This window comes from Streptomyces sp. NPDC046887 (assembly GCF_040644755.1).
In the GTDB taxonomy this organism is placed as follows: domain Bacteria; phylum Actinomycetota; class Actinomycetes; order Streptomycetales; family Streptomycetaceae; genus Streptomyces; species Streptomyces lichenis.
The window spans coordinates 1-55649 of sequence record NZ_JBEYXH010000024.1 but is presented as its reverse complement, the minus strand read 5'-3'; the positions used below and the strand labels follow the sequence as shown (position 1 = coordinate 55649).

Annotated in this window: 49 protein-coding genes, 1 pseudogene and 1 riboswitch (1 of these 51 running past the window's edge); of the genes and pseudogenes, 27 read left to right on the top strand and 23 right to left on the bottom strand. The window is 74.6% G+C overall.

All coding sequences use genetic code 11. The features are described 5' to 3' along the window. Positions 1-101, bottom strand: partial view of an acyl-CoA dehydrogenase family protein gene (locus ABZ945_RS21750; protein ID WP_361271918.1) — the 5' end (the start) only. 1084 nt of this gene lie to the left of the window's left edge; the window shows 101 of its 1185 coding nt (coding positions 1-101); its start codon is at positions 99-101; its stop codon lies beyond the left edge, outside the window. Further along, on the bottom strand, positions 98-1066 hold the full coding sequence (locus ABZ945_RS21745) for an NADPH:quinone oxidoreductase family protein (protein WP_361271915.1): 969 nt from the start codon (positions 1064-1066) through the stop codon (positions 98-100). Before ABZ945_RS21745 ends, ABZ945_RS21750 begins: the two co-directional genes overlap by 4 nt. Before the next feature lie 154 nt (positions 1067-1220). Beyond that, positions 1221-1299, top strand: a riboswitch (cobalamin riboswitch). 64 nt (positions 1300-1363) lie between these two features. Here ABZ945_RS21745 and ABZ945_RS21740 point away from each other — a divergent pair. From ABZ945_RS21740 to ABZ945_RS21725, 4 genes are read left to right on the top strand one after another with little or no spacing between them, the layout of a single operon-like run. After that, positions 1364-2350, top strand: a complete 987-nt coding sequence (locus ABZ945_RS21740; RefSeq protein WP_361271913.1) for an ABC transporter substrate-binding protein — start codon at positions 1364-1366, stop codon at positions 2348-2350. Between the two features lie 56 nt (positions 2351-2406). Continuing rightward, entirely contained in the window at positions 2407-3411 is a 1005-nt protein-coding gene (locus tag ABZ945_RS21735) for an iron ABC transporter permease (protein ID WP_361272023.1), read from the top strand. Continuing rightward, positions 3408-4211 (top strand): ABC transporter ATP-binding protein, encoded by an 804-nt coding sequence (locus ABZ945_RS21730; protein WP_361271910.1) that lies wholly within the window; start codon positions 3408-3410, stop codon positions 4209-4211. Before ABZ945_RS21735 ends, ABZ945_RS21730 begins: the two co-directional genes overlap by 4 nt. Then, positions 4208-4972, top strand: coding sequence for a (2Fe-2S)-binding protein (locus ABZ945_RS21725; protein ID WP_361271907.1), 765 nt, complete (start codon positions 4208-4210; stop codon positions 4970-4972). Before ABZ945_RS21730 ends, ABZ945_RS21725 begins: the two co-directional genes overlap by 4 nt. A gap of 37 nt (positions 4973-5009) precedes the next feature. Here ABZ945_RS21725 and ABZ945_RS21720 read toward each other — a convergent pair whose 3' ends face one another. Continuing rightward, a complete protein-coding gene (locus ABZ945_RS21720; RefSeq protein ID WP_361271904.1) occupies positions 5010-5762 on the bottom strand; it encodes a PIG-L deacetylase family protein in 753 nt (250 codons plus the stop codon). Positions 5763-5877: 115 nt separating this feature from the next. On the opposite strand from ABZ945_RS21720, the gene ABZ945_RS21715 reads away from it, so the two are divergent. Next, positions 5878-7041, top strand: coding sequence for an ATP-binding cassette domain-containing protein (locus tag ABZ945_RS21715; protein ID WP_361271901.1), 1164 nt, complete (start codon positions 5878-5880; stop codon positions 7039-7041). Between the two features lie 12 nt (positions 7042-7053). Here ABZ945_RS21715 and ABZ945_RS21710 read toward each other — a convergent pair whose 3' ends face one another. The 3 genes from ABZ945_RS21710 to ABZ945_RS21700 all read right to left on the bottom strand — a co-directional run bounded on the left by ABZ945_RS21710 (position 7054) and on the right by ABZ945_RS21700 (position 9489). After that, the gene (locus ABZ945_RS21710; RefSeq protein ID WP_361272020.1) at positions 7054-8013 is read right to left on the bottom strand and encodes an ABC transporter substrate-binding protein; all 960 of its coding nucleotides are present in this window, start codon (positions 8011-8013) and stop codon (positions 7054-7056) included. An 86-nt stretch (positions 8014-8099) separates the two neighbouring features. After that, entirely contained in the window at positions 8100-8777 is a 678-nt protein-coding gene (locus ABZ945_RS21705) for an ABC transporter permease subunit (protein WP_361271898.1), read from the bottom strand. Between the two features lie 34 nt (positions 8778-8811). Further along, complete coding sequence (locus tag ABZ945_RS21700) at positions 8812-9489, bottom strand: ABC transporter permease (protein WP_361271895.1); 678 nt, start codon at positions 9487-9489, stop codon at positions 8812-8814. Positions 9490-9676: 187 nt separating this feature from the next. Here ABZ945_RS21700 and ABZ945_RS21695 point away from each other — a divergent pair, with 187 nt between their 5' ends. Beyond that, positions 9677-10300: a Type-2Aa cytolytic delta-endotoxin gene (locus ABZ945_RS21695; protein ID WP_361271892.1), complete on the top strand. Its 624-nt coding sequence runs from the start codon at positions 9677-9679 to the stop codon at positions 10298-10300. A gap of 128 nt (positions 10301-10428) precedes the next feature. Here the strand turns inward: ABZ945_RS21695 and ABZ945_RS21690 are convergent, their stop codons facing one another. Beyond that, on the bottom strand, positions 10429-10572 hold the full coding sequence (locus tag ABZ945_RS21690; protein WP_361271889.1) for a hypothetical protein: 144 nt from the start codon (positions 10570-10572) through the stop codon (positions 10429-10431). Positions 10573-10603: 31 nt separating this feature from the next. Next, positions 10604-11596, bottom strand: coding sequence for a DUF72 domain-containing protein (locus ABZ945_RS21685; RefSeq protein WP_361271886.1), 993 nt, complete (start codon positions 11594-11596; stop codon positions 10604-10606). Between the two features lie 271 nt (positions 11597-11867). Here ABZ945_RS21685 and pgm point away from each other — a divergent pair, with 271 nt between their 5' ends. Next, on the top strand, positions 11868-13508 hold the full coding sequence (gene pgm, locus ABZ945_RS21680; RefSeq protein ID WP_361271883.1) for a phosphoglucomutase (alpha-D-glucose-1,6-bisphosphate-dependent): 1641 nt from the start codon (positions 11868-11870) through the stop codon (positions 13506-13508). Positions 13509-13755: 247 nt separating this feature from the next. On the opposite strand, the gene ABZ945_RS21675 is transcribed toward pgm, so the two are convergent. Then, positions 13756-13956, bottom strand: a complete 201-nt coding sequence (locus tag ABZ945_RS21675) for a hypothetical protein (protein WP_361271880.1) — start codon at positions 13954-13956, stop codon at positions 13756-13758. A 125-nt stretch (positions 13957-14081) separates the two neighbouring features. Further along, positions 14082-14621 carry a hypothetical protein gene (locus ABZ945_RS21670; RefSeq protein ID WP_361271877.1) on the bottom strand — a complete coding sequence of 180 codons (540 nt, stop codon included), beginning with the start codon at positions 14619-14621 and terminating at the stop codon, positions 14082-14084. Between the two features lie 185 nt (positions 14622-14806). Between ABZ945_RS21670 and ABZ945_RS21665 the strand changes: the two genes are divergently transcribed. Continuing rightward, the gene (locus tag ABZ945_RS21665; RefSeq protein WP_361271874.1) at positions 14807-15235 is read left to right on the top strand and encodes an ATP-binding protein; all 429 of its coding nucleotides are present in this window, start codon (positions 14807-14809) and stop codon (positions 15233-15235) included. Positions 15236-15267: 32 nt separating this feature from the next. Here the strand turns inward: ABZ945_RS21665 and ABZ945_RS21660 are convergent, their stop codons facing one another. After that, entirely contained in the window at positions 15268-16488 is a 1221-nt protein-coding gene (locus ABZ945_RS21660) for an FAD-dependent monooxygenase (protein ID WP_361272018.1), read from the bottom strand. Between the two features lie 147 nt (positions 16489-16635). On the opposite strand from ABZ945_RS21660, the gene ABZ945_RS21655 reads away from it, so the two are divergent. Next, positions 16636-16791: a DUF6131 family protein gene (locus tag ABZ945_RS21655; RefSeq protein ID WP_248632905.1), complete on the top strand. Its 156-nt coding sequence runs from the start codon at positions 16636-16638 to the stop codon at positions 16789-16791. Positions 16792-16988: 197 nt separating this feature from the next. On the opposite strand, the pseudogene ABZ945_RS21650 reads toward ABZ945_RS21655, so the two are convergent. From ABZ945_RS21650 to ABZ945_RS21630, 5 genes and pseudogenes are all read right to left on the bottom strand, one after another. Then, a pseudogene (locus ABZ945_RS21650) lies at positions 16989-17723 on the bottom strand (thiamine pyrophosphate-binding protein). Between the two features lie 180 nt (positions 17724-17903). Then, entirely contained in the window at positions 17904-20579 is a 2676-nt protein-coding gene (locus ABZ945_RS21645; RefSeq protein WP_361271870.1) for a fibronectin type III domain-containing protein, read from the bottom strand. Between the two features lie 336 nt (positions 20580-20915). Continuing rightward, the gene (locus ABZ945_RS21640; protein ID WP_361271867.1) at positions 20916-21794 is read right to left on the bottom strand and encodes an NlpC/P60 family protein; all 879 of its coding nucleotides are present in this window, start codon (positions 21792-21794) and stop codon (positions 20916-20918) included. Positions 21795-21916: 122 nt separating this feature from the next. After that, positions 21917-25882 carry a helix-turn-helix domain-containing protein gene (locus ABZ945_RS21635; RefSeq protein ID WP_361271864.1) on the bottom strand — a complete coding sequence of 1322 codons (3966 nt, stop codon included), beginning with the start codon at positions 25880-25882 and terminating at the stop codon, positions 21917-21919. Positions 25883-26045: 163 nt separating this feature from the next. Next, a complete protein-coding gene (locus ABZ945_RS21630) occupies positions 26046-26414 on the bottom strand; it encodes a hypothetical protein (RefSeq protein WP_361271861.1) in 369 nt (122 codons plus the stop codon). A 217-nt stretch (positions 26415-26631) separates the two neighbouring features. On the opposite strand from ABZ945_RS21630, the gene ABZ945_RS21625 reads away from it, so the two are divergent. Continuing rightward, positions 26632-27003, top strand: a complete 372-nt coding sequence (locus ABZ945_RS21625) for a phage holin family protein (RefSeq protein WP_361271859.1) — start codon at positions 26632-26634, stop codon at positions 27001-27003. Between the two features lie 203 nt (positions 27004-27206). Here ABZ945_RS21625 and ABZ945_RS21620 read toward each other — a convergent pair whose 3' ends face one another. Then, entirely contained in the window at positions 27207-27611 is a 405-nt protein-coding gene (locus ABZ945_RS21620; RefSeq protein ID WP_361271857.1) for a hypothetical protein, read from the bottom strand. 133 nt (positions 27612-27744) lie between these two features. After that, a complete protein-coding gene (locus ABZ945_RS21615) occupies positions 27745-29136 on the bottom strand; it encodes a S1 family peptidase (RefSeq protein ID WP_361271854.1) in 1392 nt (463 codons plus the stop codon). Between the two features lie 225 nt (positions 29137-29361). On the opposite strand from ABZ945_RS21615, the gene ABZ945_RS21610 reads away from it, so the two are divergent. Then, positions 29362-29958, top strand: a complete 597-nt coding sequence (locus ABZ945_RS21610) for a DUF4230 domain-containing protein (RefSeq protein ID WP_361272015.1) — start codon at positions 29362-29364, stop codon at positions 29956-29958. Positions 29959-30118: 160 nt separating this feature from the next. Continuing rightward, complete coding sequence (locus ABZ945_RS21605) at positions 30119-30541, top strand: PPOX class F420-dependent oxidoreductase (protein WP_361271851.1); 423 nt, start codon at positions 30119-30121, stop codon at positions 30539-30541. A gap of 80 nt (positions 30542-30621) precedes the next feature. On the opposite strand, the gene ABZ945_RS21600 is transcribed toward ABZ945_RS21605, so the two are convergent. Further along, complete coding sequence (locus ABZ945_RS21600) at positions 30622-32586, bottom strand: hypothetical protein (protein ID WP_361271848.1); 1965 nt, start codon at positions 32584-32586, stop codon at positions 30622-30624. A gap of 158 nt (positions 32587-32744) precedes the next feature. Continuing rightward, on the bottom strand, positions 32745-33716 hold the full coding sequence (locus ABZ945_RS21595) for a TauD/TfdA family dioxygenase (protein ID WP_361271844.1): 972 nt from the start codon (positions 33714-33716) through the stop codon (positions 32745-32747). A 497-nt stretch (positions 33717-34213) separates the two neighbouring features. On the opposite strand from ABZ945_RS21595, the gene ABZ945_RS21590 reads away from it, so the two are divergent. From ABZ945_RS21590 to ABZ945_RS21555, 8 genes are all read left to right on the top strand, one after another. Further along, positions 34214-35440, top strand: coding sequence for an ROK family protein (locus tag ABZ945_RS21590; RefSeq protein ID WP_361271841.1), 1227 nt, complete (start codon positions 34214-34216; stop codon positions 35438-35440). Positions 35441-35515: 75 nt separating this feature from the next. Then, positions 35516-35590 carry a putative leader peptide gene (locus ABZ945_RS21585; protein ID WP_361272012.1) on the top strand — a complete coding sequence of 25 codons (75 nt, stop codon included), beginning with the start codon at positions 35516-35518 and terminating at the stop codon, positions 35588-35590. A gap of 324 nt (positions 35591-35914) precedes the next feature. Further along, positions 35915-37504 (top strand): ABC transporter substrate-binding protein, encoded by a 1590-nt coding sequence (locus ABZ945_RS21580; protein WP_361271838.1) that lies wholly within the window; start codon positions 35915-35917, stop codon positions 37502-37504. A gap of 11 nt (positions 37505-37515) precedes the next feature. Continuing rightward, on the top strand, positions 37516-38460 hold the full coding sequence (locus tag ABZ945_RS21575; RefSeq protein ID WP_361271835.1) for an ABC transporter permease: 945 nt from the start codon (positions 37516-37518) through the stop codon (positions 38458-38460). A 6-nt stretch (positions 38461-38466) separates the two neighbouring features. Continuing rightward, a complete protein-coding gene (locus ABZ945_RS21570) occupies positions 38467-39318 on the top strand; it encodes an ABC transporter permease (RefSeq protein WP_361271832.1) in 852 nt (283 codons plus the stop codon). Beyond that, positions 39315-41201, top strand: coding sequence for an ABC transporter ATP-binding protein (locus ABZ945_RS21565; protein WP_361271829.1), 1887 nt, complete (start codon positions 39315-39317; stop codon positions 41199-41201). Before ABZ945_RS21570 ends, ABZ945_RS21565 begins: the two co-directional genes overlap by 4 nt. 119 nt (positions 41202-41320) lie before the next feature. Next, entirely contained in the window at positions 41321-42151 is an 831-nt protein-coding gene (locus ABZ945_RS21560; protein WP_361272010.1) for a formylglycine-generating enzyme family protein, read from the top strand. After that, complete coding sequence (locus ABZ945_RS21555) at positions 42148-44493, top strand: arylsulfatase (protein ID WP_361271827.1); 2346 nt, start codon at positions 42148-42150, stop codon at positions 44491-44493. Before ABZ945_RS21560 ends, ABZ945_RS21555 begins: the two co-directional genes overlap by 4 nt. Here the strand turns inward: ABZ945_RS21555 and ABZ945_RS21550 are convergent. Further along, positions 44412-45467, bottom strand: coding sequence for a DMT family transporter (locus ABZ945_RS21550; protein ID WP_361271824.1), 1056 nt, complete (start codon positions 45465-45467; stop codon positions 44412-44414). The genes ABZ945_RS21555 and ABZ945_RS21550 overlap by 82 nt on opposite strands. 37 nt (positions 45468-45504) lie before the next feature. On the opposite strand from ABZ945_RS21550, the gene ABZ945_RS21545 reads away from it, so the two are divergent. Together ABZ945_RS21545 and ABZ945_RS21540 are read left to right on the top strand one after the other, a co-directional pair. Continuing rightward, positions 45505-46923: a PLP-dependent aminotransferase family protein gene (locus ABZ945_RS21545; RefSeq protein WP_361271822.1), complete on the top strand. Its 1419-nt coding sequence runs from the start codon at positions 45505-45507 to the stop codon at positions 46921-46923. A gap of 224 nt (positions 46924-47147) precedes the next feature. Beyond that, positions 47148-49442: an MMPL family transporter gene (locus tag ABZ945_RS21540; RefSeq protein WP_361271820.1), complete on the top strand. Its 2295-nt coding sequence runs from the start codon at positions 47148-47150 to the stop codon at positions 49440-49442. 96 nt (positions 49443-49538) lie between these two features. Here the strand turns inward: ABZ945_RS21540 and ABZ945_RS21535 are convergent, their stop codons facing one another. After that, on the bottom strand, positions 49539-50003 hold the full coding sequence (locus tag ABZ945_RS21535) for an SRPBCC family protein (protein WP_361271817.1): 465 nt from the start codon (positions 50001-50003) through the stop codon (positions 49539-49541). 286 nt (positions 50004-50289) lie between these two features. Between ABZ945_RS21535 and ABZ945_RS21530 the strand changes: the two genes are divergently transcribed. Continuing rightward, entirely contained in the window at positions 50290-51114 is an 825-nt protein-coding gene (locus ABZ945_RS21530; protein ID WP_361271815.1) for a hypothetical protein, read from the top strand. Between the two features lie 22 nt (positions 51115-51136). Here the strand turns inward: ABZ945_RS21530 and ABZ945_RS21525 are convergent, their stop codons facing one another. After that, on the bottom strand, positions 51137-51925 hold the full coding sequence (locus ABZ945_RS21525) for an SDR family oxidoreductase (protein ID WP_361271812.1): 789 nt from the start codon (positions 51923-51925) through the stop codon (positions 51137-51139). A gap of 98 nt (positions 51926-52023) precedes the next feature. Between ABZ945_RS21525 and ABZ945_RS21520 the strand changes: the two genes are divergently transcribed. The 4 genes from ABZ945_RS21520 to ABZ945_RS21505 all read left to right on the top strand — a co-directional run bounded on the left by ABZ945_RS21520 (position 52024) and on the right by ABZ945_RS21505 (position 55523). Further along, positions 52024-52617, top strand: a complete 594-nt coding sequence (locus ABZ945_RS21520) for a TetR/AcrR family transcriptional regulator (protein ID WP_361271810.1) — start codon at positions 52024-52026, stop codon at positions 52615-52617. A gap of 79 nt (positions 52618-52696) precedes the next feature. After that, on the top strand, positions 52697-54115 hold the full coding sequence (locus tag ABZ945_RS21515; RefSeq protein ID WP_361271808.1) for an ion channel protein: 1419 nt from the start codon (positions 52697-52699) through the stop codon (positions 54113-54115). A 156-nt stretch (positions 54116-54271) separates the two neighbouring features. Then, positions 54272-54832, top strand: coding sequence for a hypothetical protein (locus tag ABZ945_RS21510; RefSeq protein WP_361271806.1), 561 nt, complete (start codon positions 54272-54274; stop codon positions 54830-54832). A gap of 112 nt (positions 54833-54944) precedes the next feature. Beyond that, a complete protein-coding gene (locus ABZ945_RS21505; protein ID WP_361271803.1) occupies positions 54945-55523 on the top strand; it encodes a DNA starvation/stationary phase protection protein in 579 nt (192 codons plus the stop codon). Positions 55524-55649 lie beyond the last annotated feature (126 nt).

The following is a 55649-nucleotide window of genomic DNA, read 5'->3' as shown; positions in this document are numbered from 1 at the left end:
AAGCGGGCGCGTAGGAAGTCGGCCGGGGCGGTGGTGGCCGGCGGATGGGCGGCCAGCAGCTCCCGCGTACGGTCGCGGAGTTCACCTGCTGTGGTGCTCATGCGGCGACCCCCTCGGGGAGGACGACCAGCCGGCCGGTGGTGGTGCCCTCGGCGACCCGGCGTACGGCGTCGGCGGCCTGGGCGAACAGGACGCGTTCGCTGATCAGCGGCTTGATCAGCCCCTTGGCGGCGTACCCGGTGAGCGTGGAGTGGCAGTGCCGGACGGCGGCCGGGTCGTGCTGGTTGTACAGACCCCAGTGCAGCCCGAGGATCGCGTAGTTCTTCACCAGGGCGTGGTTGAGCGCGGGCGCCGGGATGTCGCCGCTGGCGAAGCCGACGACCACGATCCGGCCCTCGAAGGCCACGCACTTGGCGGACTGGGTGTAGGCGGCGCCGCCCACCGGGTCGTACACCACATCGGCGCCGCGTCCGCCGGTGGCCTCCTTCACCGCGGCGACCACGTCCTCGGAGCGCCGGTCGATGACCAGGTCGCAGCCGTTGCGGCGGGCGGCCTCGGCCTTCTCCGGGCCGCCGGCCACGCCGATGACCATGGCCCCGGCGGCCTTGCCGAGCTGCACGGCGGCGCTGCCGACGCCCCCGGCCGCGGCGTGCACCAGCAGGGTCTCGCCCTCCTTCAGGGCGGCCCGCCGGTGCAGGGCGAACCAGCCGGTCTGGTAGCCGATGTGCAGGGCGGCCGCCTCGGCGTCGTCCAGCGCCTCGGGCGCGGGCAGCAGGGCGGCCTCCTCGGCGAGCACGTACTCGGCGAGTCCGCCGTGCGGCAGGACCGGGGTGGCGATGACCCGGCGGCCCTCGGCGGTCTCGGCGCACACCTCCACGCCGGGGGTGAACGGCAGCGGCGGGCGGATCTGATACTGCCCTCGGCACAGCAGCGCGTCGGGGAAGTTGACGTTCGCGGCCTTCACCCGCAGCAGGACCTGGCCCGGCCCCGGCTCGGGACGCTCCACCTCCTCCCGCCGCATCACCTCGGCCGGTTCGCCGTTGCGGTGTACTCGCCATGCCTGCATCCGGGGCCTCCGTGGGACGGGTCAACCGTTCTCGGTCGCATACTAAGCGGTCGCTTGGTCGAGGGGAAGCGACTCCGGAGTCGGCACCGGGGCCCGTGGCGGCACACCGCGGCGGGTTTGAGACACTGTGGCCGATCATCCAGGCCGCGCGGGCCAGGAAACCGGTGCGAACCCGGTACGGTCCCGCCACTGTGAACGGCCCCCGCTCCTCGGGGGCCGTGAGTCAGACACTGCCGCGCCGCCTGCCCAGCTTCGACTCAGGGGACGAGGACATCCCCGGAGAGGCGACATACGGCCATGGCCCGATCCCGCGCCGCGCTGCGCGCACTCACCACCGCAGCCCTGCTGCTTCCGCTGGCCGCCTGCGGCGGGAAGGACGGCGACGACGGCGCCGCCCCCGCCGAGAAGGCCGCCGGCTTCCCGTACACCGTCACCAACTGCGGGGTGAAGACCACCTTCGACGCACCGCCCCAGCGGGCCGTGGCCCTCAACCAGCACGCCACCGAACTGCTCCTCGCCCTCGGGCTCAAGGAGAAGATGACCGGCTCCGCCTATCTGGACGACGCGGTGCTGCCCGCGTACAAGAAGGACTACGACCAGGTGAAGGTGCTGGCCAAGGAGTACCCCTCCAAGGAGGTACTGCTCGGCGCCAACCCGGACTTCGTCTACGGCGGTTACGACAGCGCCTTCGACAAGGCCCAGGGCCGCGACCGGGCCGGGCTGGAGAAGTCCGGCATCAGGACCCGGCTGAACACCGAGTCCTGCGCCGACCGCCCGGTGGGGATGGCCCAGCTGCGGACCGAGATCACCGAACTGGCCCGCACCTTCGGCGTCCCCGAGCGCGGCGCGAAGCTGATCGCGGACGAGGAGAAGCAGGTCGGGGCGGTGCGCACCCGGCTGGCGGAGACCAAGCCGCTGAAGGTGTTCGTCTACGACTCCGGCGAGGCCAGCGCCTTCACCGCGGGCGGCCAGGGCATCGGCAACGAGCTGATCTCGCTGGCGGGCGGGAAAAACGTGTTCGCCGATGTGAAGAAGTCCTTCGCCGATGTGTCCTGGGAGCAGGTCGTCGAGCGCAAGCCCGAGGTGGTCGTCATCTACGACTACGGCGGCACCACCGTGGAGCAGAAGAAGCAGCAGCTGCTGAAGGACCCGGCGCTCAAGGACGTACCGGCGGTGAAGAACAAGCGGTTCGCCGTGCTGCCGCTCTCCTCCGCGGTGCTCGGTGTGCGGGTCGGCGAGGCGGCGGACGCGCTCGCCCGCCAGCTCCACCCCGACGCCCGGTGACCGCCCCGGCGACCGCGGCCAAGGCAGGCCGGGCGCCCGCCCGTTCGGCCGCCCGGCTGCCGCTGACCCTGTCGGTGCTGACACTGGCCCTGCTCGCCGCGGCCGTCGCCGGGCTGGCGCTGGGCCCGGTGCGCATCCCGCCCGGTGAGGTGCTGGACATCGTGGTGCGCGGGGAGCGGCTGGGCGCGTACGCCTCGATCGTCTGGGACGTGCGGATGCCCCGGGTGCTGCTCGCCGTGCTGGTCGGCGCGGGGCTGGCGCTCACCGGCACGGTGCTCCAGGCGCTGGTGCGCAACCCGCTGGCCGACCCCTTCCTGATGGGGGCCTCCTCGGGGGCCTCCGCCGGTGCGGTGCTGGTCATCGTGCTGGGGATCGGGGCGGGGGCGCTGGGCGCCGTGGCGCTGCCCGCGGCCGCGTTCGCCGGTTCGATGGCGGCGCTGGTCACGGTGTACGCGCTGGCCCGCCGCGGCGGGTCGATGACCACCGGGCGGCTGGTGCTGGCCGGGGTGGCGGTGCAGTACATCCTCCAGGCGCTCACCAGCCTGGTGCTGGTGGTGGCCGCCGAGGCCGAGCACCTCCGCCAGGTGATGTTCTGGACCCTGGGCGGCCTGGGCGGGGCGCGCTGGGACGAACTGGCGGTGCCCGCGCTGGTGCTGACCGCCGGGACGGCCGTACTGCTGGCGCTCGCCCGGCCGCTGGACCTGCTGCTGGCCGGCGAGGAGGGCGCGCACACCCTGGGGCTGGACCCGGGGCGCTTCCGCGCCTGGGCGTTCGTGCTGGTGTCGCTGGTGGTCGGGGTACTGGTGGCGTACAGCGGGGCGATCGGCTTCGTGGGCCTGATGGTGCCGCACGCGGCCCGGATGGCCGTCGGCGCGGCGCACCGGCGGCTGCTGCCGGTGGCGGCGCTGGGCGGGGCGGTGTTCCTGCTGCTGGCCGATCTGGTGGCGCGGACCGCCGCGGCGCCCGAGGAGATCCCGGTGGGGGTGGTGACCGCGCTGGTCGGCGGGCCGTTCTTCCTGTGGCTGCTGCGCCGGTCCCGTCGGACGGAGGAGATCGCATGACGGCGGTATCCGCCGGGGAGCGGGCCGGGGCGGCCGCGCTGACCGCCACCGGGGTGCGGTACGCGATCGGCGGGCGCACCATCCTGGACGGGGTGGATGTCTCCGCCGCGCCGGGCGAGACGGTGGGGCTGGTCGGGCCCAACGGCAGCGGCAAGACCACCTTTCTGCGCTGTGTGTACGGGACGGTCCGGCCGTCCGCGGGCCGGGTGGAGCTGGACGGGGTGGACGCGGCCGGGCTGACGGTGCGGCAGCGGGCCCGCCGGATCGCGGTGGTCGCCCAGGACGCGGGGGTCGCGGCCGGGCTGACCGTGCGGGAAGTGACGGCCATGGGCCGCGGCCCGCACAAGCGGTTCTGGGAGCAGGACGGGCCGGACGACCTGCGCCGGGTGGAGCGGGCGCTCACCGAGGTGGACGCCGGGCACCTGGCCGACCGGGCGTTCACCGAGCTGTCCGGCGGGGAGCGGCAGCGGGTGCTGATCGCCCGGGCGCTGGTGCAGGACCCGGGGCTGCTGGCGCTGGACGAGCCGACCAACCATCTGGACGTACGCCACCAGTTGGAGATCCTGTCGCTGGTACGCCGGCTGGGCACCACCAACGTCCTGGTGCTGCACGACCTCAATCTGGCCGCGGCCTACTGCGACCGGCTCCATGTGCTGGACGGCGGCCGGGTGGTGGCGAGCGGCACCCCGGCGGAGGTGGTGACGGCCGAGCTGCTGGCCGAGGTGTACGGGGTCCCGGCCCGGGTGGAGCCGCATCCGGTGACCGGCGCCCCGCATGTGCTCTACCTGCCGCTGCCGTGACGGGCTTCCCGACGGGCGGGGAGTGGACGCCGGTGGAGCGGGGGCCGCGCTGGCGGGTGGCGGTCGGCGCCCCGCCCGCCGCCGAGGCGGACGCCTGGCTGGCCGCCGACCGGCTCGCGGACCCGGACGGCCCCGAGCTGGGCGTGCTGCTGGCGGCGGAGCGGAACAGCAGCGGGCACCGCACCGAGCACGCGGCCGCGCTGACCCTGATGGCGGTGTACGCGGGCTGGGTCACCGCCGCCGCGGTGCTGCACTGGGCGCTCACCGACGAGGTCCCGGATCTGCGGGCCGGAAATGTGCTGGTGCGGCCCGGGACGCATGGGATCGCCGGGGTGCGGGTGCGCCGGGCGCGGCTGTTGGTGCCGGAGGGCGGTGAGGAGTCGGTGGCGCTGCTGCATCGGGTGGTGCTGGAGGGGCATCTGCTGCCGGTGGCCGAGGCTCTGCACCGGCGCACCCGGGCCGGGCGGCGTCAGCTGCGGGGCGGGGTGGCGCACGGCTGCGCCACCGCGCTCTGCGCCTTCGACGGGCCGGTGGAGCTGCTGGAGGAGCGCTGGCGGCTGCTGGTGCGGGACGCGCCGGGCGGGGTGGCGGCGCTCGGGGAGACGGCCCGGGTGCGCGGGGTGCGGGACGGGCGGGAGCGGCTGGTGTATCTGCGCCGGACCTGCTGCCTCTTCTACACCAGCGCCGAGGCGGTGCGCTGTGCCAGCTGCTGTCTGACCGATCGGTCGGAGCGGCTGCGGGCCTACGCGGCGGCGCGGTGAGGGCGGTTCGGGCCCCGCCGCGCCGCCGTCATGACGGCTATCGCGGGAAGAGCTCGAAGGCGACCGCGGGCCGGCCGCCGAAGCGGGGCGCGAGGGCCTGGGCGGTGGAGGTGAGGAAGGAGCGGGCGTACTCCTCGGGGTCCTGGTCGGTCAGACCCTCGATATAGGCGCGGTGTTCGAGCAGGGAGGCCACCGCCCGGTCGAGTCCCGGTCCGGCGTCCACGGCGTGGGTGGGCCGGTCCGAGCCGGCCACCGCGACCCAGCGGACCCCGTCCCATGGTTCCAGGCCCTGGGCGGCGAGTTCGGTGAAGATCCAGCGGTTGCCCGCGTCCCCGGCGGCGTCCAGGGTGGCCCGGCCGACGGCGACATGGTCGGGGGTGTTCCAGACGGTGCCGCCCCAGGTGTCCCGGTGGTTGAGGGTGACGACCAGCTCGGGGCGGTGGCGGCGGATGGCGGCGGCGATGTCCCGGCGCAGCCCGATCCCGTACTCGATCACCCCGTCCCGGTGGTCCAGGAAGTCGACGGTGGAGACGCCCACGGCGGCGGCGCTGGCCCGCTGCTCGCGCTCGCGCAGCGGACCGCATTCGTCCGGGCCGAGTCCGTCGATACCGGCCTCGCCGCGGGTGGCCAGGACATAGGAGACCTCGCGGCCCCCGTCGGTCCAGCCGGCGACCGCGGCGGCGCAGCCGTACTCCAGGTCGTCGGGGTGGGCCACCACCGCCAGCGCCCTGGTCCAGTCCTCCGGCATCGGCTCCAGCGGCGCGGCCCCGCTCTTCTCCTGATCATCCATGGCCGCAGGATACGACCCGGTCCGGTGCCCCGTCCCGGCCTCGGTTTCCGGTAGGGGCTCCCCGGTCGGTCGCGGAGCGTATGCGGGGCGGGCCGGGGGCTCCTAGCGTGGTGCCATGATCCGGTTCGAGCAGGTCGGCAAGGTCTACCCGGACGGCACCACGGCCGTCGACGACCTCTCCTTCGAGGTGGCGGAGGGCGAGCTGGTGACCCTGGTCGGCCCCTCGGGGTGCGGCAAGACCACCACCATGATGATGGTGAACCGGCTGATCGAGCCCACCTCGGGGCGGATCCTGGTGGACGGCTCGGATGTGGCGGCCACCGACCCGGTGAAGCTCCGCCGGCGGATCGGCTATGTCATCCAACAGACCGGGCTGTTCCCGCACCGCACCGTGCTGGACAACACCGCGACCGTGCCGGTGCTGCTCGGCTGGCGGAAGGCCAAGGCCCGGAAGCGGGCGGCCGAGCTGCTGGAGCTGGTGGGGCTGGACCCGGAGGTGTATGGCGCGCGCTATCCGGCGCAGCTCTCCGGCGGCCAGCGGCAGCGGGTGGGGGTGGCCCGGGCGCTGGCGGCCGATCCGCCGGTGCTACTGATGGACGAGCCGTTCGGCGCGGTGGACCCGGTGGTGCGGGAGCGGTTGCAGAGCGAGTTCCTGCGGCTCCAGGCGACGGTGCGCAAGACGGTGCTGCTGGTCACCCATGACATCGAGGAGGCGGTGCGGATGGGCGACCGGATGGCGGTGTACGGGCAGGGGCGGATCGAGCAGTTCGACACCCCGGGCGCCGTGCTGGGCGCCCCGGCCACCCCCGCGGTCGCCCGGTTCGTGGGGGCGGACCGGGGGTTGAAGCGGCTGTCGGTGACCGCGATCGAGCCGGACGACCTGGAGGAGCCGCCGGTGGCCCGGCTGGGTGAGCCGGCGGCGGACGCCTCGGCGCGGCTGCGCGCGGAGGGCGCCCGCTGGGCGGTGGTGCTGGGTGAGGCCGGGGACCTGCACGGCTGGGTGTCCGCCGACGATCTGGCCCGGGCCGGCGACGCGGGCGCGGTCGGTGACCTGGCCCGGCGGATGGAGGCGTGGGTGCCGGTGGGGGCGCCGCTGAAGCGGGCGTTCGGGGAGATGCTCCAGCATGACGCGGGATGGGTGGCGGTGCTGGACGGGGCGCGTTTCCTCGGGGTGCTGACCCCGTCGAAGCTCCATGAGGCGCTGCGCCGTTCGGTGGACGCGGACGCCCGGGGGGTGGGGCGCGGGGAGGTGTCCTTCGACTCGGTGGCGGACGCCTGAGTCGCCGGTGCGCTAGCGCAGCAGCCCCTTGGAGCGGAGGAAGTCCTCCGCCACGTCCTCGGGCAGCCGGCGCCAGCTGTCCACCCGCTCGTTGAGGTCCGCCAGGTCGGCGGTGGTGAGCACCGGGCCGAGCGGGGCCAGCGCCCGGGCGACGCGCGGGGAGCCGGCCCGGGCCCGGTTGGCCACCGGCACGATGTAGTCGGCGTTCTGCAGCCGCTTGTCGTCAGCGAGCAGGACCAGGCCGAAGTCGTCCAGGGTGGCGTCGGTGGTGGTGGTCAGCACCATCTGGTCCTGGCCGCGCTGCACGGCCTGCTTGGCCTGGGTGGTGCCGACGCCTTTGGGATCGATGCCGGTGATGTCGATGCCGTACACCTTCCGCAGCCCGGGGGCGCAGTAGGGCCGGGAGACGCACTCGTCACCGGCTGCCAGCCGTACCGGCAGCTTGGCGCGGCCCAGGTCGCTGAGGGTGCGCAGCCGGTGCGCGCGGGCGTAGCCGGCGGTGACCGCGAAGGCGTTCTGGTCGACGGCGAGGCCGGGCGCGAGGACGGTGAGGCCGCGGGGCGCGGCGAGGTCGCGCAGCTCCTTCATGGTGGCGGCCAGGTCGGGTGAGCCGACCGGTGGGGCGTCGGGGCCGTTGGCCTTGGCGTTGAGCCAGTCGGCGAAGGTGGCGGCGTACTCGGGGACGAGGTCGATCCGGCCGGACTCCAGCGCCGGTTCGTAGATCTCCCGGTTGGTGACGGAGAGGATCCTGGTGCGGTAGCCGGCCTGGTCGAGCAGAAGCGCGTACATCCGGGCCAGCAGGTCGCTCTCGGTGAACCCGGCCGAGCCGATGGTCAGTTCCCGGCTGTCGCCCGGTGGTCCGGTGACCTCGCCCTGGTTCTCCAGGGACGGTCCGATGGCGCAGCCGGTCAGCAGCAGTACGGGCAGGACGGCGGCGGAACGCAGGGCGCGCCGGACGCGGCGGCCGGTCATTCCGCGCGCCCGGGGCCGGGCGGCGCTCGGCGTACGGCGGGTCACCCGGCGGCAGCCGGGCCGCGCGGCCTTCGGCGTACGGCGGGTCATCCGGTACGCCCGGGGCCGGCCGATCGGAGGGCCGGGCGCAGGGCCAGGACGAAGACCGCCTCCACCAGCAGGGCGAGGACCGCGACCAGTACCGCCCCGGCGACGACCTGCGGGGTGGAGGCCAGGTTGAAGCCTGCGGTGATGATCCGGCCGAGCCCGCCGCCGCCGGCCAGCGCGGCCACGGTCGCGGTGGCCACCAGTTGGACGGCGGCGATCCGCACCCCGGTGAGGATCAGCGGCAGGGCCAACGGGAGTTCCACCCGGCTGAGCAGCTGCCATCCCGTCATGCCCATGCCCCGGCCAGCCCGGACCACATCGCGGTCCACCCCGCGCATGGCGGTGTAGGCGTTGGTGAGCACCGGGGGGATGGCGAACAGCACCAGCGCGATGACGGTGGGCCAGCTGCCCCAGGTGCCGATCGGGCTGAGCAGCAGGAGGACCAGGACGGCGAAGGTGGGGACGGCCCGTCCGGCGTTGGAGAGGTTGACCGCGAGCGCCCCGCCGCGCCCGAGGTGGCCGAGGACCAGGGCGACGGGCAGCGCGAGGGCGCAGGCGATGGCCAGGCAGACCCCGGTGAGGTAGAGGTGTTCGAGGAGACGGCTGGCAACCCCGTCCGGGCCGGACCAGTGGGCCGCGTCGGTGAGCCAGTCCCAGGAGGCGGTGAGCGTGTTCATCCGCCCGCCCTCGTCCACCTCGTCCGTCGGGTGCTCATCCGCCCGCCCTGGTCCAGGGCGTGAGCAGCCGCTGCACCAGCAGCAGCGCCAGATCGGCCGCGACGGCGATCACCACACACAGCACCGAGGCGGTGAGCACCTGGGCCTTGAAGTAGGTGTTCATCCCGGCGTAGATGAGGTTGCCCAGCCCGCCGTAGCCCACGATCGCCCCGATGGTGACCAGGGAAACGGCGGAGACGGTGGCGATCCGCACCCCGGCGACGGTGGCCGGCAAGGAGAGCGGGAGCTCCACGGTGAGCAGGGTCCGCAGCGGCCCGTAACCCAGGCCCCGGGCGGCCTGCCGGGCGTCCTCGGGCACATCCCGCAGCCCGGCCAGGATGTTGCGGACCAGCAGGGTGAGCGAGTAGAGCACCAGCCCGGCGATGACCAGCGAGGCGGAGAGCCCGTACAGCGGCAGCAGCAGCGAGAACATCGCCAGCGAGGGGATGGTGTACAGGATGGTGGTGGCGCCGAGGACGGTGCCGCCGGCCCAGTGCCAGCGGCGCGCGGCGAGCGCCAGCGGCAGGGCGAGGACGAGGGCGATCAGCACCGAGACGAAGGCCAGCCGCAGATGCTGGAGGGAGGCGTCCAGCAGGATCTCCTGGCGGGTGGACAGATAGGCGCCGCACAGCCAGTCGTTGCGCGCGAGGCAGTCGTCGGGGGGCGCGGTCACGGCTCCATTGGAGCGCGGCGGACGCGGGGGCGCGCGGGATGGGCGGCCGTCCGTGCGAACGGCCGTCCGTGGGAACGGCGGCCCCCGGCGAGCCGGCCGGCCGTTGCCGGGGAGTGCCTGCGGAATCGTTTCGGCGAGGCGGCATACTGACCGGCGGGCGCGATCACTCGCACGATGAGGAGCAGTCATGGCCGATGTGAGCGCCGCCGTACCCACCACCGGACCGGATGCCGGGAAGTCCACCTTCCGGACGGTCTTCGCGGTGGAGGGCGCGGTGGCGGAGTCGGCGCGCGAGGTCGAGGCGCGTTTCCAGCACGCGATCGCCCCGGCGACGGTGGACTTCGACTTCGGCGAGATCAGCCGGGCCGCGGCCGCCATCCCCGGCGCCGCCACGGTCAAGATCGTGCGCGGCTGGGGACTCCAGGAGACCGCCCCGGTGCAGGTGATGGTGCTGTCGCTGCGGGAGGCGGTACGGCAGTCGCTGCCCGAGGGCTCGGGCGACCCGGCGTTCTGGGAGCGGGCCGAGGCCGCGCTCACCGAGGTGTTCACCGGGCTGGCCGGGCAGCGCGGCACCCATCTGTCCTTCTACCAGGAGGAGCCCGAGCGGACGAGCTACTTCTACGATCTGCTCTTCGCCCTGCCGGACGCCGAGCGTCCGGACGCGTTGCTGGCCGTCGCCTTCTGCGTCAATGTCTCGGTGGCGCTCGACCCGGCCGGGGTACGGGCCCTGACGACCGGTGACACCGCGCGGTTCACCATCCGGCTGAACGCCCTCACGGTACGTCGGGAGCAGGCACCGGCCCTGCCCTGACGGTGCCCCGGACCGAGAGAAGCCGGGGCCACCCGTCGTCGGACGGGTGGCCCCGGCTGTCCGGGGAGGCGGGCGGGAGGGGGGCCCGGTCTCTCCGGAGGATCAGGGTCCGCGGTCGGGCGCGCCGCTCAGCGGCGGCGCAACCGGCCGAGCAGGGTACGGGCCTGGGCCCGCTTGCGGGGGTCCGCCGCGGCGCGGCGCGCGGACGCGATGGTGCGCTGCCCCTGCGGACTGCGGGCGAACTGCTTGATCCTGTTGATCACGCCGGCCATGGCAACCTCCTGGATTCCGTCTGCGGTCCGTCTACCCCGGGACCGGCCCGGGATGCCCCCGCCCGCCGTCTTCCTCCCTGCCTTCTCCCTCGCCTTCTTCCCTGCCTTCTCCCTCATCCAGCAGCCGCCGCATGGCCTCGGCCGCCCGGACGGCGGCATCCGCGCAGCAGTTGTTGAAGAGCACATGGACCCGTTCGACGCGGTCGGCCATCGCGCGCAGCCGCGGCAGCCACTCGGCGAGTTCGGCGTCGGTGTAGGTGTGGCGGTAGGCGTCCTCCTTGCCTCCGGTGCCCCAGCTCGGGCTGCGGCCGTGGAAGCGGACCACCGCGTGGCGCGCGGTGACCGGGGCGACGGGCGGCATCGAGGTGGGCAGGCCCTGGACGGTGTCCACCGCGACGGCCGCCGCGTCCAGGTCCCGCAGCAGCGCCTCCGTCTCACGGTGGTGGTCGGCCGACCACCAGTCCGGGTGCCGGAACTCCACCGAGACCGGCCACTCCGCGGCCCGCTTGCGGGCGCTCTCCAGGGCGGTGCGGGCGGCCGCGCCGGGCGGGAACCAGGGCGGGAACTGCAGGAGTACGGAGCCGATCCGGCCGGTCTCCCGCAGCGGGCGCAGTGCGGCGGCGAACCGGCGCCACACCTCGTCCAGCAGTGCGGGGTCCAGGGGAGCGGCGCCGCGTCCCCCACCCCGGCCGCGCGCCCGGGCATAGGCGGAGCGCAGATCGGGCGGGAGCGCGGCGGCCGGGGTCGGGTGCCCGGTGAGCAGCGAGAACGCCTTCACGTCGAATCGGAAGCCGGGCGGGGTGCGTTCGGTCCACCGCTCGCTGTTGCGGAGCTGCGGCAGCGCGTAGTACGAGGAGTCCACCTCCACCACCGGGAACCGCTCGGCGTAGTGGCGCAGCCGCCCCTCGGCGTCCCGGCGCCCGGGCGGGTACCAGCCGGAACGTACCAACGCGGGGTCCGTCCAGGAACACGTACCGACCGCGATCCCCGCCTCTGCCGCTGCCGCTGCCGCCGCTTCTGCCATGCGGCCGCGTCTACCCGCGACCGAGGAGCTGAGGCCACCTGCGTCCGTCCGGCGGTGGTGTGACGGAAAACCAGGTCCGGGCGGGGGTGGGGGCGCCCGGGCGGGGCATGGTCGGGTTGGTCCCGTACGAGCACACGGCGGGACGGGACGGCCGTCACGGGCGATCATGGCCGGGGGGCCGGGCACGGCCGGCGGCCGGCGATCGCCCGGACGGCACCGGGCGCCCGAGCCGTCGAACGACCTGAGGAAGCGACAGCGAGGAGTGGAACCGATGCCCAACGAGCGTGCGGGCGGGCCGACCCGGCCCGAGGATCTGGTGGACGTGGCCCGGCTGGTGACCGCGTACTACACCGTGCACCCCGACCCGGCCGATCCGGCGCAGCGGGTCGCCTTCGGCACCTCGGGGCATCGCGGCTCCTCCCTGGCGGCGGCGTTCAACGAGGACCACATCGCCGCGACCAGCCAGGCGATCTGCGAGTACCGGGGCCGGCAGGGCACCGACGGGCCGCTGTTCCTCGGCGCGGACACCCACGCGCTCTCCGAGCCGGCCCGGGCGACCGCCGTGGAGGTCTTCGCGGGCAACGGGGTGCGGGTGCTGATCGACGAGGCCGACGGCTATGTCCCCACCCCGGCCGTGTCGCACGCGATCCTGACGTACAACCGCGGCCGTTCCACCGGTCTGGCGGACGGGGTGGTGGTCACGCCCTCCCACAACCCGCCGGCCGACGGCGGCTTCAAGTACAACCCGCCCAGCGGCGGTCCGGCCGGCTCGGACGCCACCGGCTGGATCCAGGAGCGGGCCAACGAGATCATCGCGGGCGGGCTGAAGGAGGTGCGCCGGATCCCGCTGGCCCGGGCGCTGGCCGCGGAGACCACCGGGCGGTACGACTTCCTCGGCGCCTATGTCGCCGATCTGCCGTCCGTGCTGGACCTGGACGCCGTCCGGGAGGCCGGGCTGCACATCGGCGCGGACCCGCTGGGCGGGGCCTCGGTGGCGTACTGGGGCCGGATCGCCGAGCAGCACCGGCTGGACCTGACGGTGGTCAACCCGTACACCGACCCGACCTGGCGGTTCATGACGCTGGACTGGGACGCGAAGATCCGGATGGACTGCTCTTCGCCGTACGCGATGGCCTCGCTGATCGAGGGCCGGGACCGGTTCCGAATCTCGACGGGCAACGACGCGGACGCCGACCGGCACGGCATCGTCACCCCGGACGGGGGCCTGATGAACCCCAACCACTATCTGGCGGTCGCCATCGGCTATCTGTTCCGGCACCGCGAGCAGTGGCCGGCGGGCGCGGGCGTCGGCAAGACGCTGGTGTCCTCGGGGATGATCGACCGGGTGGCGGCGGACCTGGGCCGGGAGCTGGTGGAGGTGCCGGTCGGCTTCAAGTGGTTCGTGGACGGGCTGGCGGACGGGACGATCGGCTTCGGCGGTGAGGAGTCGGCCGGGGCGTCGTTCCTGCGGCGGGACGGCTCGGTGTGGACCACCGACAAGGACGGCATCCTGCTGGCGCTGCTGGCCTCGGAGATCCTGGCGGTCACCGGGCGGACGCCGAGCGAGCACTACGGGGAGCTGGCCGGGCGGTTCGGGGAGCCGGCGTACGCCCGGGTGGACGCGCCGGCCACCCGCGAGGAGAAGGCGGCGCTCGGCCGCCTCTCCCCCGCCCAGGTGACCGCCGGCACGCTGGCCGGGGAGCCGGTCACCGCCGTGCTGAGCGAGGCCCCGGGCAACGGCGCTCCGATCGGCGGCATCAAGGTCACCACCGAGAACGCCTGGTTCGCGGCCCGCCCCTCCGGTACCGAGGACGTCTACAAGGTGTACGCGGAGTCCTTCCGGGGCCCGGAGCACCTGGCCCAGGTCCAGGAGGAGGCCCGGACGGTGGTCGCGGCGGCGCTCCAGGGGTGAGGGGCCCGGCCGGGGCCGGGGGTACGTACGGTGCTCGCCGACCGCCCGGCCTTCGGCAGCCGGGCTCAGTCGTGGGTGCCGGGGGGCCGGCGGCGGTCGGCCCGGCGGGGATCCGGGGCGTTGACGGGCTCAGTCGTGGGTGCCGGGGGGCCGTCGGCCGAGGCCCGGGACCGGGGGCGTTGACGGGCTCAGTCGTGGGTGCCGGGGGGCCGTCGGCCGAGGCCCGGGACCGGGGGCGTTGACGGGCTCAGTCGTGGGCGCCGGGGGCCGGGGAGCCGTCGGCCGGGTCGGGGTCTTCGGAGGGGTCCGGGCGGCCGTCGGTGGGGCTCTCCGCCTCCCGCTCCTGCCCCGGCTCGGGGCGTGAGGCCTTGTCCTTCCGGTCGGTGGGGTGCTTCTCCTCGGTGAGGTGCTTGCGGATCTCTTCCGGCTTGTCTCCCAGCTGGTTCACGGCTGCTCCCCTTCGGGTCGGCGTGGCTGCTCGTTGGCGCCGGGGCGGCACCGGCGCCAGCGTCACACGGCGGCCCCGGCCCCGCACGCGCTGGACCGTGCGGGCGGGGGTGGGGTCGGGAGCCGTCAGGCGGTACCGCTCCCCCGGGCGCCCTCGCGCAGACCGAGGGCGCTGCCCATCCGCTCCAGCCTGCCGCGCTGCCGGCCCCCGGCCCAGGTGATCCAGAAGAGCGACCCGGCGAAGATGAGCCCGTAGACGATCAGCGAGGGTCCGCCGCCGCTCAGCGCGATCACGGCGAAGATGACGCCGAACATCGCATAGAGCAGGGCGAGCGCCACCGGGCGCCGGCGGGTGGCCTTCAGACGCTGCTCGACCACACGGGACAGCGCCGCGCGCTCCCGGGGCTCCTCGGGCACCTGCTCCTTGACCAGCGCCTCCTCCACCCGCACCAGACCCTCCGTCGTCCCGCCGACCAGTTCCTTCTGCCTGCGCCGCTGGGCGTAGAGGACGGCGCCGATCCCGATGCCCCCGGGGATGCCGTAGAGCCCCCAGTCACTGCCCGGGTGGGTGGCGTGCAGGAGCAGCAGGACGGCGGTGGCGGCGACCACCGACAGTGCCAGCTGCGCCCAGAAGTGTCTGATCAGCCACCGGTTGAGTCCACTCATCGGCGGGCAACTCCCCTCGTGAGAAGCTAGGTTGACTTCTCGTCGGTTGCCCGCTGGACGCCCCGCCATGACGCCGTAGCGGCTGTCACGATCCGTGTCCGCGCAGACACGATGCATCGCTCACCGAACCGGGGGAAGTCGGCAGGGACAGTGCAAGGAAGAGAGCCGACGGACAGGAAGGCGACATGTCCAGCGACCCCCTGTGGGGCGACCCCCTCTCCGAGGCGGCCGACAGCGTCACCGTGCCCTTCCCGGGGGAGTTGGGCGATGTGACCGCGGCACGGCTGGCCGCGGCGGGTTACCTGGGCACGCTCGCGCTCGGTCAGCCGCCCGCCTCCGCGGAGCACCGCGACGACATCCTGCTGGCGGTGAGCGAGCTGGCCGCCAACGCCATCCAGTACGCGCCAGGCCCCTTCGTGCTCTCGCTGCGCAGGACCTTCGACGGCATCCATGTGGTGGTCGCGGACACCAACCCGGACCCTCCGGAGCCGCGCCGCTACCACCCGTCGAAGGGCGGCGGCATCGGCTGGCATCTGATCCAGGCACTCGCCGACGAGGTGAGCGTGGTGCCGGGGGACGACGGCAAGGAGATCCACCTCTTCCTGCCCTGGTAGTCCGCGACCACCCTCGCCCGGGCCCGTGGCCGTCAGGCGGTGGGTGGCGTGGGTGTACGGGGGTGCAGCGAGCGGGCCAGCAGCGGCCCGACCCGGCGCTTGAGCCGCCGTAGCGCCTCCAGCCGGTCGGCGGCCCGGTCCAGCCGGTGGTAAAGCCGGGGCGGGAGATACGGCAGCAGCGGCGAGTGGCGCTGGCCGAGCAGGGCGAACATCTCCTCCGGCGGCAGCGCGGTGTAGCGGGGCAGCTCCTCGTACCAGCGTGCGCTGTAGCGGGCCGCGCTCTGCACCGGCAGCAGGGCCGAGCGCCGCTGCCGCCCGTAGCGGCTCAGTGCCGCCTCCAGGGGCAGGGGAGCGTCCAGGGCGTCGGCGAGGGCGATGGCGTCCTCCAGGGCCAGCGTGGTGCCCGCGCCGATCGAGTAGTGGGTGGTGTGCGCGGCGTCCCCCGCCAGGACCAGGTTGCCGTGGTGCCAGCGGTGGTTGGTGACCGTGCCGAAGGTGAGCCAGCGGGCGCCGCCGCGGCCGCCGTCGGGGCGGCAGGAGAGGGGGTGGCCGTCCAGTACGTGGGCGAAGAGCCGTTCCAGCAGGGCGAGGCCCTCGGCGGGGGCGGCCCGGTCCAGGCCGAGTCCGGTCCAGGTGTCCGGGGAGCACTCGACCACGCAGGTGCTGCGGTCGGTGTCGTAGCGATAGCCGTAGCACCAGATCCAGCCGTGCTCGGTGGGCACGAAGGCGAAGGTGAAGGCGTCGAAGACCTTGGTGGTGCCGAGCCAGACGTAGCGGTTGCGGCCGCCGGTGACGGCGGTGCCGAAGTGCTCGGCGTGCGGGGTACGCAGGGCGCTGTGCACGCCGTCGCAGGCGACCACGAGGTCCGCGCCGTCGAGCTCGGCCCGGTCGGTGACGGTGCGGCGGTGCTCCAGGCGCACGCCGAGGGCGGCGGCGCGCTCGGCGAGGACGGTCAGCAGGGTGTGGCGGCCGATGCCGAAGCCCTCGTCGCCGTGGTGGGAGGTGGTGCTGCCGTGGATATGGGCGACGCCCTCGTTCCAGCGCACCGAGCGCTCGCGGACGGCGCGGGCGGTCTCGGGGTCGCCTTGTTCGAGCCGGTCGAGCAGCCCGCCCCAGTAGGTCACGCCCCAGCCGTAGGTGGAGCCGGCCGGGGCGCGTTCGTAGACGGTGACCTCATGGGCGGGGTCGCGCCGTTTCATCAGGATGGAGAGGTAGAGGCCGGCGGGTCCACCGCCGACACAGGCGATCTGCACGGACACGTCTCCGATGCGTTGCGCGGTCAAGGGGTGACGCAACGTAGCAGGGGATAAAGACGAGATCAACGATCCTCGACTCCATCGGTTTGCGACGCCGTTCGGCGGACACTCGAAGGTCAGTCACGGTGCGCGAACGGAGGAAAAATGATCATTCTCGGGCTCATCCTGCTCATCATCGGTGCCATCACTGGCATCAGCATTCTGTGGACCATCGGTGTCATCCTTCTGGTGATCGGGGCGGTCCTGTGGATCCTGGGGGCCGTGGGTCACGCGGTGGGTGGTCGGAAGCACTACTTCTGACCCGATGACGCCCTGGGGACACCCCACCGCCGCCGGTGGTCCCCGGCGCCGGTGCCCGGTACACGCCATGTGCCGAACGCCCCTCAATCCGATCGATCCGTTCGATCCGTATCGGGCCGACAGCCCCGTGGCATCCCGACCGCCGTTCCGACGGCGCCGGGGTGGCACGGGGCTTTCTCGGTTGTCAGGGGCGGTCGTCAGGAGCGGTGGCGGGTGCCGGGCAGGAACTCCTGCACCTTGGCCTTGATGCCCTGCTTCAACACCGAGGCGGTGTCGCTGTCCCCTTGGAGGACGGCGGCCGCGGCGGCCTCGATCTGGTCCAGCTCGGCGTGCGGCGGGATCGGCGGCACCGCCGGATCGGTGCGGAAGTCGATCACGAACGGGCCGCCGGCGGCCAGGGCCCGGTCCCAGGCCTGCTCCACCTGCGTGGGCTTCTCCACCCGCGTACCGCCCAGCCCGATGCTCCGGGCGATATCGGCGTAGGGCAGGTCCGGGAGGGCCTGCGACTCCTCGAAGCGGCTCTCCTTGCGGTGCAGCCGCTGGAGCGTCTCGCGGGCGTCGCCCACCAGGTTGACCTCGAAGGGGTAGCGCAGCCCGATCATGTGCGGGTCGATGTCGATTGCCGGTGCCGATGCTGGAGGGGACCATCTTGAAGGCGTGCTTCGGCGGGGTGTAGTCCAGCTCCTGCACATCGGCCGGGATGATGATCGCGGTCACGGAGCGCCGGGCGTAGGCGGTGCGGATGGCCCGGTCGATGAGGTTGGGCAGCTGTTGGCGGCCATCTCCTCGTGGCGGGCCTGGATGAACTTCGGCTGGTTCCCGGCGCGCCCCCAGGCAGCGAGCAGGCCGTTGATGCCGTCACCCGCGTAGGCGAACACCTGCTCGACCTCCCACTCGCGCACCCGGTGGAGGATGTAGTCGGACACCTTCATGCTGGCCATCGCCACCCCGTTTCCGCTGGTCGGGGCCGACTGGCCCCGGCAGGCCCCCGCCGGACCGGCGGAGGCGGACGCCCTGCCGGGTGACCCGTGGACGGCGGCGAAGACGCGGACGGCCGACAGGGCGTGGCCTCGGGCGCGGACGGCCGCACCCGAGGCCACGCCCTCCGCCGCTCAGCCCGCCGGTATGTCGGCCATGGCGCTGGGGGCCGAGTGGGCGCGCAGACGGAGGAGTTCGCCGAGGGCCGGACTCAGCCCCGCCGCACCTGTCTGGGCGGGGGTCTGCTTCGCCGACGGGGACTTCCCCGTGGTCGGGGGCCTGCCGGTGGACGGGGGCTCGATCGGGTCCGTCGGGGGCGGCTTCGACAGGGCCACGCAGTTCGACCTGCCCGACTCCGCGGCGCCGTTGACCGCGGTGACGCAGAAGTCGTAGTTCCAGTTGCCGGGGAACAGGAAGGTGATGCCCCGCTCGGGGGTGTCCGAGATGACCTCGTCGGCCGTGAAGCCGCCGCCCCGGTAGTTGTCGCGTATCCACACCCGGTAGCCGGCCGCTTCCCTCGAACCCTTCCAGTTCAGCTGGACGGTCACGGGGTCGACGGATCTGATCGTGAGATCCGTGGGCGCGGGGGGTGTGCCCGCGCCCACCGTCACCGGTCTGCCGCCGCCGGGGAGGCCACCGCCCACATCGTTCCAGGTGACGACCGCGACGAGGTAGCGGTGGCCGGCTTTGAGGCCGTCGACATGCAGGGAGGTGCCCCTGACCGCCTTGCTCTCCAGGAACGCGCCGGGGCTGTCCCGGTCCCAGGTGATGACCTCATAGCGGTCGATGTGCTCCGTGTGGGGGCCCTTGGCGGGCTGCCAGGACACATCGACCCCTGTCACGGTGGCGCGGGTCACGATCTTCTCGGGTGGGGCCGCCGTCCTGGGGTGCGCCACCGCACTGACGGTCGGTGACCAGGCCGACCTGCCGTCACCGGCGTTGTCCGTACGGACCTGGTACTCCCAGTTCAGACCGTCGGCCGTCCAGGTCGTGTCGAAGCGGTTGGTGGCGACGGGTATCTCGCTCCACTGGGCGGAGCCCACCAGACGGCTGCGCACGGTGTAGCCGCGGGCGCCGAAGACCGGCCGCCAGGTCACCTTGATGCCGGTGGGCACGGACTCGGCGACGGGCCCGGGCACGGCCGGAGCCGGGCGGGCCGGGGGCGAGGCCGGGATGTCGGGGACGAACGTACCGATGCCGAAGTGCTGGTGCAGCGTGAGCTCGAAGGCCCGTGCGATCTGGAACTCGCCGAGCGCGTTGGGGTGCAGGCCGTCGTATCCCGCAGGGCACCCGGCCGGCCCGCAGTCGTAGGCGCCGGCCCAGTCCACCAGTTCCACCGGGGAGAGGCGGGTGCTCCAGGAGGACACCGCCTTGCCGAGCCGGTCGTTGTAGTCGGCGGTGGTGACCGGCAGGTCCTGACGGCCCTCGATGAAGGAGCGCTGGGGGACGTTGGCCACGGCGAACCGGACGCCCGGTCTGGCATCCCGCGCGTGGTCGATCAGCTCCTTCATGCTGTCGAGCGTGCCTTGGGCGCCGCTGACGAACCAGCCCATGTCGTTGAACCCGAGGCCGACGAGGATCAGATCGGGTTGGTACTGCGCGACCATCCGGCCGATCAGCTTCTTGTCCTGTGCCACCTGGCGCCCCCAGACGGCGAAGTGGTCGCTGTCGAAGTCCGGCGACACCCCTCTGGCGTACGCGCCCAGGACCGGCGGGTCGTCGAGGGAGGAGCCCGGGGCCTCTCCCGGGAGCGGTGGTCTGGACGGGGCCACCGGGGCGTTGGGGGTCTTGGTCCCCCGGTACGGGCCGACGAAGTCGACGTCGATGTGCTGGCTTCTGAACCACTGCCACAGCCGGTAGCGCCAGGTCCAGTCGCCCTCGGCGCCCTGGGTCATGGAGTCGCCGACGACCATCACCTTTCGGGGCGTGTCCCGTACGCCCTCCTGGGCCCGGGCCAGGGCCTCGGCGAGCCTCGGCCCCCAGCCCTCCAGGCTGTGCGCGATGTACTCCAGCGGATTGCCCCAGTTCCTGACCCTGGTCGCGAGGTCCCGCAGGCCGGTCTGGAGCCGCGCCACCATGGTGGGAGCTCCCTCGGTGGCGAACTTCGCGGCCGCCGACCCGAGACCGGTTCCGGCGAGCGCGCCCATCACGGCCATGGCCACCGCCTCCGCCCAGACATCGCCGTCCCCGAGCGATCTGCCGTCGAACGCCGCGTTGAACAGCTCGTTGAAGAGGCCCATGACGGCCCCTCCGACGGCGGCGCACACCGGACCGGCCGCGGGCGCTCCCACATTGAAGGCGAGCAGGCACGCCGCCGACGCCACCGCCATCAGGGCCGTGGCGGCCAGCGCGGCGATGGTCTTCTGCCACCAGTTGGCCTCGGCCCTGAGGCCACCCGCCGGACTCACCATCACCAGACTGTCGCCGACGGCGAACAGCTCCCCGTCGTACTCGGGGCCTCCCTCACTCGGCGGATAGATGCCGACGCTGTTCTCCTGGGCGAATCTGATGAACGACTCCCCCAGGGTCAGGCCCGCGCTCCGGTCGGCACGCGACCGCTCGACCACGTCCCGGGTCAGCTCGCGTACCTGCTCGCCGTCCGTGAAGTCGAAGACCGCCACCAGGTCGTCGCCGCTCTTGGCCAGCGCGCGAAGGTCTTCGCGCGCCTCGTCCGCGCAGCCCACGCTCAGGGTCACGGGACCCTGCCGGCCGTGGGCGACGGCGGCGGGGGTGGCGTGCGTCGCGCAGATGCGGGCCGGTGCCGCCGCACGGCCCTGGGCCCCGGCGGACTCGGTGGCCGCGACCAGCATCAGCGCCAGGGAGACGACGAGAGTCAGCAGATGGCGGTGTGCGGGATGGCGCGCTCGACGTCTCCTGCCTGTCTTCCCCGGTCTCGGGCGTAACGGGCCCCGCGGGGCCATGCCGTTCAGCATGTCCTTGACTCCCTTCATGGCATCGGACATCAGCAGGCGGGGCGCGTGCTTCCCGGGCGCCCCGCGGCGGGAGCCTGCGGGAGGACCCGTCCCAGCCGCTACGGAAGGCCGGCGATCCGGGACGCTGGAACGCGGAAGGCACTCCGGACCAGGCCACCTGTGTCCTGCCTGGAACGCCGCACTGGGACGCGGCGCGTGTCGCCGGATCTGTTCTCACGGGCAGGTGGGCACTCCGGGGAGCCAGGCCGGGCCCTGGAGGTAGATGTTGGTCACCCAGGCCCGGTAGTCCGGCAGATAGGACCAGGCGTCGTTGGTGTAGCCCTCGGCGGTGACCTGTTCGGCGTGTGCCTGGCACCGCACCCGCACCGTGGTCGGGCCGGGGAAGGCATACACCCGCGCGGCGGCGAGCGCGGGCCGGGCCTTGGTCCACACCCCGCTGCCCCAGGTGCGGAAGAGGTGGCCGTCCACCGCGCCGGTGGTGATCCGCACCGCGCCGAGGTAGCCGCCACTCAGCCGGACGTCCGAGACCATCACCTTCGTCCCGGACTGGCGGGCCTCCACCATCCGCCCCTCGCCCAGGTAGATCGCGATGTGGTGCGGGTGCTGGGTGGTCCCCCAGGCCAGGAGGTCGCCGGGGAGCAGCGGGGCGAGCCCGTCGGCGGCGGTGAACCGGGCGGCGGTGCGGTGGGTGTAGTGCTGGACGGCCGCGGTGCCGTTGAGGATGTCGGCGCCGGCGGCCCGGGCGTAGGCGTGCCGGACCAGGCCGGAGCAGTCGAAGCCGAGCCGCTCGGGGTCGTGTTCGCTGGCCGGGTCGCTGGGATCGACCTGGCCGTAGGTCGGGCCGGGCTGCGCGCCATGGCCGCCGCCCCAGGTGTACCAGGTGCCGGCGGCGACGTGTTCACAGGCGGCGGCGACGGCGCTCTCCGCGAGGGCGGAGCCGCCGAGGGCCAGCGGGGCGCACTCCGCACGGGCGGCGGGGGTGCCGGCCCTGGGCGGGGTGGCGGAGGCCGGTGCGGCGGAGAGGGCGGTGAGGACGAGGGCCAGCAGTGCGGCGAGTACGCCGAGCGGGCCGGTGCGGCGGGGCGGGGTCATGGTCGGGACGCTCCTTCGGAGTCGCGGGCGGGGTCGGCGGCGGAGGCGGTGGAGGGAGGGGTGGTCGGGTCGGGGACGGTGGAGGCGGTGCGGTGGTGCGGAGCGGGGCGGGGCGGGGCCGGTCAGGGGGTGGGGCAGGGGGCGGGGGCGGGCATGGTGAGGAGCGCGGTGAGCGCGCGGCGTTCGGCGGGTGGCAGGGTGTCCAGGGAGCGGCAGACCGCGGTGAGCCTGGTCGCCGGGTCGAGGGTCCACAGCCGGACGCTGCCGTCGCTGCCGCTGCTGGCCGCCGTGCGGCCGCCGGGGGCGAAGGCGACCGCCCAGACGGCGCCGGTGTGGCCGGTGAGCGCGGCGCGCGGGGTGTGCCCGGCGAGGTCCCAGAGCCGCACCGCGCGGTCGCTGCCGCCGCTGACCAGCAGCCGTCCGTCCGGGGAGAAGGCGACACCGCGGGCCGAACCGGTGTGGCCGGTCAGGACGGCGACGGCGCGCCGCTCTGCCGGGTCCCACAGGCGTACGGTGCCGTCGTTGCCGCTGCTGGCCAGGGTCCGCCCGTCGGGTGAGAAGGCCACCGAGCGGACGGCGCCCCGATGGCCGGTCAGCACGGCGAGCGCCCGGCGGCTCGGTACGTCCCACAGCCGCACCGTCAGATCGTCGCCGGCGGTGGCGAGCAGCCGCCCGTCCGGGCTGAACGCCGCGGCGTTGGCGAAGTCGGTGTGCCCGGGCAGCTCTCCGAGCGGCCGGCGCCCCGGCACATCCCAGAGGCGGACCGTGCGGTCGGCGCCCGCCGAGGCCAGGGTGCGGCCGTCGGGGGCGAAGGCCACGGCGAACAGGGCTTGGCGGGAGGCGGGGAGGGTGCCCAGGGGGCGGCGGGCGGGGACGTCCCACAGATGGACGGCGCCGTCGGTGCCGGCCGAGGCCAGGGTCCGGCCGTCCGGGGCGAAGGCGACCGCGTTCACGGCGCCCCGGTGGCCGGTGAGGGTGGCGGCGCCGCGTCGGCGGGCCACGTCCCAGAGGCGGACCGTGCGGTCGGTGTCGGCGGTGGCGAGCAGAGTGCCGTCCGGGCTGTAGGCGAGCTGGCGGATCTCGGTGAAGGGGCGGGAGGCGAGCGTGGGGCCGCTGAGGTCCCAGACCACGGCGGACTGGTCGAAGCCGGCCGTCACCAGGAACCCGCCGCGCGGGTCGACCGCGACCCCCAGCACATAGTCGGTGTGCCCGGCCAGACTGGCGGTGGTCCGGCCGGTGCGGACGTCCCACAGCCGGGTGGTGCCGTCGCCGCCGGCGCTGACCACGGTGGTGCCGTCCGGGGTGTACGCCAGCGCGTTGACGTCGTCGCTGTGGCCGGTCAGCACCGCGGTGGCCTGCCCGTCGGCGGTGTCCCAGAGGCGGACGGTGCGGTCGGCGCCGCCGCTGGCGAGGGCGCGTCCGTCCGGTGCGAGGGCCAGCCCCAGCACGGTGTCGGTGTGGCCGTGCAGCACGGCGCGCGGGCGGCCCAGGGCCGTGTCCCAGAGGCGGACGGTGTGATCGGCCCCGGCGGAGGCGAGGCTGAACCCGTCGGGCCCGTAGGCGAGGGCGTTGACCTCACCGGTGTGGCCGGTGAGCACGGCCTGGGGGCGCGGGCCGCCGCGCGCGGGCCAGATCCGGATGCGGCCGTCCGCGCCCGCGGTGGCCAGGGTGCGGCCGAGCGGGTCGAAGGCGAGGGCTCGGGCGGCGGTGGTGGCCGGCAGGACGCCCACCGCCCGGCGGCGGGCCGGGTCCCACAGCCGGACCGGCCCCCGGGTGGAGGTGGTGGCGAGCAGACGGCCGTCGGCGCTGAAGGCGACGGCCCGGACCCGGCCCGCCACCGGCAGCACCGCGACAGGGCGGTGGTCGGTGGTGCGCCACAGCCGCACCGTGCCGTCCGAGGAGGCGGTGGCCAGCAGGGCGCCGTCGGGGCTGAGGGCGGCCGCGTTGACCGGGCCGCGATGGCCGGTGAGGCGCGCGGAGAAGGGCTGTGACTGGGTGCTGAGCAGCGCGCCCAGCGCCTCCGGGGTGCCGGCGGCGCGGTAGGCGGCCGCGGCGAGCAGCATGGACGCCTCGGGGCGGCCGGCGGCCAGCGCGGCCGACTCCAGGGCGAGGGCGCGGGAGCGGGCGGTCCGCTCCTGGTGCAGGGCGTCGGAGCGCTGCCGCTGGGCGACCGTGCCGGCGGCCAGGGCGACGGCCAGCAGGACGACCAGGGTGGCCAGCAGCCCGCGCCGCAGCCAGGTGTGGCGCCGGGCCTGCCGCAGGCGGCGGTCCTCCTCCGCCTGCCCGGCGGTGAGGAAGTCGGCCTCCACCGGGCCCAGCCGACCCGTGGCGCCCGGGTCGGCGGCCCAGGAGCGGGCGGTCTCCAGCCGGCTGCCGCGGTAGAGCAGCGAGGGGTCGCGGTCCTCGTGCTCCCATTCGGCGGCGGCCTGGGCCAGCTGCTGGTGGATCAGGAGTCCCGCGCGGTCGGCGGCGAGCCAGCCGCGCAGCCGGGGCCAGGCGTGCAGCAGCGCCTCATGGGTGAGTTCGACGGTGTCCCGGTCGACGGTGACGAGGCGGGCGCGGGCGAAGCGGTCGAGGACGGCGGCCGCGGCGGGCCGGTCCTCCAGCGCGGCGCGCTCCGCCCTCCGGCGGGTGGCGCCCTCGCCGTCGGTGAGATGCGCCAGCCGGGGCAGCAGACGCCGGGCGGTGCGCTGCTCGTCGGGGTAGAGGGTGGCGAAGGCCTCCTCGGCGGTGCGGGCGACCGCGCCCTGGATGCCCCCGGTCCGCTCGTATCCGGCGACGGTCAGCAGGGTCCCCGCCCGCTGCCGCCAGGTGGCCATCAGGGCGTGGGACAGCAGAGGGAGCGCCCCGGCGGGGGCGGGGCCGGTCCGGTGCGGGGTGGTGGTGCCCAGCCCCGCGTCGCGCAGCAGGAGTTGCTCCAGGCCGGCTTCGAGCCGGAGGCCGGCCAGCCGGGCGGGGCGGGTGATGGCCTCCCGCAGCTCGGTGCCGGTCATCGGGGCCAGCGCGAACAGCCCGTCGGTGAGGGCCGGGGCGAGCTCCGGCAGGCCCAGGCACCGGCCGATGAAGTCCGCCCGGACGCCGAGCACCACGATGGCGGGCAGAGGCCCGTCTTCGGCCCCGCTCTCCTCGGCCGCGTCCGCCCCGGTGGTGTCCGCCCCGGCCGATCTCCCCGCGCCGGTGGTGGCGGTGGTGGCCAGGGCGCTCAGCACCCGGGCGTAGGCGCGCCGCTCGGCGTCGTCGGGGCAGAGGGTGAAGAGCTCCTCGAACTGGTCCACGATCAGCACCGGGTGGACGGGTGGGCGGCGGCGCGCCCGAGAGGTCGCCGCCCGGTGCGGGCCTTGGTCCCGGTCCGGTGCGCCGGGATGAGTGGAGGCGGGGAGAGCGCAGTCGGTGAGCCGGCTGAGGGCCTGGGACAGTGCGGCGGGGTGGTCCCTCAGCTGGTCGGCGGTGACCCCGGTGTCGGTACCCAGAACCTTGGCCGTGCGCTCCAGCAGTTCTTCCAGGGGCCGGGCGGTGGGGGTGCACACCACCACCGGCCAGCGGTCCGCGCCCGGCATGGGGAAGCCGCCGGGCCGCCGCAGGGTCGGCAGCAGACCGGCGTTGAGCACGGAGGACTTGCCCGCGCCGGACGGGGCGACCAGCAGCAGCGGTCCGCCGCCGATCCGCTCGAAGACCCGCTCGACCAGTGCGGTGGTGGCCTGCTCACGGCCGAAGAACCAGCCGGACTCCCCCGCGGTGAAGGGCCTCAGCCCGCGGTAGGGGCAGCCGGTGTCCGCGGGGGCGCCGGACCCGGGTGCCGGCGGTGGCCCGTCGGACGGGACGCGTGCCGCCGGGACGAGCCGCAGCAGCTTGCCGTGGGCGCGCAGTGCGTCGTCGCAGCTCCGGGCCACCTCGTCGGTCACCGGTTTGGCGCCGGTCTCGATCTTGCTGAGATAGCCCTTGCTGTAGTGCGTGCGGCGGGCCAGGTCGGCCAGTGACAGCCCGCGCCGCATCCGCAGTCGGCGCAGCTCGGTCGGAAAGTCCCCCGGCGAGGCGCCGGCCGGTGCGGCCGGGACCTTCCGGGCTCGGTACTGCTGGTGCTCCCCCATGGCGTCCCCCAGGGCTTCGCGTGCGCTCCGTGAGCGCTCGGTAACAGAAGCGACCTGACAGACGTTACCCTGAGTGACGGACATGGGGGCCACCTCTCACCCGCTGTGGCGACAACACGCCACCGGGGCCGCCGATCGACGGCCCCGGTTACCTGACGGGAGATCAGGGGCGGTTGAGACGGATGGAGTTGATCGGGGTCAGATCGGCGTAGACGCCGGTCTGGGCGTCGATCGGGTTGCCGCAGCCACCGCCGTTGACCCGGGTGCACAGGTTGGCGGTCGCCCCACCGGTCTGGTTGTTCAGCACCCAGTGGTTGCCGAACTGGTTGCTGAGGTTGTGGGCGCCGTACCGGTAGAAGACATGGGTCGGCCGGACGGCGGGGTTCTGGTTCTCGGGGTAGATGCACACCGCGCCGGAGGGGCAGCCCGCCCAGTCGGCGGCCGGCCGCGCCTCGGCGGGTGCGTTGAGGGTGAGGACGGCGGCGGTGGCGGTGGCGAAGGCGGCAAGGCCGCGCAGAAGCTGGGAACGCATGGTTCTCCCCTTTTGGGTGGTGGTGCCGGAGTTGACGGCTTCAGCGTGCCCGGCCCCCGGGGCGGGATCGACGGGTTGCCCGTCGCCCTTCCGTGACCGGCTTGGGAAACCCCCCGTGAGCTGTGGTTTCCCGCGACCATGGGCAACCCCCGCGCGGATGCCCGGTTAGGAACGCGCGGCCTCGTATGAGCGGCGGCGCGGCGGGTAGGCGGGCAGCATGCCGGATTCAGCCCAGGATGTGGTGGCCGTGGTGGTCGAGGAAGCGATGAGCGCACGCGAGGAGTTGGGTGAGACGGTGGCGGAGGCCGTCGAGGAGACCCGCGGAGGGCTGTCGGCCATCGCGGCCGGAGGTGCCTGCGGGCTGCTGGCGGCACTGACCGCCCACTCGGCCATCCAGCAGCGACTGGCCAAGGCATGGTCGCCGGAGCTGGCGGCGGGGGCGCTGACCCTGGCGTACGCCACCGGCGCCTCCGCGCTGTTCCGTTACGGCCAGGTCAGGCTGCGCCGGGCTCGCGAGGCGTCCCGCGACACCCTGGAGGTGACACGGGACACGGTGGCGCGGACCGTGGAGGAGATCGCCAACGGCTGATCCGCGCCCCTCCTGGAACGGATCCGCCGCATGCCCGCCCGGAGGAAGACACGGGCGGAGAACACAGAGAAACACCGACAAAACCGAGAAACACCGAGAAACACCGAGAACACGGAGAGACGACGGACGCCTCCCCCGGTCGAGCCGGTGGAGGCGTCCGTCGTGTGTGCCGGACGGGGTGTGCGCCGGGCCGGTGTCCGGGGTCAGCGCACCCAGACGTCGATCACCGGGGAGACGACCCGGCGGCGGCTGTCGACCAGGCGCAGCTTGTTGTGGCCCTTCATACCGAGCACCACGCGCATGCTGTACGCGGAGCGGGAGTTGGTGTTCATCGACGCCGGCAGGGTGACCCAGCGGCGCTCGCCCAGCTTCTGCTGGAGGGTGACCCGGCTGCCGGGGCGCACGTTCTGGGCGATGCCGCGGACCCGGAACTGCTGCCAGGCCCGCACGCTCTTGGCGGAGGACTTGGCCGAGTAGGCGGGGGCCACCGCGGCGGCCGGCCGGTGCTGCGCGGGGGCCGGCGAGGCGACGGCGACCGCCGTGCCGACCGAGCCCGCCACCACGGCGGCGGCGATTCCGGCACCCCAGGTACGTACGAACTGACGCATGCGCTGTCTCCCAGGTGAGGAAGGGGAAGGGCTACACCGGAAACGTAAGCACATGGGGCGATAACCGGATTATTCGACACGGCGCGGTTGTTTCGGTGTACCCCGTCCAGCCGTGCGGGCCCCTCGCCGCCGGTCAGCCCCAGCTCTGGGCGTAGGAGGTGCGCAGTTCGTCCCGGTCGGCGCGCTCGGTGAGCAGCCAGCGGACCGCTCCCAGCCCGATCAGACTGACCCCGATCACCACCAAGCCGGTGAGCAGCAGGGGGATTTGCACGATCGAGGTGACCGCCGGGCGGGCCGGACCGGCCTCCGGCGGAGCGCCGGCCGCCGCGTTGCCACCGGTGCTGCCGCCGGCGGGCGCGGAGGGATCCTGGGACGGGGCGGCGGTCGGGGACGAGGTGGGAGCCGGCGAGGTGGACGGCGGCGTACCGGGTGGCAGCCGGCCGTCGATGATCCGCACCCCCAGCCGGGACAGGGCGCTGGTCACCGGCTGAAAGAACGTCACACCGCCCTGGGTGCAGTCCCCGTTGCCTCCCGAGGTGATGCCGAGCGCGACGCCCTGGGCGAGCAGCGGACCGCCGCTGTCCCCGGACTCGGCGCAGACGGTGGTCTGGATCAGACCGGTCACCGTGCCCTCCCGGTAGTTGACCGTGGCACCGAGCGCGGTCACCCGGCCGCTGCGCAGCCCGGTGGTGCTGCCGCTGCGGAACACCCGCTGCCCGACGACCGGATCGGCGGCGCCCACCACGGCGACGCTGCGGCCCTGACCGACCTCCACGGCGTTGGTGCCGTCGAAGGCGTCCGGGTCCTCGTACCGGATCAGGGCGAAGTCCGCACCGGGGAAGGTTCCCGCGACGGTGGTGCCCAGCGGGCGGCCGGTGCCGCGGACCGCACGGAACCAGGGGGTGCCGACGGCGCCGCAGTGCCCCGCGGTCAGCACGAAGTTGTCCTTCCCGTCGGTGACGTTGAACCCGGCCGAACAGCGCCCGGTGCGGCCCAGCATCGGGGCCCCGCCGTCCAGCCGGAGGGTGAACTCCCCCGCGGTCCGCCGCATCCGCACGGCCTCGCCGGCCCGCCGGGCGGTGTCCGACATCCGGTCCCAGTCGGCGGCCGAGACGGTGCGATCGGCGTAGACGGTCACCTGGTTGGCCGCGTAGTCCAGCGACCAGGCGGTGCCGGTGATCCGGGGCGCCCGTCCGAGCGCCTCGGCGGCGGCGCGCAGCTCCCGCAGACTGTGCCGCTTTACCTCGGCCCTGGCTCCCGCGCGGCGGACCTCGGCGGCGGCCTCCTGGTCCGTCACCGCGACCACGGGCTTGCCGTCCCGCCCGGTCCAGCCGCCCGCCGTCCTGGCCGGGCCCAGCCGCCGCATCGTCTCGGCCACCACCTCACCGGGCGCCCGGGCCACCGACGCGCCCGCTTCACCGGGTTCGCCGGCCATGGCGTCCGACACCATCAGCGCCCCGCAGAGCAGACCTCCGACGGCCGCCGACCGGATGGCCCGTCGGAGTGTGCGCCGTGCGTGCCTCATGGTGAGCTCCCGAGCGATCCGTTGGTCCAGGGCGGGTCCCACCTCCATACGTACGGGCGGGCGGAGTGGTTCAGCCTCGGTGCGGTGGTGAACGGGCGTACGAGGCACGGGAGTTTTCCCGTCCGGCGGGGGCATCAGGTACGCGTGGAGACCTCCGACGAAAAGCTCCCGCGCGCGAAGCCCGCGCGCCGCAGAACCCCGTGGTGGTTCACCGTCCCCGCGGGGCTGCTGGTGCTGGTGGTGCTGTTCACCGTCGCCGCGCGGTTCGATGTCGTCCCCGGCTGGGACGATCTGCTGGGCGAGGAGACCAAGGACCGGTCCGGGCCCGCACTGCTCCAGTCGATCCAGGACCTCAGCCGCTACGAGGGAGCGGCCGGCTCCTACCAGATCGTGGTGGACCTGGAGAAGGACGCGAAGTTCCTGCCGGACGCCGTCCGGGGCACCCGCACCCTGTATGTGGGGGCCGGCACCGTGGGCGCCTATGTGGACCTGGGGAAGACCGGGCCCAAGGACGTGACGGTGAACGAGGAGCGGACCTCCGCCTCGATCCGGCTGCCGCGCGCCGCGCTGGGCTCGCCCGCCCTGGACCCGGAGCGGTCCTACGCGGTGTCCAAGCAGCGCGGGCTGCTGGACCGGCTCGGCGACATCTTCTCCGACAACCCGAACGACGAGCGCGCGGTGCAGCGGCTGGCGGCCCAGCGCATCGGGGAGGCGGCGGCGGAGAGCGGGCTGACCGCGCGCGCCGAACGCAACACCACCACGATGCTCAAGGGGCTGCTGGGCTCGCTGGGCTTCGAGCAGGTGACGGTGGTGTACGTCTGAGCCCGGGAGACCTCCCGAGGCAACACGGGAAACGACGAGGGAAACGGCCCGGTCGACCCGGCGGCACGCGCGCGGCCGCCCCTGGTCGGCAAGGCTCCGGGCGTAGGCTGCGAGCGGTTCCGGCAGGACGGCCGGACCGGATCGACCGACGAGGAACAGCATGTCCAAGCCCCCGCTGCCCGAGGAGGCCGTCGCCCTGCTGCGCAAGCCGAACCCGGCCGTGCTCTCCACGCTGCGGTCGGACGGCCAGCCGGTCTCCACGGCCACCTGGTACCTGTGGGAGGACGACGGCCGGGTGCTGGTCAACATGGACGAGGGCCGCAAGCGGCTGGACCATGTCCGCCGGGACCCGCGGGTGACGCTCACCGTGCTGGACGAGGACTCCTGGTACACCCATGTGAGCCTGATCGGCCGGGTCGTGGAGCTGCGCGAGGACGAGGGGCTGGTGGACATCGACCGGCTGGCCCGGCAGTACAGCGGCAAGGAGTACCCGCGGCGGGACCGCGGCCGGGTCAGCGCGTGGATCGAGGTGGAGCGCTGGCACGGCTGGGGCTCGATGAAGGACAGCGACCAGGTGGGCTGAGAGCCCGGGGGCGCCGGGGCGGACGGGAGACGGCTCCCGTCCGCCCCGGCCCGCGTTCAACGGGCCGTCCGCGACCTCGGTCAGCCGAGCGGGGCCAGCGGGGTGCCGTCCGACTGGTAGCCGGTGACCCGGACCGGTGCGCCCGGGGCCGCCCGGACCGCCGCGACCGGGCCGCGCGCCTCGGTGGAGACACCGCCGGAGAGGCGGATCCGGACGATATGGCGACTGCCCGCGGCCAGCGCGTACCAGGGGCCGCGCGGCGAACGCCAGCGGGTCCCGGCCACCACATGCTGGCCGAACCGGCTGCAGGCGGCCGTGGACTGCCGCTCGGCCACCACGGTGCCGGGGCGCGGGCGGCCGGTGGCGGGCGGCTGGAACTGCACCCGGACACTGCCCGGCCCGCGCCAGGTGTCGGCCCGGGTGCACACCCAGGCGGCGGCGCCCGCCCGGTCGGGCAGCGTCTGGCGCGCGTACACCCAGTCGTTGACGGCGCGCACCCCGTCCCCGCGCAGGTCGGTGAGGAGGCAGGCGCTGCGCGCCCAGCTGTCCAGGGCCGAGCGGCTGACCGCCTCGCGCGGCTGGCGGGACGGGGCACCGCTGCCGGGTGGCGGGGTGTGCGTCAGATGGGCCGGGGACGGCTCGCCGAGGTCGGTGGCCAGGAAGGCGTGCTGCTCCACGATCTGCGCGGAGGAGCGCAGGCTGAGCACCGGCCAGGAGGTGCACGGTCCCCCCGCGGCCGGCACGGGCAGCGGCGGCGTGACACCGCCGGCGGCGGTGAACGGCCGGGTCGCCTCGGCGGGGCGCAGTAGGTCCCGGGTGCCGGCCTGGGCGATCCAGGGGGCGAGGAGGTAGCGGACGGTGGTCGGGGTCCGGGTGAGGACCAGGGCGGCCGCGGTGGTCACCGAGGCGTCGTCGGCGCGGGCGATGTCCAGGGTGGGCCGGGCCGCTCCGGCCGCCTCCGCGTAGCGCGCGACCCGGTCGGTGGCGGCGTCGTGCAGCAGGACCACGGCGGTGCCGTCCACGTCGGCGGCGAAGAGCAGTTGGGACGGGCCGGAGGGCGGGGCGGCCGGGGTGCCGGGGGTGGTGGTGACGGTATGGGCCCGGCGGCCGTCGGCCCAGGTGCTCAGGGCGCGGCCGAGCAGTGCGCGGTCGCCTCGCCGGTCGCCGCGGGCGGGCCAGGCGGTGAAGTCCAGCCGGGTGGTGTCGGCCCAGCGGCCGGCCGGGGTGGTGCGCAGGGTGCCGGGGTCGGTGAGCGAGGTGCCGGCGGCCGTCCGTGCGGGGGCCGCGGGCTTGGCGTCGTCCGGCAGCCCGTCCCGGTCGGCCGAGGCCAGGACCGCGGTGAGGGCGGAGACGGCGAGGAGGGCCGCGACGAACGCGGTGGCGGCGGTACGGGCGCGGTAGCGGCGGCGCAGCAGATCGGTGGGGTACAGCCGCACTCGGTTGGGGTCGAACTCCTCGGCGTCCAGCAGGGCCCGGGCGGATCCGTCGGACAGCCCGGGCAGCCGGCCGGCCGCGGTGATCGCGGCGTCCGGGTCCGCCACGCCGGCCGCCGACAGCACCGCGGCGGTCTCCGGCTCGGCCAGCCCTTCCAGCAGCCGCAGGGCGAGCGCGGCCCGTGCGGCGGCGGGCACCTGGGCCAGCGCCCGGCCGAGGGCCAGCTCTCCGGCGCCGCCGGTGTGCGGGGAGAGGCGCAGTCCGAGGACGAGCGGCAGCCGCGGGGGGTACGGGCGGGCGCGCCGGGTGCGGCGCTCATGGCGGAGGGCGGCGCGCAGCACCCGTTCCCGTATCCAGACGTATCCGCCGCTCCACTCCCCCTCGCCGTGCGCACGGGCCGGGCCCGGGGTGTGCGGCAGCGCGTCCTGGACGACGGCGTGCGCGGCCACCACCCGGCGATGGCGGCCGAGGGCCGGGGGCAGCACCAGGTGGGCGAGGCGGACCAGCCGCCCGTAGTGCTCGACGAGGACGGCTTCCGCCTCCTCGATACCCGGGCGCTGTCCGGCGGGGGCGGTGGGGACCTTCGGCGACGGTTCCCGCGGTGTGGGCATGGGACCTCGGCTCGTTGCACGTGCGACTCGACTGGTGTGCACAACGAGCGTCCGTCGTCACCGTCACATCGACGGGTGGTACGACAGGAGTTCCACCGCCCCCCTCGGTGGGGTCAACGGTGCACCGTTGACCCCACCGGCACCGAGGGCGCCGGGGGTCAGGCGGCGCCACCGGCTCCGGAGGCGGGGCCGAAGGCCGGCTCGGGCACCTCCGAGGGCTCCAGCAGCACCGAGGCACGGCCGTCGGGGCCGACCGGCACCTCACCGTCGACGGTGACCCGGCGCAGGGTGCGGACATGGTCGTCGGAGTCGTCGGTGCCGTAGTGCTGGGTGGCGCGGTTGTCCCAGATGGCGACGTCGCCCACCTGCCACTGCCAGCGCACGGTGTTCTCGGGGCGCTCGATGTGCGACTGGAACAGGTCGAACAGGACCCGGGAGTCCTGGCCGGTGAGTCCGGCGATCTTCTGGACGAAGTTGCCGAGCAGCAGGTTGCGTTCGCCGGTCTCGGGGTGCACCCGGACCACCGGGTGCTCGGTGCGGAACTTCACCGCGGTGAACACCTCGCGGTACTGGGCCAGCGCCTCGGGCAGGGCGTCGGGGCGCAGGGCCGCGTAGTCGTAGTCGTTGGAGTGCACCGCCCGCAGGCTGTCGGCGAGGGCGCGCAGCGGCTCGGGCAGTCCGGTGTACGCGGTGGCGGTGTTGGCCCACAGGGTGTTGCCGCCGTACGGCGGGATGGTGACGGCCCGCAGGATGGAGAGGGCCGGATAGGCGGGGACGAAGGTGACGTCGGTGTGCCACTGGTTGGCGCGGGCGCCGTGGTCGGAGTCGATGCCCAGGGCGTAGCGCCCGTCGGAGGAGGGCACGGTCGGGTGGGCGACGGGGGTGCCGAGCAGCCGGGCGAAGGCCTCGTGGCTGTCCTCGTCCAGCTGGCCCTGGTCGCGGAAGAAGACGACCTTGTGCTCCAGGATCGCGGCGCGGACGGCGGCCACGGTCTCGGGGGCGAGGTCGCCGCCGAGCCGTACGCCGGTGAGGACGGCCCCGATCCGTCCGCCGAGCTTCTGGACCTCTGGCAGCGGCGCGGCGGGGGCCGGGGCGGTGGTGGGGGCGTCGGTGGTGACCGGAGAAGCCATGGTGGGGCCTTTCGGTGAGTGCGGTGGGAGCGGGGTGGGTGCCGGTGCGGTGGCTGCGAGGTGCCGTGGTGGCCGCTTGGGGCGTCCGGCCGGGCGCCAGGGGTGGGAGCGAATTACTTCCGGAGCGGAAGAAAGAGCGGCGGCGGAGAGCCGGTGCCGCGGGCCATGGCCAGGAGCGTGGCAGTGCGGTCGGGGAGCGTCAAGGCCGGACCGGGCAACCGCGAGGCCGCGCGGCCTGCTTGAATCGGGGCCGGACGCGTCCGGCCCCGGCCTCGCCCGGAGCTTCTCCGTCGCCGCGCTGACCTGCGGTTTCGCGGCGGCGATGGAGATCCCGGGATGACCGTCGGCCCGGGTGGCGGCTGCGGACCCGCCGCTTCGCGCATTTCACGGCGCCGCAACACGGCGGTTGCGGCGGGCAACGCGGCCGTACGGGGACGGGTCGGCCGTCCCTCCGGAGTCGGCACCCCTGGAGGGCGCCCGGAAGAGGGGTCAGAGGGATGGTGTGGGAGCCGGTCGGTTCACGGATGGCGGGCGACGGGCGGCGGGACGCCAATGCCGCCGCGGTGCTGCGGGCGGTGCTGGACCGGGGTCCGGTGTCCCGGGGTGCCGTGGCGGTGGCATCGGGGCTGAGTCCGGCCGCCGTCTCCCGGCAGTGCGCCGATCTGATCGCCCTGGGGCTGGTGCGGGAGCTGCCGGCGACGGCGGCGCCCGGTGGGGTGGGGCGGCCGCAGACCCCGCTGGACCTGAACACCGGTGAGCCGGGCGGGCCGCTGGCGGCCGGGGTGCATATCGGGGTGCCCCTGTCCACCTTCGGGTTGATGGACCTGCGGGGCCGGGTGGTCCATCGGCGGTCCCTGCGGCACGACGGGTTCGGCCCGGACGAGCTGCCCGCCCGGGTGGCCGACGGGCTGAGCCGTTTCCTCGCCGAGGCGGGCCAGGGCCGGCCGCTGCTGGGGGTGGGCTGCGCGGTCGGCGGATGGGTGCGGCCGGACGACGGGACGGTGGTGCGGCACGAGGCACTGGGCTGGCACGGCCGGCCGCTGGCCGCCGAGTTGTCCCGGCGCACCGGTCTGCCCGTACGGCTGGACAACCATGCGCGGGCGGTGGCCCAGTCGGAGATCCTGTTCGGCGCTCCGGCGGCCCGGCGCAGCCTGGTCCATCTCTTCGTGGGAAACGTGGTGGACGCGGCCCTGGGCATCGCCGGGGTGGTCCACCAGGGTCCGGGGTCCGCCGCCGGGGATGTGGCCCATCTGCCGGTGCCGGACTCCACGGTCCCCTGTGAGTGCGGGCGGCTCGGCTGCCTCCAGGCGGCCGCCTCGGACACCGCGCTGGCACGGATGGCGGTGCGGCGCGGCATCGTTCCGGAGCCGTCCACCAGCCTGCTGGTGGACGCGGCGGCGGCCGGGGACGGGCGGGCGGACCGGCTGCTTCGGGAGCGGGCCAGGGCGGTGGGCCGCGCGGTGGCGCTGCTGCTGGACGTGCTCAACCCCGAAGTACTGCTGGTGACCGAGCAGTCGAGCCTGCTGGAGCCGTCCTATCTGGAGGAGATCCGGGGCGCCGCGGTCGACCTGTCCCATGTCTGCCAGGACCCGGAACGCATCATCAGTCCATATGCCGGACCGGCGGTGCTTCCGGTGGCAGGTGGCACCGTACTGATGAACCCGCTGTTCAGCGCCCCTTTCAGCGGTCTGGCGGGGCTGCTTCCGACCGCTTCCCGTCACTGATACCGCGTCAGTTCCGAGACAGAGCGTTGACCGTTCCACCGGGCCGCTGACATTCTGCTCGACGTGAATCCGGACATGCGCCTCACCTCTCGCAGGCACGTCGACCTCTGTCGGCAGGCCAGCGCGGTCTGTGCGGTCCGCGGCTGTTGACGCCGCCGGCCGCGCGCCCTCTGCCGCGGCCCCGTTCCCTGTGATCACATCCCGATGACCCGGTACGCCGCTGCCCGCTCGGCGGTCCGGCGGCGCGCGGTCATCGCCTGATCTTCCACAGCCCTCCCCCGTTTCCCGGGCAACGGTTTCCCGGGAAACCCCTGATTCCCGCGTGTGCGGCGGCCCTCGCCCACCCTCGGGCCTCTTTTTCCCGCAGCGAGACAAATCCGTCGGAAGCCGTTCCGCTCGGCCGACGGCTGCCCGTCCCGTACCTCCGCCATCGCCGCGCGCCCCGCGCGTCCCCTTCCTCACAGGCAGGCTCAGATGACCGCGTCCCACCCGTCCCCCTTCTCCGCCGTCACCCGCAGAGCCACCCTGCGGGCGGCGGGCGCCGGTACCGCGCTGCTGGGACTCGGCCTGGCCGGCTGCCGTTCGGCGGTCTCCGCGGAGGACGACCCGGTCGCCGCCGGCGACGCCAAGCCCCGGCGCGGCGGCACCCTGCGGATCGCGATCGGCAACGACTTCACCCCGGCGCTGCTGTTCGCCCAGAGCGCCCAGTCCCTCCAGCAGGGCCTGCTCTTCAACACGCTGACCCGCTACGACGACCGGCTCCGCCCGCAGCCCGAGCTGGCCGTCTCCTGGACGTATCCGAAGGACGGGCGCAGCATCACCCTGAAGCTGCGCCAGGGCGTGACCTTCCACGACGGGCGGCCGTTCACCGCGGACGATGTGATCTTCGCCGTGCGGAACCTCCAGAACCCGGTGCGCGCCGCCCAGTTGCGGGCGACCGCCGCGGCGATCACCGGCTTCGAGAAGCGCGGGGACCACGAGCTGACGCTGAAGCTCGCCCATCCGGTGGCCAATCTCTTCGACCTCTTCGAGTTCATGATCATCACCGATCGGCACACCGTGGAGGACGCGGTCACCGGGCGGAAGCTCAACGGCACCGGGCCGTTCCGTTGGGTCACGTGGAGCCCCGGCACCGGACTGGACCTGGTGCGCAACGACCGCTACTGGCGCGCGGGGCGGCCCTATCTTGACGCGGTGGAGCTGCGGGTGGCCGGGCAGGCCGACGCGTTGGTCTCCTCACTGCGCACCGGCCAGTCCCAGCTCTCCTTCGATGTGCCGGGCACGAGCATGGCGCTGGTCAAGAGCACCCCCAGCTTGAAGATCACCGACTACTCCACCGGCGCCGGCGCCTACTACGTGGGTGTCAACACCACGGTGAAGCCGCTGGACGACAAGGCCGTGCGGCAGGCCATCGCCTGGGCGGTGGACCGGGACCGGCTGCTCGCCCAGTCGCTCGGCGGCTACGGGCTGGCCTCGGCCGCTCCCTGGCCGAGGTCGTCCCCGGCGTTCACCGAGACCGGGCGCACCCACTACCGCCATGACCCGGCGAAGGCCCGGGAGCTGCTGCGCTCGGCGGGCCACCGCTCGCTGAAGCTGCCGCTGCTCCACTCGGCCACCCCCGGGGACACCTCCATCGCGGAGGCCGTGCAGTACGACCTGGCGCAGGTCGGCATCGACGTCACCCTGGAGCCCACCGACCCGGCGACCGCGCAGAAGAGGCTGATCTCGCAGTCCATGCCGGCGCTGTGGACGCTGAGCCATGGCTTCGCACAGGTGCACCCCTCGACCCTGGCGGTCAGCGCGTATCCGTTCAACGAGGCCAAGAACACCAGCCGGTTCCGCTCCGGGACGTACACCAGGATCGTGAAGGAGGCCTGGACCACGCCCGACGACGGACCGGCCGGGCGCGCCCGCTACGCCCGGATCACCGACATCCTGCTGGACGAGGCGTTCATCATCGACCTGGTGGTGCGCGGCCAGGTGCAGGTGGCCTCCGAGCGGCTGCGCGGGGTGAGCCTCAACAAGTTCTCGCAGGCCCGCCTCGACGACGCCTATCTGGTGTGACGGGGGCTCGGATGCGCAGCTATCTGCTGAGAAGGCTGCCGTCGGCGGCGCTGGTGCTGCTGCTGGCCTCCTTCCTGGTTTTCGCCGTGCTGCGGCTGGTGCCCGGCGATCCGGCCACCACCCTGGCCGGGCCGGACGCGACCGAGGCGACCGTCGCCGCCATCCGGGACCGCCTCGGACTGGACGAGCCGCTGCCCGTGCAGTACGCCGCCTGGATCGGCGCCCTGGTCACCGGTGACCTCGGCCCCTCCCATGTGATCGGCGGCGAGGTCGCCGACCTGATCGGCGACGGGCTCGGCGCCACCGTGGAACTGACGCTCGGCGCCCTGCTGTTCGCGCTGCTGCTCGGCGGCGCCCTGGGCATCCTGGGCGCCACCGCGCGGCGCCGCTGGACCCGGGCGGCGGTCCGCGCGGTGACGGCCGGGGCGCTCGCCGTACCGCCGTTCGTCACCGGGGTGCTGCTGGTGCTGCTGTTCTCGGTGACCCTCGGGGTGCTGCCGCCCGGCGGTCGGGTGCCGCTGCTGACCGCCCCCGACCTGGGGGTGCAGTACCTCCTGCTGCCGGCGCTCTGCCTGGCGCTGCCGAGCGCCGCGGTACTGGGCCGGTACCTCCAGGAGGGGCTGCGGCAGGCTCTCGCGGAGGACTACGTCCGTACCGCGACCGCCGCCGGGATCGCGCCGCGCCGGCTGCTGTGGCGGCACGCCCTGCCCAACGCGCTGCCCCCGGTGGTGACCCTGGTGGGCATCCAGACCGGGCATCTGCTCGGCGGGGCGGTGCTGGTGGAGGCGATCTTCGCCTGGCCGGGCCTCGGGCAACTCGCCGAGCAGGCGCTGAACCGCCGCGACTACCCGGTGGTGCAGGATCTGCTGCTGCTCCTGGTGGCGGTGTTCGTGGTGGTGCAGCTGCTCACCGACCTCGCCTACGCCTGGCTCGACCCGCGCATCCGATGGGAGTGAACCGAGATGACCACGTACACCCTGGAGAAGCGGGCGGCCCGGCCCCGGCCGCCGTATCTCGCCCTCCTCACCACCTGGCGCGGCCGGATCGGACTGGCCCTGGTCGCGCTGGTGGCGGCCGCCGGGCTGCTGGCGCCGCTGCTGGCCGGGCACGACCCCACCGCGCAGAGCGGCCAGGGGCTGCTGGGGCCCGGGGCGCCCGGCCATCCGCTGGGCACCGACGAGCTGGGGCGCGACCTGCTCAGCCGGCTGCTCCACGGCATCCGCACCGACCTGGGACTGATCGGCCTTGCGGTGCCGCTCGGCGCGCTGCTCGGCTGCCTCGCGGCGCTGGCCGCGGCCGCCCACCCGGCCGCCGACACGGTGGTGCAGCGGCTCTTCGACCTGGTGCTCGCCTTCCCCGGGCTGATCCTGGCGCTGCTGGTGATCGCGGTGGCCGGGCCGGGGTGGCTGCCGGTGGTGCTGGTGATCGCGCTGGCCGAGATCCCGGTGTTCGGGCGGCAGTTGCGGGCCGGGATCCTGGTGCAGCGCGGCCGGGAGTACGTCACCGCCGCCCGGGTCGGCGGGACCTCCCGCACCCGGCTGCTGGTCCGCCACATCCTGCCCAACGCCGCCGAACCGCTGATCGTGCAGTTCGCGGTGTCGCTGACGGTCGCGGTGTTCCTGGAAGGGGCGATGAGCTTCCTCGGGGTGGGCGTACGGCCCCCGGAGCCGACCCTCGGCAACGTCCTGGCCCAGGCGATGCCGTATCTCGCCCAGTCCCCGCATGTGGCGGCCGGACCGCTGGTGGTCATCACCGCGCTGGTGGCCGGGCTGTCCCTGCTCGCCGACGCCCTCAACCGGGAGATACGCCGATGACGACGACGCAGACGACCGAAGGGCGCACCACCGGGCCGCCGCTGCTGGAGGTGCGCGACCTGTCCGTGGAGTTCACCGCGCCCGGCGGCGGGGCGCTGCGCGCCGTACGGGAGGTGTCGTTCACCCTGCGCCGGGGCGAGACGCTGGCCGTGGTCGGCGAGTCCGGCTCGGGGAAGTCCACCACCGCGCTGGCGGTGCTGGGGATGCTGCCCGGCACCGGGCGGATCGCCTCCGGTCAGGTGCTGCTGGACGGCGAGGACCTGGTCACCGCCGGGCCGGCGGCGCTGCGGGCGGTGCGCGGCGGCCGGATCGGGATGGTGTTCCAGGACCCGATGACCGCGCTCAACCCGGTGCTCACGGTGGGCCGCCAGCTGGACGAGGTGCTGCGGGCGCACGGCGCCGACGGCCGGCGGGCCCGTACCGAACGGGCCGCCGAGCTGCTCGACCTGGTCGGCGTCCCGGACCCGCGCCGCCGGCTGGCCGACCATCCGCACCAGTTCTCCGGCGGGCAGCGCCAGCGGGTGCTGATCGCGATGGCGCTGGCGGGCGGGCCGGACCTGCTGCTCGCCGACGAGCCGACCACCGCGCTGGACGCCACCGTGCAGGACCGGATCCTCACCCTCCTCGCCGACGTCGGCCGGGAGACCGGCACCGCGGTGGTGGTGATCACCCACAACATGGGGGTGGTGGCCCGCTCCTGCGAGCGGGTGCTGGTGATGTACGGCGGATCGGTGGTGGAGGACGGCCCGACCGCCCGGGTGCTCACCCGGCCCTCCCATCCGTACACCGCCGGGCTGCTGGCCGCCGTGCCGCGGCTGTCCTCACCGTCCGGCACCCGGCTGACCGGTATCCCCGGCACCCCGCCGGACCTGGCGCTGCTCGGTGACGGCTGCGCCTTCGCCGACCGGTGCTCCCGGTCACTGGAGGTCTGCCGGGAGAGCGTGCCGGTGCTGTTGCCGGCCGGGCACGGGGTGCGCACCGCCTGCGCCCCGGCGACCGCGCTGGACGAGCCGCTGTACGACCCGGCGCCGCCCGTTCCGCTGGACCGGCCGGCGCCCGGGCCGGTGGTGCTGGAGGCGGTGGACCTGGTGAAGGGCTACCGGTCCCGGCGTCGGGGCCCGGTGCGGCCCGCGCTGGACGGGGTGTCGCTGACCCTGGCGGCCGGGGAGACCCTGGGCCTGGTGGGCGAGTCGGGGTCGGGGAAGTCCACCCTGGCCCGGGTGCTGGCGCACGCCCATTCGGCGGACTCCGGCACCCTGCGGCTACGCGGCGAGGATGTCACCCGGCCCTCCCGCGCGGCCCTGAACGGGGTGCGGCGGCAGGTGCAGCTGGTGTTCCAGGACCCCTACGCCTCGCTCAACCCCCGGATGACGGTGGGCGAGATCGTGGCCGAGCCGCTGCGCGCCTTCGGTCTGGGCGACCGTACGGCCCGTGAGCGGCGGGTCGCCGGCCTGCTGCGGCAGGTCGGGTTGGACCCGGCGGCGGCCGGCCGGCTGCCGCGCTCCTTCTCCGGGGGCCAGCGGCAGCGGATCGGCATCGCCCGGGCGCTGGCGCCCGAGCCGTCGGTGCTGATCTGCGACGAGCCGGTGTCCGCGCTGGATGTGTCGGTGCAGGCCCAGATCACCACGCTGCTCACCGACCTCCAGCGGGAGCTGGGCCTGGCGCTGGTGTTCATCGCGCACGATCTGGCGGTGGTGCGCCAGGTCAGCCACCGGATCGCGGTGATGCACCAGGGCCGGATCGTGGAGAGCGGCCCCGCCGACGAGGTGTGCGAGCGTCCGCGACACGCCTATACCCGGGCGCTGCTGGCCGCCGTACCCTCGCCGGTGCCGACGGGAGCGCCGCCGGCGCGGGAGACCTTGGCGAGCGGGGTGGGCGTATGACGGAGAACGGACTGCCGAAGGCCTCCGGACGGTCGTGCTGCGCCCCGGGGCGTACGGGGACGGGCACCGCCGTCGTCCCCTCCCCGGTCGCCCGGTCCGCCGGGGCGGCGGACCATCGGATGGCCGAACTGCCCGGCGGGTCCTTCCTGATGGGCGACCCCTTCGGGGAAGGCGTGCCCGAGGACCGGGAGGGGCCGGTACGGGAGGTGGTGGTGGCGCCGTTCGCCATCGACACCACCGCCGTCAGCAACGGGCAGTTCGCCGCCTTCACCTCCGCCACCGGCTATGTCACCGACGCCGAGCGGTTCGGCAGCTCCTACGTCTTCCATCTCCTGCTGCACCCCGGGGCGCGGTCCCGGGTGCTCGGCCGGGTGGCCGGGGCGCCCTGGTGGCTGGCGGTCACCGGGGCGGCCTGGCACCGCCCCGAGGGGCCCGGCTCGGAGGTCGGGGACCGCGCGGACCATCCGGTCACCCATGTCTCGCACCGGGACGCGGAGGCGTACTGCGGCTGGGCAGGGCTGCGGCTGCCCACCGAGGCCGAGTGGGAGTACGCGGCCCGGGGCGGTCGTGAGGGGGCGCGCTATCCCTGGGGCGACGAACTGACGCCCGGCGGGCGGGAGATGTGCAACACCTTCGCCGGTGACTTCCCGGTGCGCTCCGAGCGGCCCGGCGGCCGGACCGGGACGGTGCCGGTCACCGCGTACCGGCCGAACGGCTTCGGGCTGTTCAACACCTCCGGCAACGTCTGGGAGTGGTGCGCCGACCCCTGGGAGCCGGGGTCGGGCGAGCGGGTCATCCGCGGCGGCTCGTACCTTTGCCACTCCTCGTACTGCAACCGCTACCGGGTGGCCGCCCGGTCGCACAACACCCCCGACTCCTCCACCGGCCACGGCGGCTTCCGCTGCGCCCGCGACCTGCCCCGCACCTTTCAGGAGAGCGACCCCAGATGACGACCGAGGCACCCACCACCCGCCGCGACCCTTATGACGGCTTCGAGGGCAGCATCGGGCGGACCTTCGCCGACTCCCGCCCCGCCTGGCCGGCCGAGCGCCGGGCCGCCGAGGGGGCGCCCAACATCGTGGTCGTGCTGGTGGACGACATGGGCTACAGCGACATCGGGCCGTTCGGCGCGGAGATCGCCACCCCGGTGCTGGACTCGGTCGCCGAGAGCGGGGTGCGGCTGACCAACTACCACACCATGCCGCTCTGTTCACCGGCCCGGGCCGCGCTGCTGACCGGGCTCAACCCGCACCGGGTGGGCTATGCCATGGTCGCCAACGCCGATCCCGGCTTCCCCGGCTACGGGATGGAGATCGCCGAGGACATCCCCACCCTGGCCGAGACCCTGCACGGCGCCGGGTACGCCACCTACGCGGTCGGCAAGTGGCATCTGGCCCGGGACTCCTCGTCCAACGCGGCCGACGACCGCCGCAACTGGCCGCTGCAGAAGGGCTTCGACCAGTACTACGGGGTGCTGGAGGGGCTGACCAACCTCTTCCATCCGCACCAACTGGTGCGGGACAACAGCCCCCTGGACATCGACGCCTTCCCCGAGGGCTACTACTACACGGACGACATCACCGACCAGGCGATCGGCATGGTCAAGGGGCTGCGGGCGCACGACGCGGACAAGCCGTTCTTCCTCTATCTGGCACACAACGCGGTGCACGCCCCGCTCCAGGCCAAGCCGGCGGACATCGCCCGGCAGCGCGGGCGGTACGCGGACGGCTGGGACGAGGTGCGGCGGCACCGGTTCGCCCGGCAACTGGCCGACGGGCTGTTCCCCGAGGGCACCGCGCTGCCGCCGCGCAACCGGGAGGCCGGCGAGGAGGTGGACGCCTGGGACGAGCTGCCGTCGGAGCAGCGGGAGTTGGCCGCCCGCTATATGGAGGTGTACGCGGCGATGGTGGCCAACATCGACGAGAACCTGGGCCGGCTGCTCGCGGTCATCGAGGCGTACGGCGAACTGGACAACACCATCGTGGTGTTCACCTCGGACAACGGCGGCAGCGGCGAGGGCGGGGCGGAGGGCACCCGCAGCTACTTCAGCCGGTTCGCCCACCATCCGCGGCTGCCGGAGGACTGGCGGCCGGACGTGGAGCGCGACCCGGAGCTGATCGGCGGCCCGCGCAGCATGGTGCACTATCCGCGCGGCTGGGCGATGGCCTCCAACACGCCCTTCCGGCTGTACAAGCGGCACACCTACGCGGGCGGGGTGCGGGTGCCGTTCCTGCTGTCCTGGCCGCGCGGGCTGCCCCGGGCGGAGGGCGGCACCGGCGACAACGGGCTGCGGCACGCCTACCAGTACGTGACCGATCTGGCGCCCACCCTTCTTGAGCTGGCCGGGGTGGCGCGGCCGGCCGAGCTCCACGGGCGGGCCGTGCAGGAGGAGGACGGGACCGCCTTCGTACCGGTGCTGCGCGACCCGGCGGCGGCGAGCACCCATCCGGAGCAGTACTGCGAGATGACCGGCAACCGCAGCTACTACCGGGACGGCCACAAGATCGTGACCGTGCATCGGCCGGGCGCGCCGTACGACGACTCGGAGTGGGCGCTGTACGACATCCGCACCGACTCCACCGAGGTGCGCGATCTGGCGGCGGCGCGGCCGGAGGTGGTCAAGGAGCTGGCAGCGGCCTGGGAGGAGGCGGCCTGGCGCAACGGGGTCTTCCCGCTGCCCGGTCCGGGCGGGGCGATGGTGCGCCGGGGGCCCGGCGAGGCCCGGCTCGAACGTCCGGTGACCCTGCTGCCGGGCACCCCGGAGCTGGAGCGCTACCGCTCCTCGCGGCTGACCGCCTTCCGCTCGTTCACCGTCACCGTGCGGCTGGCCCGGCACGGGGCCGCCGACCAGGGGGTGCTGGTCTCGCACGGCGACCAGGGCGGCGGCTACAGCCTGTACGTGGAGGAGGGCCGGCTGCGCCTCGCGTACAACGAGTACAGCGCCCTGCACGAGGCGGACGCCGGGCCGCTGCCGGCCGGGGCCCGGACGGTGGAGCTGGCGGCGGCCGCCGAGCCGGGGCTGCGCTGGCAGTTCGCGGTACGGGTGGACGGCGAGGAGCGGCCCGCGCTGCCCGGCAGTGTGCACCAGCTGATCGGGATGGCCCCGTTCCAGGGGATCAGCGTGGGCCTGGACCGCAAGTCGCCGGTGTCCTGGCCGGTGCATCTGCGGCACGGGGTCTTCCGCTACTCCGGGGAGCTGGCCTCGGTCACCTACCGGCCGGGCGAGGTGGGCCCGGACGCGCCGGAGGTGGTGGCGGCGGCGCTACGGGAGGCCGCGGCGGCCTTCGAGTAGCGCGGCCGTGCCCCGGGGCGGGGCTCCGCTACCGTCCCGGGGCCGGTCCGGGCCCGGCTACGTACCGCCGTCCCGGCGCAGCCGACCACGGCGAGGCCGCCCAGCACGGTGGCCCAGGTGATCGGCTCACGCAGCAGCAGGGCGGCCCAGCCGATGCCGAGCACCGGCTGCACCAGCTGGATCTGGCTGACCCGCGCCATCGGGCCGATCGCCAGTCCGCGGTACCAGGCGAAGAAGCCGAGGAACATGCTGACCACGCCGAGGTAGCCAAAGGCCGCCCATTCGGCCGGTGTCCCGCTCGGGGTGTGCCGGGCGGCCGCCACCGCGGTGAGCGCGGCCATCGGCGGCGCGGCGAGCACCAGGGCCCAGGAGATGGTCTGCCAGGCGCCCAACTCCCGCGCGAGCAGCCCGCCCTCGGCGTATCCGACGCCGGCCGCCAGCACCGCGCCGAGCAGCAGCAGGTCCGACCAGGCCGGGCCGCTCGCCCCGCCGCCCTGGAGCGAGGCGAAGCCCACGGCGGCGACGGCTCCGGCGGCCGCGGTGAGCCAGAAGGCCCTCGGTGGCCGCTCCCGGGTGCGCAGCACCGCCAGGACCGCGGTCACGGCCGGCAGCAGGGCGATCACCACGGCGGCGTGCCCGGCCGAGGCGGTGGTGAGCGCGTAGGAGGTCAGCAGCGGGAAGCCGGCGACCACCCCGGCGGCCACCACCGCGAGCCGGGCCCACTGGGTCCCGCGCGGCAGCCGCTGCCGGGTGGCGGCCAGGGCGACGGCCGCGAGCAGGGCGGCGACCACGGCGCGGCCGGCGCCGACGAAGAGGGGCGACATCGCGCCGCCCTCCACGGCGATCCGGGTGAAGGGGACGGTGAAGGAGAAGGCCGTGACACCCAGCAGTCCCCAGCCGATGCCGGAGCGGGTGGTCCCGGACCCGCCGATCCCGGAGTGGCTGGCGGCCGGGACGGGGGCCTTCGGTAGCACGGGGGCGACGGAGTGAGTAGCGCTACTATCTATTCTCATGGATAACGATAGCAGTGGACGGATCGTCGAGGCGCTGCGGGGGTGGATCGCGGGGGCCGCGCCCGGCGCCCGGCTGCCGGCCACCCGGGCGCTGGTGGCCGAGTACGCGGCGAGTCCGGTCACCGTGCAGAAGGCGCTGCGGACCCTGGCGGCGCAGGGGCTGGTGGAGAGCCGTCCGGGGGTGGGGACCTTCGTCCGCGCGGCCCGGTCGGCGCCCCGGCCGCATGACTACGGCTGGCAGACGGCGGCGCTCGGCTCGCCCCGGGACCGGGGCCCGGCGGTGTCCGCGGCGCTGCGGACCGTGCCGAACGAGGTGATCGCCCTCCACTCGGGCTACCCGGACCGGGAGTTGCTGCCTGAGCGGCTGGTACGGGCCGCCTTCGCCCGGGCGGCCCGCGGGGACGCCGCGGTGGCCCGGCCGCCGGTGGCGGGGCTGCCGGAGCTCCAGGCGTGGTTCGCGGCCGAGCTCGGCGCGGTCACCCCGCTGGGCGCGCAGCCACCGGCGGCGAGCGATGTGCTGGTACTGCCGGGCAGTCAGAGCGCGCTGGGCACCGTCTTCCGCACCCTGGTGGGAGCGGGCAGGGCCGTGCTGGTGGAGTCGCCCACGTACTGGGGTGCGCTGCTGGCCGCCGCGCAGGCGGGGGTGCGGCTGGTCCCGGTGCCCAGCGGCGCGGACGGGCCGGACCCGGAGGCGCTGGAGCGGGCGTTCCGGCAGAGCGGGGCGCGGGTGTTCTACGCGCAGCCGAGCTTCGCCAATCCCACCGGCGCGCACTGGTCGCCCGAGCTGGCCGATCGGGTGCTGGACACCGTACGGGCGCATGGGGCGTTCCTGGTGGAGGACGACTGGGCGCATGACTTCGGGATCGAGGCGGCCGCGGTGCCGCTGGCCGCGCGGGACGAGGGCGGCCGTGTCATCTATCTGCGGTCGCTCACCAAGAGCGTCTCCCCGGCGGTCCGGGTCGCCGGGGTGGTGGCCCGCGGCCCGGCCCGGGCGAGGATCCTGGCGGGTGCGCAGGCGGAGTCGATCTACGTCAGCGGTCTGCTGCAGGCGGCGGCGCTGGATGTGGTCACCCAGCCAGGCTGGCGCACCCATCTGCGAGGCCTGGGCCGCCGGCTGGCCGCCCGCCGCGATCTGCTGGCCGGGGCGCTCGCCGAGCACGTACCGGAGGCACGGCTGGAGGCGGTGCCGCAGGGCGGGCTGAACCTGTGGGCCCGGCTGCCGGACGGCACCGACTCGGAGCGGCTGGTCCGGGACTGCGAGGCCGCCGGGGTGGCCGTGGCCTCGGGCGACGCGTGGTTCCCGGCCGAGCCGGCCGGGGTCCATCTGCGGCTCAACTACGCCGGCCCGAACCCGGGCGCCTTCCCGGAGGGCGCCCGGCTCATCGGCCAGGCGCTGGCCCTCCAGCGGACGGCCTAGCGACGGCGGGGCTGCCGGGGCGGGGGCACGCTCGGGGGCGGTCACTCGCCGCCGCGGGTACGCGGTCGCCTCGGGCGGGCAGGTCACCCGTTCCCGCCGTCCGGCGTGCCGGGGGTCCGGGTCCGGCCTTCAATGGCGGGAGTCCGGTGCCGTCCTGCCCGGGGCCGGTTCGGTGCGGCCCGGGAAGCCGGCGGCACTCGTGCCTGTGGCCGCCCGGAGGCTCCATGTCCGCGACCCCGCCGCCCGCTCCCGGCCGTACGGGGCCGTCCGCCGCTCCCCGCCGGACCGCGCTGCGGCGTACCGGCGAGTGGTGCGCCCGGCACAGCGTCCTGGTGATCGTCCTTTGGCTGGCCGCGCTGGTCGGGGCGCAGGTGCTGGACCGGGCCTACGGGGGCGACTACTCGGATGACTTCACGCTGCCCGGCTCGCAGTCGGACGACGGTCTCGCGGTCCTGCGGTCGCATGATCCGGCGGCCGGCGGTTATGGCGCACAGATCGTGCTCAGAGACAGTGCGGCGCCGCTCAGTTCGGTCGGCGGGCAGGTGAACACCGCCGTGAGCGACCTGGGGAAGCTGCCGCACGTACTCAGCGCGCAGAGTCCGCTCCCTCCGCCCGGTACCACCCCGCCGCCGGCCGGCTCCGGGCCGAACACCGGGCCGCTCTCCTCCGACGGCCGCACCGGCTACATCACCGTGCGGTTCGACGTACAGCCCTCCACCCTCGGCGAGTCCTATACGGACGGGGTGGACCGGGCGGTGGAGCCGCTGCGGGCGGCCGGGGTGCAGGTGGAGTACGGCGGTCCGCTCGGTGAGCTGGACCGGCCGCACACCGGCGACCGCACCAGCGAGGCGATCGGCTTCGCGGTGGCGATCGTGGTGCTGCTGATCGGCTTCGGCAGTGTGGTCGCGGCGGTGCTGCCGCTGGTCACCGCGCTGATCGCGGTGGTCTGCGGGCTGGCGCTGCTGGGGCTGCTGGCGGCGGCGGCCACCTTCGCCACCGTCTCCCCCACCCTCGCCACGATGATCGGCCTGGGGGTGGGCATCGACTACGCGCTCTTCCTGGTCACCCGCCACCGCCAGCTGCTGATGGACGGGGTGGAGCCGGCGGTCGCGGCCGGGCGGGCGACGGCGACCAGCGGCAAGGCGGTGCTGGTCTCCGGCTGCACGGTGATCATCGCGCTGTCCGGGCTGTGGGCGTCGGGCATCTCCTTCATCGGCAAGCTGGGGCTGGCGGCCGCGGTCACCGTGGTGACGGCCGTGCTGGGCGCGGTGACCCTGGTCCCGGCGCTGCTCGGGCTGATCGGGCGGCATATCGACCGGCTGAGGGTGCGCCGCCCGGTGGCCGAGACGGACGCCGAGCCGGGCGCGGAGGCGCACGGGATGTGGCACCGCTACGCGCTGCGGGTGGAGCGGCGGCCGTGGTGGTTCCTGGTGCCCGGGGTGGTGCTGCTGGCGGTGCTCGCGATCCCGCTGCTGTTCATCCGGCTGGGGCACATCGGGGACGGAGCCGATCCGGAGTCGTTCACCGACCGGCGCGCCTACGACCTGATGACCGAGGCGTTCGGCCCCGGCTCCAACGGGCCGCTGACCCTGGTGGTGGACCAGTCGGCGGTGCCGCAGGCGGACCGCTCGGCGCTGGCCTCCTCGGTGAACGGGGCGCTGGCGAAGGTACCGGGCGCGGTGAAGGTGACCCCGCTGACGCCGACCCAGGACGGGGAGGTGCTGCTGGCGACCGCGTACTCCGCCGACGCCCCGCAGGACCAGGGGACCACCGATCTGGTGAACCGGCTGGTGGACGACGTGCTGCCGGATGCGGTGGCCGGGACCGGGGCGCGCACCTATGTGACCGGGACGACCGCCGCCCAGGTGGACTTCCTGGACATCGTCTCCAGCCGGCTGCTGCTGATCATCGCGGTGGTGGTGGGGCTGGCGTTCCTGGTGATCCTGGTGGTGTTCCACGGGGTGCTGGTGGCGGTGAAGGCGGCGGTGCTCAACGTGCTGTCGATCGCCGCCTCGTACGGGGTGGTGGTGGCGGTCTTCCAGTGGGGCTGGGGCGGTCCGGCGCTCGGGGTCTCGGGCGAGGTGCCGATCGAGAGCTATGTGCCGATGATGATGTTCGCCATCGTCTTCGGGCTGAGCATGGACTACGAGATCTTCCTGCTGTCGCGGGTGCACGAGGCCTGGCTGCGCACCGGCGACCCCAAGGCGAGCGTGGCGCACGCGCTGGAGATCACCGCGCGGGTGATCACCTGTGCGGCGCTCATCATGGTCAGCGTCTTCGCGGCGTTCGTGCTGAGCGACCAGATCGTGGTGAAGATGCTGGGCCTGGGGCTGGCGGCCAGCGTGCTGATCGACGCCACGGTGGTGCGGCTGCTGCTGGTGCCGGCGGCGATGACCCTGCTGGGCAAGGCGGCCTGGTGGACGCCGCACTGGCTGGAGCGGCTGCTGCCGAAGGTGGACGCGGAGGGCGGCGGCGCCGAGGGCGGTCACGGCCGGACGCCGGTCTCCCGGGCGGGGTGAGGCGGTGGGCCGGTTGCTACGGGGCCCGGGCCTGGAGTTGGAAGAGCTCCAGGCCCGGGCCGTGCAGCCGGCCGGGGGCCGGATCGGCCATGCGGCTCAGCTCGCGCCGGGGCGGATGCGGCCGCGCCAGCCGCCGGACTCGCCGCCCTGGGTCTCGATGTAGTCCTTGAACCGCCGCATGTCGCCCTTGACCCGCCGGCCCAGGATGCCGGTGGCGTCGGCGGCCTTCTCGGCCATGCCGCTCGGTTCGACGTCCATCACCAGCTCCACCCGGGTGTGGCGCTCGTCCACCTTCCGGAAGCTGACCGTGCCCTTCTGCCGGGTGTCGCCGCCGATGGTGCGCCAGGCGATCCGCTCGTCGGGCAGCTGGTCCACGATCTCGGTGTCGAACTCGCGGTGCACCCCGCCCATGCTGGTCTTCCAGTGGTTGTGGCGGTCGTCGATCTGGCGGATCTCGTCGACGCCCTCCATGAACCGGGGGAACTCCTCGAACATCGTCCACTGGTTGTAGGCCGTGTGGACAGGGACGTCCACCTCGATCGTCTCCTTGACGGTGCTCACGCTCTGCCTCCTCGTCGCTCGCGCGTCGGTGCCCCCGCGCCGGGGGCCGGGCCGCGCCCCGGGTACCCCCTCACGCGCCGCGCTCACCCGCCGGCCGGCGGTCCCCCGGTGTCAGCCCGCGGTCACCTGGGCGAGGAAGGGCGGATCGCCTTCTCGTCGAGCGGGTTCACGACCGCGCGGCAGTCGGCGGTCCGGCCCCGCGCCGCCAGGGTTTCCCCGGCTGGGAAACCCTGGGAAACGCCCCGTTCCCGCAGGTACGGTGGCCGCCCCGACCGCGAGGAGTCCCGTGTCCGCCCGCCCCCGTCTGCTGTATGTCTCCGACCTCCTCTATCCGGCCCGCGGCCGGCGGTACGGTGACGAGGACATGGCGCTCACCGCCGCCCTGCGGGACGAGTTCGCGGTGGCGCTCTGCCCGCCGGGCGACGCGGCCGCGCTGCTGGACGGCTTCGACGCGGTGGTGGTCCGCAACAGCGGCCCGGTGCTGCACCACCGCGAGGCGTACGACGCCTACCGGGCCCGCGCGGTGGAGCTGGGCGTGCCGGTGTACAACCCGCTGACCGGGCGGGGGGACATGGCGGGCAAGGGGTATCTGACCGAGCTGACCTCGGCCGGGCTGCCGGTGATCCCCACCGTGGAGCGGCCCGAGGATCTCGGGGTGCTGCCGGACAGCCCGTGGTACGCGGTGAAGCCGGCGGCCGGGGCGGACTCGATCGGTCTGGAGTTCCTGCCCGCCGAGCGGCTCGGCGAGGTGCGGTGGGACGGGGTGCTGGTCCAGCCGAGGATCGACTTCCGCTACGAGGTGTCGTTCGTCTTCGTGGACGACGCCTTCCAGTACGCGGTGTACGCGCCGGACCCGGAGCGCCGCTGGGAGCTGGAGCCCTATGCGGCCTCGACGGCCGATGTGGAGTTCGCCCGCCGGTTCGTCGCCTGGAACACCCTGGAGCACGGGGTGCAGCGGGTGGACGCCTGCCGCACCCGGGACGGCCGGCTGCTGCTGGTGGAGCTGGAGGACCTCAACCCCTATCTCTCACTGGACCGGGTGGACCCGGTGGTGCGGGAGCGGTTCACCGCGGCGCTGAAGCGCTCGCTGCACCGGTACCTCGGCCGGTAGCGGACGGGGTACCGGCGACGGGTCAGGCCTTGAGGACGCGGCCGGAGATGGCGAGGGTGACGCGGCGCGGGGAGAGGGTGGAGGCGATGGAGGAGATCCGGTTGCCCAGGCCGACGACGATGCTGGGCGGGGTGGTGCGGCGCTCCAGTGCGCGCCGGGCGGCGGTGACCACCTGTTCGGCGGTGGCCATGGAGCCGACGGCGGCGTCCTGGGTACCGACGACGTCGAAGAACTCGGTGCGCACCGGGCCCGGTGAGACGGCCAGCACCGTCAGGGCCGAGCCGCGCACCTCGTAGCCGACGGCCTCGGTGAAGTTGAGGACGAACGCCTTGGTGGCGCCGTAGACCGCCATGGCGGGGGTGGGCTGGTAGGCGGCGGCGCTGGCGATGTTGACCAGGGCGCCCCGGCCGTCGGCGACCAGGTCGGGCAGGAACGCCCGGGTGAGCTCGGTGACGGCCATGACGTTGAGCTGGACCATCTCGCTGACCCGCGCGGGGTCCGCCTCGGCGAGCGGGCCGTGGCTGCCGAAGCCGGCGTTGTTGACCAGGGTCTGCACGGTGGTGCCCAGGCCGTCCAGTTCGGCGCGGAGGGCCGCCGCCGCGCCGGGCTTGCCGAGGTCCGCGGCGATCACCCGGGCGCTGACCCCGTACCGCTGCTCCAGGCGTTCCGACAGCTCCTCCAGCCGCTCCTTGCGCCGGGCCACCAGCACCAGGTCGGCGCCGCGCTCGGCCCACTGCCGGGCGAACTCGGTGCCGAGACCGGAGCTGGCCCCGGTGATCAGGGCCGTGGTGCCCCGGTAGGTCATCGTCATGGCCGCCTGCTTTCCTCTTCATGCACGGACTGGCACCCTCGAATGTAGACATCGCCATCTTTGTAGTCAATGCCAACATCGCTCGGGAGCACGACACCTTGACCGACAGCCCATACCACCACGGCAATCTCCGGACCGCCCTGCTGGAGCGCGCGGAGAGCGTGCTGGCCCAGTACGGTGCCGACGGGCTCTCGCTGCGCGCCCTCGCCCGCGACCTGGGGGTCAGCCATGCCGCTCCGGCCCGCCACTTCCGCGACCGCCAGGCCCTGCTGGACGCCCTGGCGGTCAGCGGCTTCACCCGGCTCAACACCGCGCTGCGCGGCGCGGGCGGGACGCCCGGGCCGCCGTCCGCCCGGCTGACCGCGCTGGGCCGGGCCTATGTGGAGTTCGCGGTGACCCATCCCCCGCTGCTGGCGCTGATGTTCACCGCCAAGCACGCCGAGGACTCCAGCGCGGAGCTGCGCGAGCTGGGGCACGCGGGTCTGGAGGTCGCCGCCGGGCTGATCGCCGAGGCCCAGGCGGCGGGCACCGCCCGCCCGGGCGATCCGGTCCGCCTCGCCCAGGTGGCCTTCTCCACCCTGCACGGGCTGGCCACCCTCTCGCTGGGCGGCCTGCTGGACGACACCCCGCTGGACGAGGCACTGGATCTGGCCCTGGAGGTGCTGCTCGCCGGGATCGCCCCGGCGCCCTGAGCCGAACGGGGGGCGTGCCAACGGCTACGACACCGGCGCGCGGGTTTCCGGAACGGTGGCCTCCGGTCAGGGATGATCGGTGAGCCGTAGGGCCCCCACCGGCCGTACGCGGACGGCCCCGGCCCTCGGCGGCCGCCCCTCCCCCACCGCCGGAGCAGCCATGACGCCGCCCCCTCCCCCCGACGACGGAGCCCCGCCGAGGCCCGAGGGCCCCGGGGGGACTCCGCCCGGTCCCTGGCACGGGTGGCTGCCGCGGCCGGCCCGGCTGCTGCTGCCGCTGGTGCTGCCGGCGCTGCTCATCGGGGTCGCCAGCAGTCTGGTGCTGCTGGCGGTGACCTGGGTCGCCGACCGGCTGGAGGGGGTGCTGTGGTCCACCGTCCCCCGCGCCCTCGGCGTCTCCGGCACCTCCGGCGGCTGGACGATCGCGGTGCTCACCGCCGCCGGGCTGGCCGTGGGGCTGGTGGTGTGGCGCTTCCCGGGCGGTACCGGCCCCGATCCGGCCACCCGGGGCCTGGTGGACCCCCCGCTGCCGCCCACCGTGCTCCCCGGGGTGCTCACCGCCGCCGTGATCGGACTGGCCAGCGGGGTGAGCCTCGGCCCGGAGAACCCGATCACCAGCGTGAACGTGGCACTGGCGGTGGCGCTGGGGATGCGGGCGCTGCCCCGGGTGCCCGGCACGGCCTGGGCGGCGCTCGCCGCGGCCGGGACGGTGGGCGCCATGTTCGGCACCCCGGTCGCCGCCGCACTGCTGCTCTCGGAGGTCGCGGGCCCGCCCGATCCGCGCCCGCTGTGGGACCGGCTGTTCGCCCCGCTGGTGGCGGCCGGGGCGGGCGCCCTGACCACGGTGCTGGCCGACGCGCCCACCTTCGCGCTGGACCTGGGGCCGCGGCCGGACCTCCGCCCGGTGGACGGGCTCACCGCGATGGCGGTCGCCTCGGTGTGCGCGCTGGTGGGACTGGTGGCGGTCGCCCTCCTCCCGTACAGCCACCGGCTCTTCCACCGGCTGCGGCATCCGGTGGCGGTGCTCGCCTGCGGGGGGCTGGTGCTGGGGCTGCTCGGGGCGCTGGGCGGGCGGATCACCCTGTTCAAGGGCTCGGAGCAGATGCGGGAGCTGACCGGCGACCCGGCCGCGTACACGGCCGCCGGGCTGGCGCTGATCGTGGCGGTGAAGCTGGTGGCCCTGGTGGTGGCGGCGTCCTGCGGGTTCCAGGGCGGCCGGATCTTCCCGGCGGTGTTCATCGGGGTGGCACTGGGGATGCTGGCGCACGCGGTGGCGGGATCGGTGCCGTTGGCGCTGGCGGTCCCCGCCGCGGTGCTCGGGGTGCTGCTGGCCACCACCCGGCAGGGTTGGCTGAGCCTGTTCATGGCCGCCGTGGTCGGCTCCGACATCGCCCTGCTGCCGCTGCTGTGCGTGGCCGCGCTGCCCGGCTGGCTGCTGGTCACCGGCCGGCCCCTGATGCAGGTCGCGCCCGGGAAGGCGCCGGCCGGAGCCGGCTGAGGGGCGGCGGGTGGTCCGTTCAGACCGTCCCGGCTGGTGGGGGGCGCGGGGCGCGCATAGCTTCACGCTGACGGAGTGCCACGGGCCGAGCCGTGCTCGCCGGTCTCCGGTGCCGCCGACGCAGGCGGCCGCACCCCGACGCGAGAGAAGGACCCCATGCGCTCCATATCCCTGCCGGCCGGCGCCCTCGCCGGCGCGCTGTGCCTGGCCGCCGCGCCCCTGGCGTGGGCGGGCGGCAGCACCACGCAGAACGCGACCGTGACCGTCTCCCCGTCCAGCGTCGCCCCCGGCGCCACCGTCACCATCAATGTGACCTGCCCGTTCACCCAGAACTCGGGCGGCAGCCGCGGCATCACGGCCACCTCGCGGGCCTTCGAGGGCGGGCGGACCACCCTCACCAGCTCCTCGGGCGCCGCCCCCGGCGGCACCCGCTACACCGGCACCGCCCGGATCGCCCCGCGCTCCACCTTCGTCACCGGGACCGGCACCGGGCAGCGCACCCCGTACAGCGTGGACGGCGACTGCGGGAACGGCACGCGCTTCCGCGGCACGGTGACCGTCGATCCCCGCACCCCCAGCGGCGGCACCACCGGTGGCCTCGGCGGCAGCCAGGGCCCCACCACGGTGGAGATGGTGGCCGGCGGCTCGCTCGCCGCGGCCGGTGCCGCCGGGGGCGTGCTGCTGCTGCGCCGCCGGATGGCCAACGGCACCCGCTGACCCCGCGGGGCCCGCCGATACCCGGGCGCCCGGGCGGCTGCGTACGAGCGGCGGACGGGCAGGCCCGGTGCTTACCTGAAACCCGCGCAGCCTCACCCCCTAGGAGCACCACGTGGCATCGCAGAAACCCTCCCTCCCGTACACCATCCCCGGTCTGTCCACCGAGGCGGGCGCCGAGATCATCGGCATACTGCAGATGCGTCTGCACTCGCTCAACGACCTGCATCTGACGCTGAAGCACATCCACTGGAACGTGGTCGGGCCGCACTTCATCGCGGTGCACGAGATGATCGACCCGCAGGTGGACCAGGTCCGGGCGATGACCGACGACCTGGCCGAGCGGATCTCGACCCTGGGCGGGGAGCCCAAGGGGACCCCCGGGTCGCTGGTGGCGGACCGCGCCTGGAACGACTACTCCATCGGGCGGGCCGAGGCGATCGAGCACCTCGGCGCGCTGGACCTGGTGTACACCTCGCTGATCGAGGACCACCGGGCCGCGATGACCGCCACCGAGGAGCTGGACCCGGTCACCCAGGACATGCTGATCGAGCAGCTGCGCGGCCTGGAGCTGTTCCAGTGGTTCGTCCGGGCCCATCTGGAGTCCAGCGGCGGGCGGCTGAGCACGGCCGGCGCCTCCTCGGAGAAGGCCGCCGCGAGCGCCGCCGCCGACCAGGCCAAGAAGCAGCCCTGACCCGTCCTGCCCCCAGCTGTCCCCGGGCGTCAGCACCGGCCGTGCCCGCACCGCACGCCGGTGTCGCGGCCGGCGGCATCAGCTGGGTGCCCTCCGGCCCGGACTTCACCCGCAATCAGCCTCGTA

Bases quoted from the DNA above. Each gene is read 5' to 3' on its own strand.
- ABZ945_RS21745 (WP_361271915.1), bottom strand. From the start codon at position 1,066: ATGCAGGCATGGCGAGTACACCGCAACGGCGAACCGGCCGAGGTGATG.
- ABZ945_RS21740 (WP_361271913.1), top strand. From the start codon at position 1,364: ATGGCCCGATCCCGCGCCGCGCTGCGCGCACTCACCACCGCAGCCCTG.
- ABZ945_RS21730 (WP_361271910.1), top strand. From the start codon at position 3,408: ATGACGGCGGTATCCGCCGGGGAGCGGGCCGGGGCGGCCGCGCTGACC.
- ABZ945_RS21720 (WP_361271904.1), bottom strand. From the start codon at position 5,762: ATGGATGATCAGGAGAAGAGCGGGGCCGCGCCGCTGGAGCCGATGCCG.
- ABZ945_RS21715 (WP_361271901.1), top strand. From the start codon at position 5,878: ATGATCCGGTTCGAGCAGGTCGGCAAGGTCTACCCGGACGGCACCACG.
- ABZ945_RS21710 (WP_361272020.1), bottom strand. From the start codon at position 8,013: ATGACCGGCCGCCGCGTCCGGCGCGCCCTGCGTTCCGCCGCCGTCCTG.
- ABZ945_RS21705 (WP_361271898.1), bottom strand. From the start codon at position 8,777: ATGAACACGCTCACCGCCTCCTGGGACTGGCTCACCGACGCGGCCCAC.
- ABZ945_RS21695 (WP_361271892.1), top strand. From the start codon at position 9,677: ATGGCCGATGTGAGCGCCGCCGTACCCACCACCGGACCGGATGCCGGG.
- ABZ945_RS21690 (WP_361271889.1), bottom strand. From the start codon at position 10,572: ATGGCCGGCGTGATCAACAGGATCAAGCAGTTCGCCCGCAGTCCGCAG.
- ABZ945_RS21685 (WP_361271886.1), bottom strand. From the start codon at position 11,596: ATGGCAGAAGCGGCGGCAGCGGCAGCGGCAGAGGCGGGGATCGCGGTC.
- pgm (WP_361271883.1), top strand. From the start codon at position 11,868: ATGCCCAACGAGCGTGCGGGCGGGCCGACCCGGCCCGAGGATCTGGTG.
- ABZ945_RS21670 (WP_361271877.1), bottom strand. From the start codon at position 14,621: ATGAGTGGACTCAACCGGTGGCTGATCAGACACTTCTGGGCGCAGCTG.
- ABZ945_RS21665 (WP_361271874.1), top strand. From the start codon at position 14,807: ATGTCCAGCGACCCCCTGTGGGGCGACCCCCTCTCCGAGGCGGCCGAC.
- ABZ945_RS21655 (WP_248632905.1), top strand. From the start codon at position 16,636: ATGATCATTCTCGGGCTCATCCTGCTCATCATCGGTGCCATCACTGGC.
- ABZ945_RS21645 (WP_361271870.1), bottom strand. From the start codon at position 20,579: ATGCTGGTCGCGGCCACCGAGTCCGCCGGGGCCCAGGGCCGTGCGGCG.
- ABZ945_RS21640 (WP_361271867.1), bottom strand. From the start codon at position 21,794: ATGACCCCGCCCCGCCGCACCGGCCCGCTCGGCGTACTCGCCGCACTG.
- ABZ945_RS21635 (WP_361271864.1), bottom strand. From the start codon at position 25,882: ATGGGGGAGCACCAGCAGTACCGAGCCCGGAAGGTCCCGGCCGCACCG.
- ABZ945_RS21630 (WP_361271861.1), bottom strand. From the start codon at position 26,414: ATGCGTTCCCAGCTTCTGCGCGGCCTTGCCGCCTTCGCCACCGCCACC.
- ABZ945_RS21625 (WP_361271859.1), top strand. From the start codon at position 26,632: ATGCCGGATTCAGCCCAGGATGTGGTGGCCGTGGTGGTCGAGGAAGCG.
- ABZ945_RS21620 (WP_361271857.1), bottom strand. From the start codon at position 27,611: ATGCGTCAGTTCGTACGTACCTGGGGTGCCGGAATCGCCGCCGCCGTG.
- ABZ945_RS21615 (WP_361271854.1), bottom strand. From the start codon at position 29,136: ATGAGGCACGCACGGCGCACACTCCGACGGGCCATCCGGTCGGCGGCC.
- ABZ945_RS21605 (WP_361271851.1), top strand. From the start codon at position 30,119: ATGTCCAAGCCCCCGCTGCCCGAGGAGGCCGTCGCCCTGCTGCGCAAG.
- ABZ945_RS21600 (WP_361271848.1), bottom strand. From the start codon at position 32,586: ATGCCCACACCGCGGGAACCGTCGCCGAAGGTCCCCACCGCCCCCGCC.
- ABZ945_RS21595 (WP_361271844.1), bottom strand. From the start codon at position 33,716: ATGGCTTCTCCGGTCACCACCGACGCCCCCACCACCGCCCCGGCCCCC.
- ABZ945_RS21590 (WP_361271841.1), top strand. From the start codon at position 34,214: ATGGTGTGGGAGCCGGTCGGTTCACGGATGGCGGGCGACGGGCGGCGG.
- ABZ945_RS21580 (WP_361271838.1), top strand. From the start codon at position 35,915: ATGACCGCGTCCCACCCGTCCCCCTTCTCCGCCGTCACCCGCAGAGCC.
- ABZ945_RS21575 (WP_361271835.1), top strand. From the start codon at position 37,516: ATGCGCAGCTATCTGCTGAGAAGGCTGCCGTCGGCGGCGCTGGTGCTG.
- ABZ945_RS21570 (WP_361271832.1), top strand. From the start codon at position 38,467: ATGACCACGTACACCCTGGAGAAGCGGGCGGCCCGGCCCCGGCCGCCG.
- ABZ945_RS21565 (WP_361271829.1), top strand. From the start codon at position 39,315: ATGACGACGACGCAGACGACCGAAGGGCGCACCACCGGGCCGCCGCTG.
- ABZ945_RS21560 (WP_361272010.1), top strand. From the start codon at position 41,321: ATGGCCGAACTGCCCGGCGGGTCCTTCCTGATGGGCGACCCCTTCGGG.
- ABZ945_RS21555 (WP_361271827.1), top strand. From the start codon at position 42,148: ATGACGACCGAGGCACCCACCACCCGCCGCGACCCTTATGACGGCTTC.
- ABZ945_RS21545 (WP_361271822.1), top strand. From the start codon at position 45,505: ATGGATAACGATAGCAGTGGACGGATCGTCGAGGCGCTGCGGGGGTGG.
- ABZ945_RS21540 (WP_361271820.1), top strand. From the start codon at position 47,148: ATGTCCGCGACCCCGCCGCCCGCTCCCGGCCGTACGGGGCCGTCCGCC.
- ABZ945_RS21525 (WP_361271812.1), bottom strand. From the start codon at position 51,925: ATGACGATGACCTACCGGGGCACCACGGCCCTGATCACCGGGGCCAGC.
- ABZ945_RS21510 (WP_361271806.1), top strand. From the start codon at position 54,272: ATGCGCTCCATATCCCTGCCGGCCGGCGCCCTCGCCGGCGCGCTGTGC.